This window comes from Actinomadura sp. NPDC047616 (assembly GCF_040642915.1).
In the GTDB taxonomy this organism is placed as follows: domain Bacteria; phylum Actinomycetota; class Actinomycetes; order Streptosporangiales; family Streptosporangiaceae; genus Spirillospora; species Spirillospora miaoliensis.
Genome location: NZ_JBEYTB010000011.1, coordinates 1 through 57,136, shown reverse-complemented (window position 1 = coordinate 57,136; position 57,136 = coordinate 1). Strand labels below are relative to the sequence as shown.

Annotated in this window: 50 protein-coding genes, 1 tRNA gene and 1 riboswitch (1 of these 52 cut by a window edge); of the genes, 37 read left to right on the top strand and 14 right to left on the bottom strand. The window is 72.8% G+C overall.

Translation table 11 applies throughout. The features are described 5' to 3' along the window. The 5 genes in view from ABZ801_RS25195 to ABZ801_RS25175 are tightly spaced (at most 11 nt apart) and all read left to right on the top strand, a layout consistent with a single transcriptional unit that may run on beyond the window. A protein-coding gene (locus tag ABZ801_RS25195; RefSeq protein WP_344943694.1) for a hypothetical protein crosses the window boundary here: on the top strand, nt 1-104 show its final stretch. It extends 118 nt beyond the left edge of the window; 104 of the gene's 222 nt are visible here — the last part of the coding sequence; its start codon lies beyond the left edge, outside the window; it ends in the stop codon at nt 102-104. An 11-nt stretch (nt 105-115) separates the two neighbouring features. Then, nucleotides 116-592, top strand: coding sequence for a TadE family protein (locus ABZ801_RS25190; RefSeq protein WP_360702022.1), 477 nt, complete (start codon nt 116-118; stop codon nt 590-592). Next, entirely contained in the window at nt 589-1,092 is a 504-nt protein-coding gene (locus ABZ801_RS25185) for a TadE family protein (protein ID WP_360702019.1), read from the top strand. Before ABZ801_RS25190 ends, ABZ801_RS25185 begins: the two co-directional genes overlap by 4 nt. 8 nt (nt 1,093-1,100) lie before the next feature. Continuing rightward, nucleotides 1,101-1,538 carry a pilus assembly protein TadG-related protein gene (locus ABZ801_RS25180; RefSeq protein WP_360702017.1) on the top strand — a complete coding sequence of 146 codons (438 nt, stop codon included), beginning with the start codon at nt 1,101-1,103 and terminating at the stop codon, nt 1,536-1,538. Between the two features lie 7 nt (nt 1,539-1,545). Beyond that, complete coding sequence (locus ABZ801_RS25175) at nt 1,546-4,704, top strand: BTAD domain-containing putative transcriptional regulator (protein WP_360702015.1); 3,159 nt, start codon at nt 1,546-1,548, stop codon at nt 4,702-4,704. 29 nt (nt 4,705-4,733) lie between these two features. On the opposite strand, the gene ABZ801_RS25170 is transcribed toward ABZ801_RS25175, so the two are convergent. The 4 genes from ABZ801_RS25170 to ABZ801_RS25155 form a co-directional block, all read right to left on the bottom strand. After that, a complete protein-coding gene (locus ABZ801_RS25170) occupies nt 4,734-5,924 on the bottom strand; it encodes a hypothetical protein (RefSeq protein ID WP_360702013.1) in 1,191 nt (396 codons plus the stop codon). Nucleotides 5,925-6,016: 92 nt separating this feature from the next. Then, on the bottom strand, nt 6,017-7,075 hold the full coding sequence (locus tag ABZ801_RS25165) for an NYN domain-containing protein (protein ID WP_360702010.1): 1,059 nt from the start codon (nt 7,073-7,075) through the stop codon (nt 6,017-6,019). Nucleotides 7,076-7,272: 197 nt separating this feature from the next. After that, nucleotides 7,273-7,512 (bottom strand): acyl-CoA carboxylase subunit epsilon, encoded by a 240-nt coding sequence (locus ABZ801_RS25160; protein ID WP_360702007.1) that lies wholly within the window; start codon nt 7,510-7,512, stop codon nt 7,273-7,275. A gap of 42 nt (nt 7,513-7,554) precedes the next feature. Continuing rightward, the gene (locus tag ABZ801_RS25155; RefSeq protein ID WP_344943670.1) at nt 7,555-9,147 is read right to left on the bottom strand and encodes an acyl-CoA carboxylase subunit beta; all 1,593 of its coding nucleotides are present in this window, start codon (nt 9,145-9,147) and stop codon (nt 7,555-7,557) included. A gap of 197 nt (nt 9,148-9,344) precedes the next feature. Here ABZ801_RS25155 and ABZ801_RS25150 point away from each other — a divergent pair, with 197 nt between their 5' ends. Then, nucleotides 9,345-11,939 (top strand): phosphoenolpyruvate carboxylase, encoded by a 2,595-nt coding sequence (locus ABZ801_RS25150; protein WP_360702530.1) that lies wholly within the window; start codon nt 9,345-9,347, stop codon nt 11,937-11,939. A 36-nt stretch (nt 11,940-11,975) separates the two neighbouring features. Here the strand turns inward: ABZ801_RS25150 and ABZ801_RS25145 are convergent, their stop codons facing one another. Further along, nucleotides 11,976-12,758 carry an enoyl-CoA hydratase-related protein gene (locus ABZ801_RS25145; protein ID WP_360702004.1) on the bottom strand — a complete coding sequence of 261 codons (783 nt, stop codon included), beginning with the start codon at nt 12,756-12,758 and terminating at the stop codon, nt 11,976-11,978. Nucleotides 12,759-12,819: 61 nt separating this feature from the next. Between ABZ801_RS25145 and ABZ801_RS25140 the strand changes: the two genes are divergently transcribed. Next, nucleotides 12,820-13,695, top strand: a complete 876-nt coding sequence (locus tag ABZ801_RS25140; protein ID WP_360702002.1) for a biotin--[acetyl-CoA-carboxylase] ligase — start codon at nt 12,820-12,822, stop codon at nt 13,693-13,695. Nucleotides 13,696-13,872: 177 nt separating this feature from the next. Beyond that, entirely contained in the window at nt 13,873-14,946 is a 1,074-nt protein-coding gene (locus tag ABZ801_RS25135; RefSeq protein WP_344943662.1) for an adenylate/guanylate cyclase domain-containing protein, read from the top strand. 92 nt (nt 14,947-15,038) lie between these two features. Here the strand turns inward: ABZ801_RS25135 and bfr are convergent, their stop codons facing one another. Continuing rightward, nucleotides 15,039-15,536, bottom strand: a complete 498-nt coding sequence (gene bfr / locus ABZ801_RS25130) for a bacterioferritin (RefSeq protein WP_344943659.1) — start codon at nt 15,534-15,536, stop codon at nt 15,039-15,041. Between the two features lie 93 nt (nt 15,537-15,629). Continuing rightward, nucleotides 15,630-15,836 (bottom strand): (2Fe-2S)-binding protein, encoded by a 207-nt coding sequence (locus tag ABZ801_RS25125; protein WP_344943656.1) that lies wholly within the window; start codon nt 15,834-15,836, stop codon nt 15,630-15,632. 197 nt (nt 15,837-16,033) lie between these two features. Between ABZ801_RS25125 and glgX the strand changes: the two genes are divergently transcribed. The 5 genes from glgX (at nt 16,034) to ABZ801_RS25100 (ending at nt 24,900) form a co-directional block, all read left to right on the top strand. Beyond that, nucleotides 16,034-18,202 (top strand): glycogen debranching protein GlgX, encoded by a 2,169-nt coding sequence (gene glgX, locus ABZ801_RS25120; protein ID WP_360701998.1) that lies wholly within the window; start codon nt 16,034-16,036, stop codon nt 18,200-18,202. Further along, a complete protein-coding gene (gene treY / locus ABZ801_RS25115) occupies nt 18,195-20,546 on the top strand; it encodes a malto-oligosyltrehalose synthase (RefSeq protein WP_360701995.1) in 2,352 nt (783 codons plus the stop codon). The genes glgX and treY overlap by 8 nt, the downstream gene beginning before the upstream one ends. Then, nucleotides 20,543-22,390, top strand: a complete 1,848-nt coding sequence (gene treZ / locus ABZ801_RS25110; RefSeq protein WP_360701992.1) for a malto-oligosyltrehalose trehalohydrolase — start codon at nt 20,543-20,545, stop codon at nt 22,388-22,390. Before treY ends, treZ begins: the two co-directional genes overlap by 4 nt. 213 nt (nt 22,391-22,603) lie before the next feature. Next, nucleotides 22,604-23,275, top strand: a complete 672-nt coding sequence (locus tag ABZ801_RS25105) for a response regulator transcription factor (protein ID WP_019629095.1) — start codon at nt 22,604-22,606, stop codon at nt 23,273-23,275. Nucleotides 23,276-23,622: 347 nt separating this feature from the next. Next, nucleotides 23,623-24,900, top strand: coding sequence for an ATP-binding protein (locus tag ABZ801_RS25100; protein WP_344943645.1), 1,278 nt, complete (start codon nt 23,623-23,625; stop codon nt 24,898-24,900). On the opposite strand, the gene ABZ801_RS25095 is transcribed toward ABZ801_RS25100, so the two are convergent. Further along, complete coding sequence (locus ABZ801_RS25095) at nt 24,884-25,561, bottom strand: GtrA family protein (RefSeq protein ID WP_360701989.1); 678 nt, start codon at nt 25,559-25,561, stop codon at nt 24,884-24,886. The genes ABZ801_RS25100 and ABZ801_RS25095 overlap by 17 nt on opposite strands. A 241-nt stretch (nt 25,562-25,802) precedes the next feature. Here ABZ801_RS25095 and ABZ801_RS25090 point away from each other — a divergent pair, with 241 nt between their 5' ends. Further along, nucleotides 25,803-27,029 carry a 5-(carboxyamino)imidazole ribonucleotide synthase gene (locus tag ABZ801_RS25090; protein WP_360701986.1) on the top strand — a complete coding sequence of 409 codons (1,227 nt, stop codon included), beginning with the start codon at nt 25,803-25,805 and terminating at the stop codon, nt 27,027-27,029. After that, nucleotides 27,026-27,523 carry a 5-(carboxyamino)imidazole ribonucleotide mutase gene (purE, locus tag ABZ801_RS25085; protein WP_360701983.1) on the top strand — a complete coding sequence of 166 codons (498 nt, stop codon included), beginning with the start codon at nt 27,026-27,028 and terminating at the stop codon, nt 27,521-27,523. The genes ABZ801_RS25090 and purE overlap by 4 nt, the downstream gene beginning before the upstream one ends. Here purE and ABZ801_RS25080 read toward each other — a convergent pair. Next, nucleotides 27,520-27,936, bottom strand: a complete 417-nt coding sequence (locus ABZ801_RS25080; protein WP_360701980.1) for a CoA-binding protein — start codon at nt 27,934-27,936, stop codon at nt 27,520-27,522. The two genes, purE and ABZ801_RS25080, sit on opposite strands and share 4 nt — an antisense overlap. Before the next feature lie 55 nt (nt 27,937-27,991). Beyond that, on the bottom strand, nt 27,992-29,326 hold the full coding sequence (locus ABZ801_RS25075; protein WP_344943630.1) for a UDP-glucose/GDP-mannose dehydrogenase family protein: 1,335 nt from the start codon (nt 29,324-29,326) through the stop codon (nt 27,992-27,994). A gap of 139 nt (nt 29,327-29,465) precedes the next feature. Here ABZ801_RS25075 and ABZ801_RS25070 point away from each other — a divergent pair, with 139 nt between their 5' ends. The 7 genes from ABZ801_RS25070 (at nt 29,466) to ABZ801_RS25040 (ending at nt 37,279) form a co-directional block, all read left to right on the top strand. Further along, nucleotides 29,466-30,635, top strand: a complete 1,170-nt coding sequence (locus ABZ801_RS25070) for an acyl-CoA dehydrogenase (protein WP_360701976.1) — start codon at nt 29,466-29,468, stop codon at nt 30,633-30,635. 113 nt (nt 30,636-30,748) lie between these two features. After that, the gene (gene cysS, locus ABZ801_RS25065) at nt 30,749-32,146 is read left to right on the top strand and encodes a cysteine--tRNA ligase (RefSeq protein ID WP_344943625.1); all 1,398 of its coding nucleotides are present in this window, start codon (nt 30,749-30,751) and stop codon (nt 32,144-32,146) included. A 136-nt stretch (nt 32,147-32,282) separates the two neighbouring features. Then, nucleotides 32,283-33,215, top strand: coding sequence for a 23S rRNA (guanosine(2251)-2'-O)-methyltransferase RlmB (gene rlmB / locus ABZ801_RS25060; protein ID WP_360701973.1), 933 nt, complete (start codon nt 32,283-32,285; stop codon nt 33,213-33,215). Nucleotides 33,216-33,281: 66 nt separating this feature from the next. Then, a tRNA-Thr gene (locus ABZ801_RS25055) sits at nt 33,282-33,354 on the top strand. Nucleotides 33,355-33,784: 430 nt separating this feature from the next. Continuing rightward, nucleotides 33,785-34,291 (top strand): hypothetical protein, encoded by a 507-nt coding sequence (locus ABZ801_RS25050; protein ID WP_360701970.1) that lies wholly within the window; start codon nt 33,785-33,787, stop codon nt 34,289-34,291. Nucleotides 34,292-34,851: 560 nt separating this feature from the next. After that, nucleotides 34,852-36,873 (top strand): S8 family serine peptidase, encoded by a 2,022-nt coding sequence (locus tag ABZ801_RS25045; RefSeq protein WP_360701967.1) that lies wholly within the window; start codon nt 34,852-34,854, stop codon nt 36,871-36,873. Between the two features lie 106 nt (nt 36,874-36,979). After that, on the top strand, nt 36,980-37,279 hold the full coding sequence (locus ABZ801_RS25040; RefSeq protein WP_360701964.1) for a hypothetical protein: 300 nt from the start codon (nt 36,980-36,982) through the stop codon (nt 37,277-37,279). 35 nt (nt 37,280-37,314) lie between these two features. Here ABZ801_RS25040 and ABZ801_RS25035 read toward each other — a convergent pair whose 3' ends face one another. Continuing rightward, entirely contained in the window at nt 37,315-37,905 is a 591-nt protein-coding gene (locus tag ABZ801_RS25035) for a MarR family winged helix-turn-helix transcriptional regulator (RefSeq protein ID WP_360701962.1), read from the bottom strand. Between the two features lie 476 nt (nt 37,906-38,381). Between ABZ801_RS25035 and ABZ801_RS25030 the strand changes: the two genes are divergently transcribed. From ABZ801_RS25030 to ABZ801_RS25020, 3 genes are all read left to right on the top strand, one after another. Next, nucleotides 38,382-38,699, top strand: coding sequence for a DUF3263 domain-containing protein (locus ABZ801_RS25030; RefSeq protein ID WP_344943606.1), 318 nt, complete (start codon nt 38,382-38,384; stop codon nt 38,697-38,699). 19 nt (nt 38,700-38,718) lie between these two features. Next, the gene (otsB, locus tag ABZ801_RS25025; RefSeq protein WP_360701959.1) at nt 38,719-39,567 is read left to right on the top strand and encodes a trehalose-phosphatase; all 849 of its coding nucleotides are present in this window, start codon (nt 38,719-38,721) and stop codon (nt 39,565-39,567) included. 166 nt (nt 39,568-39,733) lie between these two features. Beyond that, entirely contained in the window at nt 39,734-40,555 is an 822-nt protein-coding gene (locus ABZ801_RS25020) for a hypothetical protein (protein ID WP_360701956.1), read from the top strand. Nucleotides 40,556-40,585: 30 nt separating this feature from the next. On the opposite strand, the gene ABZ801_RS25015 is transcribed toward ABZ801_RS25020, so the two are convergent. After that, nucleotides 40,586-41,218, bottom strand: coding sequence for a PadR family transcriptional regulator (locus tag ABZ801_RS25015; RefSeq protein WP_344943598.1), 633 nt, complete (start codon nt 41,216-41,218; stop codon nt 40,586-40,588). A gap of 175 nt (nt 41,219-41,393) precedes the next feature. Between ABZ801_RS25015 and ABZ801_RS25010 the strand changes: the two genes are divergently transcribed. Then, nucleotides 41,394-41,831 carry a GNAT family N-acetyltransferase gene (locus ABZ801_RS25010; protein ID WP_360701952.1) on the top strand — a complete coding sequence of 146 codons (438 nt, stop codon included), beginning with the start codon at nt 41,394-41,396 and terminating at the stop codon, nt 41,829-41,831. A gap of 66 nt (nt 41,832-41,897) precedes the next feature. Here ABZ801_RS25010 and ABZ801_RS25005 read toward each other — a convergent pair whose 3' ends face one another. Next, on the bottom strand, nt 41,898-44,090 hold the full coding sequence (locus tag ABZ801_RS25005; protein WP_360701949.1) for a serine/threonine-protein kinase: 2,193 nt from the start codon (nt 44,088-44,090) through the stop codon (nt 41,898-41,900). A gap of 55 nt (nt 44,091-44,145) precedes the next feature. Here ABZ801_RS25005 and ABZ801_RS25000 point away from each other — a divergent pair, with 55 nt between their 5' ends. Together ABZ801_RS25000 and ABZ801_RS24995 are read left to right on the top strand one after the other, a co-directional pair. Next, a complete protein-coding gene (locus tag ABZ801_RS25000) occupies nt 44,146-44,697 on the top strand; it encodes an RNA polymerase sigma factor (RefSeq protein WP_344943590.1) in 552 nt (183 codons plus the stop codon). 183 nt (nt 44,698-44,880) lie between these two features. Then, nucleotides 44,881-45,996 (top strand): sulfotransferase, encoded by a 1,116-nt coding sequence (locus ABZ801_RS24995; protein WP_360701945.1) that lies wholly within the window; start codon nt 44,881-44,883, stop codon nt 45,994-45,996. A 41-nt stretch (nt 45,997-46,037) separates the two neighbouring features. On the opposite strand, the gene ABZ801_RS24990 is transcribed toward ABZ801_RS24995, so the two are convergent. Beyond that, a complete protein-coding gene (locus tag ABZ801_RS24990; RefSeq protein WP_344943585.1) occupies nt 46,038-47,504 on the bottom strand; it encodes a trehalose-6-phosphate synthase in 1,467 nt (488 codons plus the stop codon). Nucleotides 47,505-47,646: 142 nt separating this feature from the next. Here ABZ801_RS24990 and ABZ801_RS24985 point away from each other — a divergent pair, with 142 nt between their 5' ends. The 9 genes from ABZ801_RS24985 (at nt 47,647) to ABZ801_RS24945 (ending at nt 56,470) form a co-directional block, all read left to right on the top strand. Then, nucleotides 47,647-48,612 (top strand): cation diffusion facilitator family transporter, encoded by a 966-nt coding sequence (locus ABZ801_RS24985; protein ID WP_360701942.1) that lies wholly within the window; start codon nt 47,647-47,649, stop codon nt 48,610-48,612. A gap of 261 nt (nt 48,613-48,873) precedes the next feature. Beyond that, nucleotides 48,874-49,015, top strand: a riboswitch (SAM riboswitch). Between the two features lie 15 nt (nt 49,016-49,030). Beyond that, nucleotides 49,031-50,275 carry a threonine synthase gene (thrC, locus tag ABZ801_RS24980; RefSeq protein WP_360701939.1) on the top strand — a complete coding sequence of 415 codons (1,245 nt, stop codon included), beginning with the start codon at nt 49,031-49,033 and terminating at the stop codon, nt 50,273-50,275. A gap of 79 nt (nt 50,276-50,354) precedes the next feature. Continuing rightward, nucleotides 50,355-50,633 (top strand): MoaD/ThiS family protein, encoded by a 279-nt coding sequence (locus ABZ801_RS24975; protein WP_344943577.1) that lies wholly within the window; start codon nt 50,355-50,357, stop codon nt 50,631-50,633. 161 nt (nt 50,634-50,794) lie between these two features. Continuing rightward, on the top strand, nt 50,795-51,373 hold the full coding sequence (locus ABZ801_RS24970; protein ID WP_360701936.1) for a nucleotidyltransferase domain-containing protein: 579 nt from the start codon (nt 50,795-50,797) through the stop codon (nt 51,371-51,373). 460 nt (nt 51,374-51,833) lie between these two features. Next, nucleotides 51,834-53,459 carry a chaperonin GroEL gene (gene groL, locus ABZ801_RS24965; protein WP_344943572.1) on the top strand — a complete coding sequence of 542 codons (1,626 nt, stop codon included), beginning with the start codon at nt 51,834-51,836 and terminating at the stop codon, nt 53,457-53,459. Between the two features lie 120 nt (nt 53,460-53,579). Then, nucleotides 53,580-54,362: a TetR/AcrR family transcriptional regulator gene (locus tag ABZ801_RS24960; protein WP_360701933.1), complete on the top strand. Its 783-nt coding sequence runs from the start codon at nt 53,580-53,582 to the stop codon at nt 54,360-54,362. A gap of 149 nt (nt 54,363-54,511) precedes the next feature. Further along, nucleotides 54,512-55,132, top strand: a complete 621-nt coding sequence (locus tag ABZ801_RS24955; protein WP_360701930.1) for a phospholipid scramblase-related protein — start codon at nt 54,512-54,514, stop codon at nt 55,130-55,132. Nucleotides 55,133-55,374: 242 nt separating this feature from the next. After that, nucleotides 55,375-55,965, top strand: coding sequence for a phospholipid scramblase-related protein (locus ABZ801_RS24950; protein WP_360701927.1), 591 nt, complete (start codon nt 55,375-55,377; stop codon nt 55,963-55,965). A gap of 148 nt (nt 55,966-56,113) precedes the next feature. Continuing rightward, a complete protein-coding gene (locus ABZ801_RS24945; protein ID WP_360701924.1) occupies nt 56,114-56,470 on the top strand; it encodes a hypothetical protein in 357 nt (118 codons plus the stop codon). The last annotated feature ends 666 nt before the right edge of the window (nt 56,471-57,136 follow it).

The following is a 57,136-nucleotide window of genomic DNA, read 5'->3' as shown; positions in this document are numbered from 1 at the left end:
AATGGGCGATCATCACGGCGCTGCTGGCCGCCATCGCGCTCGGCGTCGGCGTGCTGATCAAGCAGAAGGTCGAGCAGGCCGCCGGCAACATCAGGACCGGCTGAGGCGCCCCGCCATGCCCGCTCAGGCCCGCGTCCGCACCGGGTCATGGACCCCGCCGCGGCGCACGGGGGACGGGCGCGGCGACACCGGCGCGTCCACGCTGGAGTGGGCGCTGCTGACGCCCGTCCTGATCCTGGTGATGCTGTGCGTGGTGCAGTTCGCGATGGTGTACCACGCCCGGCACGTCGCGCTGGCGGCGGCGCAGTCGGGCGCCCGGGTGGCGCGCACCGAGCCCGTCGGCGGCGGCTGGCAGGACGCGGCGGTGACCAAGGCGACCGGCGACGTCCACCAGATCGGCTCGCAGCTGATCAGCGGGCTGCGGGTGCGGACGGGGGAGACCGGCGACCAGCGCTGGGTGGAGGTCAGCGGGGAGGCGGTGCGGGTCATCCCGTTCCTGACCTTCCGCGTGTCGCAGCGGTCGCAGGGGCCGATCGAGTGCTTCCGCCCGGACGTGGGGGAGGGCACGGCCTGCGAGGGAGGCGCCCGGTGACGCGCCCGCTGCAGCAACCGGCCACGCTGCCGCATCCGGCCGCGCGGCCACATCCGGCCACGCGCGACGCGGGGTCCATGTCGCTGGAGATGGTGCTGGTCGCGCCCCTGTTCGTGGCGTTCCTCATGCTGCTGGCCGGAGCCGGGCGGATCGTGGACGCGCAGAGCCAGGTGGACGGCGCCGCACGCGACGCGGTGCGCGCCGCCTCCGTGGGACGCAGCGCGGGCGCCGCCGTCCGCCTCGCCGACGACGCCGCCCGCGCCAACCTGAACGGCAACGACTGGTGCGCCGGCGGGCCGCGCGTCGACACCGACACCAGCGACTGGCGTCCGGGCGGGCGCGTCGCCGTCACGATCGTGTGCGACGTCGACCTGGGCGACCTGACGTTCATCGGCCTGCCCGGAACCAAGGCGCTGCGGGGCAGGGCGGTCGCGCCGATCGACACCTACACCTACCGGGGGACCGACGTCGTCGGCGGCGCACCGGAGGACGCCGGATGAGACACCGGATGAACGGACGCCGGCACCCGGCCCGGGGCGATCGCGGCACGATCGCCACGTACGTCGTGCTGTTCACCCCGGCGGTGTTCCTGCTGGCCGGGCTGCTGGTGGACGGCGGTCTGGCCATCCACGCCCGGCAGCGCGCCGCCGACATGGCCGAGCAGGCCGCGCGGGCGGGCGCCAACGAGATCGACACCGACGCGCTGCGCCGCACCGGAGAGCCGGTCGTCGACCCGGGCCGGGCGCGGGCGGCCGCGTGCGACCTGCTGGACGCCTACGGCGAGGACGTCACCGGCCGCAGCTGCGTCGCCGACACCCAGCAGGTGCAGGTGACCGTCCAGCTGACCGTCCGGCCGCAGCTGCTGTCCATCGTGCCGGGGTTCGGGGAGTTTACGATGAGCTCGACGGCGTCTGCCCATCCGGTCACCAGCGGAGACGATCAGTAGGGGTCAGATGACGGTACGGCGGACAGGCAATCTCCCAGGCGATCCCCCCATCGGCGGCGAGCCCGGCCTCGGCAGGGCGCGGCGGCTGGGGCAGGCGACGCGCACGCCCGTGCGGGTCCGCGCGCGGCGCGGCCCGCGTGACGTGCTCGCCGGGCTGGGCGCGATCGCCGCGCTGGCCGTGCTGCTGGTCGGCGTGCCCTACGCGCTGCTGGCGGTGTTCGGCTCACCGATCCCCGACCGGCTGCCGAGCGCCGGCGACCTCACCGGGCGGATGGGCGAGAGCGCCCTCATCACCGTGCTGGTCGCCCTGGTCTGGCTGGCGTGGCTGCAGTTCGCGCTGTGCGTGGTCGTCGAGGTGTACGCGGGGGTGCGCGGCATCGGCGTGCCCGCGCGGGTGCCGCTGGCGGGCGGCACGCAGTCGCTGGTGCACCGGCTCGTGGCGACGGCGCTGCTGCTGTTCACCGCCACCACGGCGATCATGCCGGCGTTGTCCGGCCGGGAGCTGCACCAGCAGCGTCCCGCGCAGGTGCAGACGCAGGAGTTCCGTCCGGTGGCCGCGGTCGCCGCCGAGCCGCGGGCCGCCGCCGCGGCCGAGCACGCCGCCCCCGAGGAGGCCGGCGGCCCGGAGCGCTCGGCCCGCACCACCAAGATCTACCGGGTGCAGCCGCCGGAGGGCCGCCACCACGAGAGCCTGTGGGAGATCGCCGACAAGTGCCTGGGCGACGGCCGCCGCTACAAGGAGATCTACGCGCTCAACAAGGGCCGTACCCAGCCGGACGGCAGCCGCCTGACGATCGCCAGCCTGATCCGTCCCGGCTGGATCCTGGAGATGCCCGAGGACGCCAAGGGCGCCAAGGTCATCCCGGTCGAGGAGCTGGACGACTACTTCCGGCACGGCCACGCCGTCCCCGACAAGCCCAAGGAGAAGCCGCGCCCCGCCCCCGAGCAGGGCGCGCCGGCCAAGCCCACCCCGCAGAAGTCCGCCCCCCAGACCCCTGCCCCCCAGACCCCTGCCCCGCACACGCCGGCCGCTCAGACGCCCGCGCCCCACACGCCCGCGCCGCAGGCACCGGCTCCGGCGCCCTCGGTGTCCAAGCCCGCCCAGACCCCAGCGACCCCCACTCCGCGGCCGTCCCAGACCAAGGCACCCGAGACGCCGCCCGCGTCCAGCACCCCGGCGCCACAGCCGTCCAGCGAAATGGGCGGCGGCGCGGACACCGGCGGCGCCGGCGTGCCCGGCCACCGCGACGGCGCGGTCCTGCCGTTCGACCTGGACTGGCCGCACGGGCTGGCCGCGGCGTCGCTGCTGGCCGCCGGGCTGCTCGGCGCGCTGGGCAGGCGGCGGCGCGCGCAGATGTGGCACCGCGCGTTCGGCCACATGATCAAGCGGCCGGTCGGCGCCGCCGCGCAGGCCGAGCAGGCGCTGCGGATCGGCGCCGACGAGAACGCCGCGCGCCTGCTGGACCTGGGGCTGCGGCACCTGTCGCGGTCGATGGCCGCCGAGGGACGCGCCCTGCCCACCGTCTACGGCGTGCACCTCGGCCCGACCAGCCTCGACCTGTGGATCGCCCCCGCCGACCGCAACCCGCCCGCCCCCTGGCAGGCGTACGACGAGGGGCAGGTGTGGCGGCTGCGCGCCGACGCGCTGCCCACCCTGGAGGCGTCGGACCTCGGTGACGTGCTCGCCCCCTACCCCGGGCTGGTGTCGATCGGCACCAACCCCACCGGCCGCATTCTGGTCGACCTGGAGGCCGCGCACGGCCTGATCGCGCTGAACGGCCCGCCGGACGCGCGCCGCTCCGCGCTGGCCGCGATCGCGCTGGAACTGGCCACCAACCGCTGGTCCGACCACATGCGGATCACGCTGGTCGGGTTCGGCCGCGACCTCGGCGAGGGCCTGGCCGGCATCGCACCCGACCGCATCCGCGTCGTCGACACCCTCGACGAGGCGCTGCCCGAGCTGGAGGGCCGCAGCGAGGAGGTGCGGCAGGCGCTGGCCGCCTCCGGCGTCGACTCGGTGCTGACCGGACGCTGCCGCGGCGTGTTCGGCGAGGCGTGGATGCCGCACTACCTGATCATGGCGGAGCAGCCCACCGAGCGGGAGGCCGACCGGCTGGTCGCGCTGGCCCGCACCGGCACCCGGATGGCCGCGGGCTACCTGGTGGCGGGCGAGGTGCAGGGCGCCACCTGGACCTGGGAGCTGGACGCGGCCGGGCGGCTGCACGCCGGGGTGCTCGGCTTCGAGGTGGACGCCCAGCTCGTCCCCGAGGACCACTACCGCGCCGTGGTCGACCTGTTCCACACCGCCGCGCGCCTGGAGTCGGTGCCGCTGCCCGACGTGGCCGACGACATGCGGCTGCTGGCCGACCCCGACCACGCGGGCTCACCGGAACCGCCCGGCACGGGCCAGTTCGCGGTGGACATCCGGCTGCTCGGCCCGATCGAGATCGACGCGCCCGGCCCGATCGACGACAGCCGCCGCGAGCTGTGCACCGAGATCCTCCTCTACCTGGCCACGCACCCGGGCGGCGTGCATCCCACGGTGCTGGGCGGGGCGATCTGGCCGCGCGGCGTCAGCGCCGGGGTGCGCGACGCGTCCATCGCCCGGGTGTCGGACTGGCTGGGGCGTGACGCCCGGGGCCGCCCCAACCTGTACTACGACGAGCGGGGCCGCATCCGGCTCGGCTCGGAGGTGCGGGTCGACTGGGCGGTGTTCCGCTGGCTGGTGTGGCGGTCGGCGGCCGAGCCCGAGTCCGAGACCGCCTACATGTCGTACGCGCTGGACCTGGTGCGCGGCCCCGTGCTGGCCGACCGGCCGCGCGGCCGGTACGCCTGGCTGGCGGCCGACGATCTGGAGTACGAGGTGACCGCCCGCGTCATCGACGTCGCGCACCGCCTGGTCGTGCTGCGCCTGGACGAGGGCGACGCCCGCGGCGCCGTCGGCGCGGCCCGCGCCGGTCTCCGCCTCGCCTACGACGACGAGGGCCTGTGGCGCGACCTGCTGCGCGCCACCCACGCCACCGGCGACGAAGGCCAGGTCCACGTGGTCATCGACGAGATGCGCTCGCGCCTGCTCGACCGCACCGCCTACGACGAGCTGCAGCCCGAGACCGAGGCCCTCATCGAGGAACTGCTGCCCTACGCCCAGCGCCTCCAGGCCAGCTGACCCCGTGCGACTGCGGAAGTGGACGGTGGTCAGCGGAAGTGGGCGGTGCCGCCCAGGCTGTAGCGGCCCGGCTGGGGGTAGAGCAGCGCGTTCGCCGGGCGGCCGTCCAGCCGCACCGTGCGGGTGAGGCGGCCGTCGTCCGGGGAGACGGCGTACGCCGTGCCGGCGGCCGGGGCGGTGAGCCACAGCGCGGTGCCGTCGACGGTGACGCCGCCCGGCGCCGTCCTCCCGGTGCGGGGCAGGCGCCGGCGGGCGGTCACGCGGCGGGCGGCGAAGTCGATCGCGGTGAACGAGCCGTCGCCGCGGCCCAGGACGTACAGGGTGCGGGCGTCCCGGCTGGGCAGGAGGCCGTGCGCGCCCGGAGCGGTGGCGATGAACCCGGTCGCCTGGAAACGCGCCGCGTCCACCAGCCAGACGCCGCCTTTCACGGGGTCGGCCACGTAGAACAGCGAGCCGTCGGGGGACAGCCGCACGTCCTGGGGATGGGAGCCCAGGGGCAACGCGAGCGTGCCGGTGGTGACGCGGCGGGCCACGTCGACGCGGACGAGCAGGCCCGGCCGGACGCAGGCGAGCACGAGCGTGCCCTCGTCGGCGGAGAGGTCGGCGTGCGGGGTGCCGGTGCAGGGCAGACGCAGGGCGGCGCGCGCCCGCATGGTGACGGGGTCGCGGAAGACGACCCTGCGCGAGGCGATCGTCACCGCCTCACGTCCACGGGAGGTGAAGTACAGGCCCCGCACCCGGGGGACGGGGCGCACCCGGCCACGGCGTCCGCTGCGCGCGCTGACCGGCAGCAGGCCGTCGCGCCCCACCACCCACAGCCACCTGAGGTTCCAGGACGGGACGACGCGCGCGGTTCGGCCGCCGGGCACGGGAATGCGGCCGACGAGCCGTCCGCCGGGCAGTGCCAGGACGTCCACGGTCCCGGTCGCGGCGTTCGGCACGTACAGGCGGGGCGGCAGCGCGCGGGTCGCGGGGCTCAGCATGCCGGGGCGGGTGGCCGCGTAGACGTCGCTGCCGGGCGCCGCCGGGCTCGCGGCCGTCCGGGGACGCGACGCGACCACGACCGGGGCGGGACCGCCCAGCCCGATCACCGGGTCGTCCGGCGCGCCCTTCCCGGGCGGGTAGAACGGCACGGGCGACTCGCACGCCGACAGCAGGCCGCACACGACCGCCGTGGCCGCCGCGCGTCGTCCGTGACGTCGTCCGTATCCCCCCGACACGGCCGGAACTGTAGCGGCGAAAGCACTCCGCGTGCCCGCCCCATCACGAAAGGTTTCTCAAACCACGGGACAGACGAGGGCTGGGCGGACGGCTAGGAAGACTTGCCGATGCCGATTCCGAACTCGCGGTAGACCCGCTCCCAGAACCCGTCGCGCAGCCAGGTGCGGGCCTCCTGGTAGGGACGCAGCGACCCGCCCAGCTCCTTCTCGGCCTCGATCAGCAGTTCCTTGTCGATGACCGGCGGCAGGATCGGGCCGGGCAGCAGGTCCCGGATGTTGTCCCGGCCCCGCTCGAAGATCCACTTTTGGGCGACGTGCTCGCCGATCTCCAGCATGTGGTCGCGGTCCGGGCCGAGCTTGCCCTCGCCCGGGGCGGGCGCGGGGGCGGTGTGGTTGTTGACGTGCGCGGCGGCGGCCGCGGGCGCGCCCTGCCGCACGGCCGGATTGGGGCCGAGCGGGGCGGCCGACGGCTTGACCGCCGGGGTGCGCCCGGCGAACACCTCGGACGGCGACGGCACGGGCGCGCGCCCCCCGGCGCCGTCGCGCACCGCGGCCGCGTCCGGCGGGGCGGCGGGCACCGGCAGGGCCTTGGCCTTGGTGAAGTAGGGGCGCAGGAAGTCGGCCGGCAGCACCTCGACGGTGTCGGACTCCCACACCAGCCATTCGGCCTGGTTGGAGCCGTGCGTGGGTTCCACGCCCCACAGGTGGACGCGCACGCCGTAGCGCTGCGCGGCCTCCACGGCGGGCAGCATGTCCTCGTCGCCCGCCAGCAGCACCGCGTCGGTGATCGCGCGGTGCCGGGCCAGCGCCTCCAGGTCGTTGCGGAGCTGGGCGTCCACGCCCTTCTGCTGGCCCTGCGCGTTCAGGTTGCCCAGGCGCAGCTTCACCAGCGGCAGGTTGGCGATGACGCGCTGGTCGACGGTGGGCTGCTTCTTGGGCGCCGCGTCGTACCAGTAGACGCGCAGCAACTCGCCGAGCAACTGATCGTCGGCGTGGCTGGTCAGCGCTTTGATGAGTTTCTCGGCCGCCACCCGGTACTCGCGACGGGAGCTGCAGCCGAGGAGCAGGGCACCGGAGGCCGCGTAGAGGTATCCCGCGTCGACGAACACGGCGTATCGCGCGGGCTGTGGAACGAACTCCGAGGTGGCCATGGCCTTTCACCTTATTCGTGCAGGCCCTGTTCCCGTGCGTGAACCACGGTTACATGTGCCTGCTCCTTCTAGGCACAGCATTTCCCGGGACGGGGGCCGCACACGCGTCCGGCGTGCCCGGCCCGCCCCGGGAAGCCCGCGCGACGCTACCGTTCGAGCGCCCGCGGCGCCACCACCTCAGCCCGTGAAGGGACGTGTCACCTCGGGAGCCCGCTGGCCCGCCACGCCCCCGGGCCGCGGGGCCGCAGCCCCTCCGACACCGGCCCGCGCATCATCCGCGACCGGTCGGCCCACCGCGACACGCCCGGCTGCTGCGCCGGTGCCGCCGCGGCGGCCGCGGCGTGGGCCCGCGCGGTGAGCACGGCGACCAGCGCCGCGACCTCCTCGGGCGCCGCGTCGCCCCGCACCACCTGCAGGAACGGCTTGTTATCGGCCATCGGCCGCACCTTTCTCCGGGGGACCCCCTCAACCCAATGAGATCACAGCGGGATGTTGCCGTGCTTCTTCGGCGGAAGCGTCCGGCGCTTGTCGCGCAGCGCCCGCAGCGCCTTGATCACGTACGCCCGGGTCTCCGACGGCTTGATCACCGCGTCCACGTAGCCGCGCTCGGCGGCGATGTACGGGTTGGCCAGCGTGTCCTCGTACTCGGTGATCAGCTCGGCGCGGCGCGCGTCCGGGTCCTCGGCGGCGGCCAGCTCGCGCCGGTACAGGATGTTCACCGCGCCCTGCGCGCCCATCACCGCGATCTGCGCGGTCGGCCAGGCCAGGTTGATGTCGGCGCCCAGGTGCTTGGAGCCCATGACGTCGTAGGCGCCGCCGTAGGCCTTGCGGGTGATCACCGTGACCAGCGGGACGGTGGCCTCGGCGTAGGCGTACAGCAGCTTGGCGCCGCGCCGGATGATGCCGTTCCACTCCTGGTCGGTGCCGGGCAGGAAGCCGGGCACGTCCACGAACGTCAGCACCGGCACGTTGAACGCGTCGCAGGTGCGCACGAACCGGGCCGCCTTCTCCGAGGCGTGGATGTCCAGCGTCCCGGCGAACTGCATCGGCTGGTTGGCCACCACGCCCACCGCGCGGCCCTCCACGCGCCCGAACCCGACGATGATGTTGGGCGCGAACTGCGCGTGCACCTCCAGGAACTCGCCGTCGTCCAGCACGTGCTCGATGGCCGTGTGCATGTCGTACGGCTGGTTGGGCGAGTCGGGGATCAGCGCGTCCAGCTCGGGGTCGGTCTCGTCGGCGTCGTCCGGCGCCTCGAACACCGGCGGGTCCGACATGTTGTTGGACGGCAGGTAGGACAGCAGCGCCTTGACGTACTCGAAGGCGTCCTCCTCGTCGGAGGCCTGGTAGTGCGCCACGCCCGAGCGGGTGTTGTGCGCGTGCGCGCCGCCGAGCTCCTCGAACGTCACCTCCTCGCCGGTGACCGTCTTGATGACGTCCGGCCCGGTGATGAACATGTGCGAGGTCTTGTCGACCATGACGATGAAGTCGGTGATCGCCGGGGAGTACACCGCGCCGCCCGCGCACGGCCCCATGACCAGCGAGATCTGCGGGATCACCCCGGAGGCGTGCACGTTGCGCTTGAAGATCTCGGCGTACAGGCCGAGCGCGACCACGCCCTCCTGGATGCGCGCCCCGCCGGAGTCGTTGATGCCGATCACCGGGCAGCCGGTCTTGAGCGCGTGGTCCATGACCTTGGTGATCTTCTCGCCGAACACCTCGCCGAGGGAGCCGCCCGCGACGGTGAAGTCCTGGCTGAAGATCGCCACGTGCCGGCCGTCGATGGTGCCGTAGCCGGTGACCACGCCGTCGCCGTAGGGACGGTTCTTCTCCATCCCGAAGTTGGTGGACCGGTGCCGGGCCAGCTCGTCGAACTCCACGAACGAGCCGGGGTCCAGCAGCGCGTCGATCCGTTCGCGCGCGGTCATCTTGCCCTTGGCGTGCTGCTTCTCGACCGCACGCTGCGACCCCGCGTGCACCGCCTCGTAGCGGCGGCGTTCCAGGTCCGCGATCTTCCCGGCGGTCGTGTGGACGTCGATGTCGACCGCTGGTTCCGGAGCTTCCATCGCCATGCGGGTCAGACTAACCGGCCGCCGTCCCGCGGAATCGGGCGGGGCGCCCGCTGGCCGCGTGTCGCCCGCGCGGCCGTTCGCGCGGCCGTTCGCCCCGCCTTCACGGCTAAGGAACGCCCTGGTGACGAGCGGGCCACGGGCCGCTCATTACGCTGGGCTGCGTGGCTACGAACACGCGGGACACCCTCCGTCAGGACATGCCCGAGCCGCTGCGCCGGGACGTTCGGCTGCTGGGCTCGATGCTGGGCGACAGCCTGGTCGAGTACGGCGGCCGGGAACTGCTGGACGACGTGGAGCGGCTGCGGCACGCGGTGATCGGCGCGCGTCGCGGCGAGGTCGGCATCGACGAGGTGGCCGCGCTGGTCGACGGCTGGTCCCTGGAACGGGCCGAGCAGGTCGCCCGCGCGTTCACCGTCTACTTCCACCTGACCAATCTGGCCGAGGAGCACCATCGCATCCGCACGCTGCGCGAGCGCGACACCGGCGGGGACGCCCCGGTGCCCGGCTCGATCGCCGCGGCGGTCGAGGAGATCGCCGGCGCCGGGGCCCCGGCCGACCGGCGGCAGGCCGTGCTGGACGACCTGGAGTTCCGGCCGGTCTTCACCGCCCACCCGACCGAGGCGCGCCGCCGCGCCGTGGTCACCGCGATCCAGCGGGTCAGCGATCTGCTGGCGGCGCTGAACGCCGACCCGGGCGAGGGCGACCGCGCCGACCTGGAGCGGCGGCTGCGCGAGGAGGTCGACCTGCTGTGGCGCACCGCGCTGCGCAGGCGCACCCAGATGGACCCGCTGGACGAGGTCCGCACCGCGATGGCCGCGTTCGACGAGACGATCTACCGGGTGGTGCCGCGCGTCTACCGCACGCTGGACGCCGCGCTCGACCCCGCGACCGGCGCCCGCCCGCCGCTGGCCCGCCCCTACCTGCGCTTCGGCAGCTGGATCGGCGGCGACCGCGACGGCAACCCGTACGTGACGGCGCGGGTGACCCGGGACGCGATCGCGATCCAGTCCGAGCACGTGCTGCGGGCGCTGGAGAACACCTGCGCCCGGATCGGCCGCGAGCTGACCGTCCACGCGACCACCACCCCGCCGTCGGCGGCGCTGCGCGACCGGCTGGCCGCCGCGCGCACCGCCCACCCCGGCCGGTTCGCCGAGATCGCCAAGCGGTCGCCGGACGAGCCGCACCGGCAGTTCCTGCTGTACGCGGCCGAACGCCTGGCCGCCACCCGCGAGCGCGACGCCGACCTGGCCTACGGCTCGCCCGAGGAGCTGCTGTCCGACCTGCGCGTCGTGCAGGACTCCCTGGCCGAGGCGGGCGCGGTGCGCCAGGCGTACGGCCGCGTGCAGGACCTGGTGTGGCAGGTCGAGACGTTCGGCTTCCACCTGGCCGAGCTGGAGATCCGCCAGCACTCGGGCGTGCACGAGCAGGCGCTGGCCGAGGTCCGCGCGGGCGGCCCGCTGAGCGAGATGACCGAGGAGGTGCTCGACACGCTGCGGGTGGTGGCGTGGATCCAGAGCCGCTTCGGGGACCGGGCCTGCCACCGCTACATCGTGTCGTTCACCCGCTCGGCCGGCGACATCGCCGCCGTGCACGAGCTGGCCGCGTCCCTGGACAACCCGCCGGTGCTGGACGTCATCCCGCTGTTCGAGACCGGCGAGGACCTGGAGCGCGCCCCGGCCGTGCTGGACGGAATGCTGCAGATCCCCGCCGTCCGGGCCCGGCTGGAGCAGACCGGCCGCCGCCTGGAGGTCATGCTCGGCTACTCCGACTCGGCCAAGCAGCTCGGCCCCACCACGGCCACCCTGCGGCTGTACGACGCGCAGGAGGCCCTGGTGTCGTGGGCGGCCCGCAACGACGTGCGGCTGACGCTGTTCCACGGCCGCGGCGGGTCGCTGGGCCGCGGCGGCGGCCCGGCGGGACGCGCGATCCTGGCGCAGGCGCCCGGGTCGGTCGCGGGCGGCTTCAAGGTCACCGAGCAGGGCGAGGTGATCTTCGCCCGGTACGGGCACCCGCAGATCGCCCGCCGCCACATCGAGCAGGTCACCAACGCGGTGCTGCTGGCGTCCACCGACGCGGTGCAGGAGCGCGCCCGCGCCGCCGCCGCCCGGTTCCGCCCGCTGGCCGACAAGATCAGCGACGCGGCGCGCGCGGCGTTCCGGGGGCTGATCGAGACCGACGGCTTCGCCGAGTGGTTCGGCCGGGTCAGCCCGCTGGAGGAGATCGCCGAGCTGCGCATCGGATCGCGTCCGGCGCGCCGCAAGGCGGCCCGGGGCCTGGAGGACCTGCGGGCCATCCCGTGGGTGTTCGCCTGGACGCAGACCCGCGTCAACCTGCCCGGCTGGTACGGCCTGGGCAGCGGCCTGGCGGCCGTGTCCGACAACGGGCGGCACCTGGACGAGCTGCGCGAGGCGTACCGGTCCTGGCCGCTGTTCGCCTCGCTGATGGACAACGCCGAGATGAGCCTGGCCAAGACCGACCGTGCCATCGCCGAGCGCTACCTGGCGCTGGGCGACCGGCCCGACCTGGCCGAGACGGTGCTGGCCGAGTACGACCGGACCCGGTCGCTCGTGCTGGGGGTCACCGAGCACGAGCGGCTGCTGGCGAACCGGCGCGTGCTGTCGCGCGCGGTCGAGCTGCGCAACCCGTACGTCGACGCCCTGTCCCACCTGCAGCTGCGCGCCCTCAAGGCGTTGCGCGACGGCGTCGAGGACGACGCCGAGCGCGCCCGCCTGGAGGAACTTCTGCTGCTGTCGGTCAACGGCGTGGCCGCGGGCCTGCAGAACACCGGCTGAGATACGGGAGCCCCCGGGGGGAGGCCCCCGGGGGGCTCAGCTGGGCCAGTTCGGCTTGCGCTTCTCGTTGAACGCGGCGATGCCCTCACGGCGGTCGGGGGAGAAGGCCACCGACCGCCAGGCGTTCTCCTCGATGTCCAGCCCGGCGTCCAGGCCGACGCCGCCGCCGAGCCGCATCGCGCGCTTGGCCGCCCGCACCGCCGTGGGCGAGTTCGCGGCGATCGTCGCGGCGATCGTCAGCGCCTCCTGCCGGGCCGAGCCCGCCGGGACGCGCCGGTCCACCAGGCCGTAGGCCTCGGCCTCGTCGATGCCCAGGCGGCGTCCGGTCAGCACCAGGTCGGCGGCGCGTCCCGTCCCCATCCGGCGCACCGCCAGCTGGGTGCCGCCGCCCCCGGGCACCAGCCCGACGGTCACCTCGGGCAGCCCGAACACCGCGGTCTCGTCCGCCACGATCAGGTCGCACGACAGGACGAACTCGCAGCCGCCGCCGAGCGCGTACCCGTGCACGGCCGCCACCACGGGCTGCGGCAGGTCGAGCACGCCGCGGAACGCGGCGCGCAGCACCGGCCGCTGCGCCAGCAGCTGGTCGTCGGTCATGCCGTTGCGCTCCTTGAGGTCGGCGCCCACGCAGAACGCCTTCTCTCCCGCCGCGCTCAGCACCACCGCGCGCACCGACGAGTCCGCCGCCACCTCCGCGCACACCTGCGCCAGGCGCCGTGCCAGCGCCGTGGAGATGGCGTTCAGGGCCTCCGGCCGGTCGAGCACGATCTCGGCCACGTGCGGGCTCGTCTCGTCCCGCCGCAACGTCACTCCGTCCACGCGAGCACTCTAAGATCTCCGGCTTCCACTGGCGATCGCGGGGTTGCGGTTGGATGGAGTGGTGAGCGAGTCACCGTACAGCGACCTCGGCAGGCCGCCGCTGCACGAGGGGGCGTTGCGCCGGCTGCTGGTGCGGCCGGGGGCGTTGTGGACCGATGTCCGGGTCGTCCCCGAGACCGGGTCCACCAACGCCGACCTGGCCGCGCTGGCGCGGGAGGGCGCGCCGGAGGGCACCGTCCTGGTCACCGAGATGCAGACGGCCGGGCGCGGCAGGCTGGGCCGGCCGTGGTCGGCGCCGCCGCGCTCGGGGCTGATGTTCTCGCTGCTGCTGCGTCCGGCGGTCGGGGTGGCGCGGCTGGGCTGGGTGCCGCTGCTGACGGGGGTGGCGGTGGCGACGGCGGTGCGGCACATGACCGCCTGGACGCCCCCCGCCGAGCAGCGGATCAACGACGGCGCGGCGGACACGGGCGCCGAGCGGCCGGTGGACGTGCGCCTCAAGTGGCCCAACGACCTGCTGGTCGGGGAGCGCAAGCTGGCCGGGATCCTGGTGGAGAAGGTGGACGGCGCGTTGATCGTCGGCGTCGGGCTGAACGTCGGCCTGCGCGCGGACGAGCTGCCGGTGCCCACCGCGACCTCGCTGCTGATCGAGGGGGCCCCGCTCAGCGACCGGGCGCCGCTGCTGCGCGCGATCCTGCGCGAGTTCGAGGACTGGTACCGCGACTGGCACGCGCTGGACGGCGACCCCGAGCGCAGCGGCCTGCGCACCGCCTACAAGCGGCTGTGCGCCACGCTCGGCCGGTCGGTCCGGGTCATGCTGCCGGGCGACCAGGTGCTGACCGGAACCGTCCGGGACGTGGACGCGACCGGGTGCCTGGTGGTCGCCGCCGACGACGGGGATCGGGTGGTCAGCGCGGGGGACGTGGTCCACGTTCGGTGATATCGACCTCGACTTTGGCGGAATACCCATGAAGCGGACGAGCCAGGTCTTTGCCGGACCGATGGCCCCTTCCCGGACCGCGTCTGTCACGATATTGCGCGGAGGAGGCGTACCGTAAGCGCACCACGAACCGCCGCTGACGTCCGCGACGTCGCCGGCAGGCGGAGGGCAAGGGAGATGTCTGCTGGGTTGCCGGATGAGCTGCCCGACCCCGGGCTGCCCGCCCCCAAGGAGGTCGAAGAGCTCCTGCTTGGCGGGCAGCTGCGCTACACCCGCGTCGACGCCGTGCGGCTGTCCGGCGTCAGCCGCGAGTTCTCCGGGCGGGTGTGGAAGGCCTTCGGCTACCCCTCGATGCCGGACGAGACCGTGGCCTACACCGAGGGCGACGTCGCCGCGCTGACCCGGCTCAAGCGGCTGATCGACGAGGGGGTGCTGGACGAGGACTCGGTCGTGCGCATGGTGCGCGCCTTCGGGCAGACCATGGCGCGGCTGGCCGAGTGGCAGGTCAACCTCCTGACCAACATGCTGCAGCGGGCCGACCCCGGCGAGGCGCCGCCGGCCGAGGCGATCCGGTCGATCGTCGACATCGCCGACAAGTACCTCGACGACTTCGAGCCGCTGGTCGTGCACGCCTGGCGGCGCCAGCTCGCCGCCGCCGGGACCCGGGCGCTGGCCTCGGCCGCCACCCGCGACGGCCGCGAGACCGACCCGGCCGCGCCCGCCGCCCGCAGCCCCATCACGGTCGGCTTCGCCGACATGGTGTCCTTCACCCAGGTCAGCCGGGAGCTGGAGGAACTCGAGCTGGCGCGCGTGGTGGAACGTTTCGAGGAGACCGCCTCCGACATCGTCGCCTCCTGCGGCGGGCGGCTGGTCAAGACGCTGGGCGACGAGGTGCTGTTCTGCGCCGAGGACCCGGCCGTCGGGGCGGAGATCGCGCTCAGCATCGCCGCCGCCGTCAAGGACGAGACCGAGGTGCCGGACGTGCGGGTGGGCGTGGCCTTCGGGCCGGTGCTGCCGCTGATGGGGGACGTGTTCGGCACCACCGTCAACCGCGCCGCCCGGCTGACCTCCCTGGCGCGTCCCGGCACCGTGGTGATCGACGCGGAGCTGGCGGCCGAGCTGCGGGACGAGCCGGCCTTCCAGACCACCCGGATCGTCCGGCGCCCGGTCCGCGGCCTGGGCATCATCCAGCCCTACGTGCTGCGCCGCATGTCCCCCAACGGCTTCCGTCCGCGCGACCCGCACGCCTGACCCGCGCGCCGGGCACGGGCGCGGGGGGACGGCGCCGTGGGACGCCCGGGGACGGTGGGCACCGTCCCCCGGGGCGGCCTCGGGGTGGGCGGTCAGTCGGCGCTGGGGGTGTTCTCGCCGGGGGCGTCGGTCAGCCGCAGCAGATAGTTCTGCTCGCCGAGCGACTCGACGAGCGCCAGCTCGGTCTCCAGGTAGTCGATGTGCTCCTCCTCGTCGGCGAGGATGTCCTCGAAGATCCGGGCGGAGGTGACGTCGCCGCGCGAGCGCATCAGCTCGATGCCGGGGCGCAGCCGCGCCACGGCCTCCAGCTCGATCTGCAGGTCGGCGCGCAGCTGCTCGACGACCGTCTGGCCGATGCGCAGCGTGTTGAGCTTCTGGTAGTTGGGCAGGCCCTCCAGGAACAGGATGCGGTCGGTCAGCCGCTCGGCGTGCCGCATCTCGTCGATGGACTCCTCGCGGGTGTGCCTGGCGAGCCGGGTGTAGCCCCAGTTCTCCTGCATCTTGGCGTGCAGGAAGTACTGGTTGATGGCGGTGAGCTCCGCGGTGAGCTGCTCGTTGAGCAGGCCGATGATGTCCTTGTCGCCTTCCATGACGACCATGCTTCCACGTCCCGATTCATGTGGACAGCACTGAACCCCCGTACGGGACATCCGGGACCGGACGGGGTGACGCGGAAGGCTCGCTCAGGCTGCGGTCGGCTGGACCGTCCCCCTCTCGCCGTCGCTCTCGGGGCCGTGCTGCCGGATGAGGCCGTAGAGCCGCTTGGTGCAGGCGCCGCAGCCGGGCTTCATGCCGCAGGCGGCGCGGACCTCGCGTGCCGTACAGGCCCCCTGCGCCAGACAGCCGCGGACGTCGTCCTCGGTGACGGCGTGGCAGATGCAGACGTACATGCGGCGGGGACCTTCCTCGCTGACCTCTCCGGACCCGCGCGGCACCGCGTGGGGTGCTCGCACTAAGGCTGCCCTCAATAAGGTAAGGCATGCCTAAGGTAGTGGAAAGATGTCCGTTCTGACCAGAGCCCTCCCGATCGGTGTGATCCATCCCCTAGTGGGAAGCATCCCGACGGCGACCACGGGAGGGCGGGAGAGTGGAGAACCTGTGGCCGGGCGACGCGTATCCGCTCGGCGCCCATTTCGACGGTGCCGGAACCAACTTCGCGGTCTTCTCCGAAGCGGCCGAACGGGTGGAGCTGTGCCTGTTCGACGATGACGACGAGGAGGCCCGCTGGGAACTGCCTGAGGTCGACGCGTTCGTCTGGCACGGATACCTGCCGGGCGTGATGCCGGGGCAGCGGTACGGGTTCCGGGTGCACGGGCCGTACGAGCCCGAGCACGGCCACCGCTGCAACCCCCACAAGCTGCTGCTCGACCCCTACGCGCAGGCGATCGAGGGCACCGTCGACTGGAACGAGGCGCGGGGCGCGGAGGCGCTGTTCGGCTACCGCTTCGGCGACCCGTGGTCACGTAACGACCTCGACTCCGCCCCGCACACGATGCGTTCGGTGGTCGTCAGCCCGTACTTCGACTGGGGCGACGACCGCCCGCCGCGCATCCCGTACCACGAGATGGTCATCTACGAGGCGCACGTCAAGGGCCTGACCGCGCGCCACCCCGACATCCCGGCCGAGCTGCGCGGCACCTACGCCGGGCTCGGCCACCCCGCGGTGATCGAGCATCTCACCGATCTCGGGGTCAACGCGGTGGAGCTGATGCCCGTCCACCAGTTCGTGCACGACGGGCACCTGCTCAAGCGGGGGCTGCGCAACTACTGGGGCTACAACACCATCGGGTTCTTCGCCCCCCACAACGAGTACTCCTCCGGGGGCTCGCGCGGCGAGCAGGTGCTGGAGTTCAAGGCGATGGTGCGGGCGCTGCACGAGGCGGGCATCGAGGTCATCCTCGACGTCGTCTACAACCACACCGCCGAGGGCAACCACCTGGGGCCGACGCTGTCGTTCCGAGGCATCGACAACGCCTCCTACTACCGCCTGGTGGACAACGACCCCCGGTACTACATGGACACGACCGGCACCGGCAACAGCCTGCTGATGCGCAGCCCCCATGTGCTCCAGCTCATCATGGACTCGCTGCGGTACTGGGTGACGGAGATGCACGTCGACGGGTTCCGCTTCGACCTGGCCGCCACACTGGCCCGCGAGCTGCACGACGTGGACCGGCTGGCGGCGTTCTTCGACCTGGTGCAGCAGGACCCGGTGGTCTCCCAGGTCAAGCTGATCGCCGAGCCGTGGGACGTGGGCGAGGGCGGCTACCAGGTCGGCAACTTCCCGCCGCTGTGGACCGAGTGGAACGGCAAGTACCGCGACACGATGCGCGACTTCTGGCGCGGGCAGCCCGGCAGCATGCCGGAGTTCGCCTCCCGCCTGGCCGGCTCCAGCGACCTGTACGCCGACGACGGCCGCAAGCCGTTCGCCTCGATCAACTTCATCACCTGCCACGACGGCTTCACGCTGCACGACCTGGTCTCCTACGACGGCAAGCACAACGAGGCCAACGGCGAGGACAACCGGGACGGCACCGACGACAACCGGTCGTGGAACTGCGGCGAGGAGGGGCCCACCGACGACCTGGAGATCCTCGCCCTGCGGGAACGCCAGAAACGCAACCTGCTCGCCACGCTGTTCCTGTCGCAGGGCGTGCCGATGCTGTCGCACGGGGACGAGCTGGGCCGCACCCAGCGCGGCAACAACAACGCCTACTGCCAGGACAACGAGCTGTCCTGGGTCGACTGGGAGGCGTTGCTCGACCAGTTCCCGCTGCTGGACTTCGTCCGGCGGCTGTCGGCGCTGCGGGCGCGCCACCCGGTGTTCCGGCGGCGCCGTTTCTTCGAGGGCCGCGCCGCCGAGGCGGCGCGGCGGCGTTCGGCGCGGGGCCGCGGCACGGGGGGCGGTGAGGCCCTCCCCGACCTGGTGTGGTTCACCCCGGGCGGACGTGAGATGACCGACGGGGACTGGAACGTCGGCTACGCCAAGTCGCTGCAGGCCTTCCTGAACGGCGAGGCCATCAGCGAGCCCGACCGGCGCGGCCGGCGGATCGCGGACGACTCGTTCCTGCTGCTGTTCAACGCGCACGACGGCGACCTGGGGTTCAAGGTCCCGCCCGTGCGCTACGGAGGGATGTGGTCAAAGGTGCTGGACACGGCCGACCCCATGCTGGCCGAGGAGGAGTCCCCTGTGGTGAAGGCCGGCGAGAGCGTGACGGTGGAGGCCCGGTCGGTCCAGGTGCTCCGCCGTGTCTGACGGAGAGGCCGCGCGGGAGTCGCCCTTGGAGAGCACCCGTGGCGCGCGGGTGACGGCCCACCCGCCCACCGGCACGTACCGGCTGCAGTTGCGGGGAGGCGCGGGCCCGGAGCGTTTCGGCTTCGCCGAGGCCGCCGCCCTCGCCCCCTATCTGGAGGCGTTGGGGGTCTCGCACGTGTACCTGTCGCCCATCCTGCAGGCCGCCCCCGGCTCGACCCACGGTTACGACGTCGTCGACCCCACCCGGCTGTCGGAGGACCTCGGGGGCGAGGAGGCGTTCCGCGCGATGACGGCGCGGTTCCGTTCGCACGGGCTGCGGGTGCTGGTGGACGTGGTGCCCAACCACATGGCGATTCCGGTGCCGCCCACCCTGAACCGCGCGTACGCGTCCGTTCTGGAGGAGGGCGCCGGTTCGCCCTACGCGCGCTGGTTCGACGTGGACTGGGACGCGGGAGGCGGACGCATCGTCCCGCCAGGGGAGGGCGAACCCAACTACCGCCGGTTCTTCGACATCTCCGGCCTCATCGCCCTGCGCCAGGAGGACCCGGAGGTGTTCGCCGAGACGCACCGGCTGCTGCTGCGGCTGGTGGCCGAGGGTCAGGTCGACGGGCTGCGCGTCGACCATCCCGACGGGCTGAGCGACCCCCGCGGCTACCTGGAGCGGCTGCGGGCCGAGGCGGGCGGCTGCTGGCTGCTCGTCGAGAAGATCACCACCGGTGCGGAGGAACTGCCGACCGACTGGCCCTGCGCGGGCACCACCGGCTACGACGCGCTGGGCATGGTCGGCGGGCTGTTCCTGGACCCCGACGGGGAACAACCCCTGACCGAGACCTACGCGGCGCTCACCGGCGGCACCCCCGATTTCCGCGAGGTGGAGTTCGCCTCACGGCGGTACGTGGCCGAACACGGGCTGCGTCCGGAGGTGGCCCGCCTGCACCGCGTGCTGTGCGGGGCGCTGCCGGCCCGTCCAAAAGACACCCTGGAGAGGGTGCTGGTCGAGCTGCTGGTGGCCATGCCCGTGTACCGCGCCTACGTGGTGCCGGGGGAGAAGGCCCCGGCCCAGGCGTCCGACGTCCTCGCCCAGGCGGCCGAACGGGCCCGCCAGCACCTGCCCCCTGAGACGCACCCCGACATGGACGCCGTCGTCCGGCTCGCCCTCGGGCTCGACCCGGACGAGTCCCCGGCCCCCGCCGACCCCGGCGTGCAGGCGGCACGCCGCGAGTTCGTCGTGCGGTTCCAGCAGACCTCGGCCCCCCTGGCCGCCAAGGGCGTGGAGGACACGGCGTTCTACCGCTGGTCGCGGCTGGTGTCCCTGAACGAGGTCGGCGGCGACCCGGCGCGGTTCTCCGTCTCCCCGGGGGACTTCCACGCCTTCTGCGCCCGGCAGGCGCGCGACTGGCCCACCGCGATGACGACCCTCTCCACCCACGACACCAAACGCCAGGAGGACGTGCGCGCACGCCTGGCCGTGCTCAGTGAGATGGCGGGCCCCTGGGCGGCGGCGGTACGACGCTGGCGCGCCTGGGCGGGAGACGGCTCGCCCCTGGAACCCGACCTGGACTACCTGCTGTGGCAGACGCTCGTGGGGGCCTGGCCCATCGAGGAGGGCCGCCTTACGGAGTTCCTCACCAAGGCCATGCGCGAGGCCAAGACCCGCACGTCCTGGCTGGACGGCGACCCCGGCTACGAGGCGGCCGTGCTCGCCCACGCCCGCCGCGTCCTGGAGGACGCCGACCTGGTGGCCGACCTGGCCACGTTCGTGTCGCAGCTGGAGCCGTACGCGCGCGTCGTCATGCTCGGCCAGAAGATCGTCCAGCTCACCATGCCGGGCGTGCCGGACGTCTACCAGGGCTGCGAGCTGGTCGGCCTGTCCCTGGTGGACCCCGACAACCGGCGTCCGGTCGACTACGGCTCCCGCCGCGCCCGCCTGGCGCACCTGGACGCGGAGGGCGCGCCGCGCGACGTGGACGACCTGAAGCTGCTGATCACCTCGCGGGCGCTGCGGCTGCGCCGCGACCACCCCGAATGGTTCAGCGCCTCGTACGAGCCCGCGCGCGTCACCGGGGCCACCTCGGCCCACGCCGTGGCCTATCTGCGCGGCTCCGGCGCTCTCAGCGGCCGCGGCGGGCGTCCCGGCGACGCGCGGGTCCTCACGCTGGCGACCCGGCTGCCCGTCGGCCTGGAGATTCACGGCGGATGGGGCGAAACGACCGTCGACGTCCCGGCGGGCCGCTGGCACGACCGCCTCACCGGCCGCGTCCACGAGGCCGGCGGCCCGCTGCCTCTCGCCGAGCTGCTCGCCGATCTCCCCGTCGCCCTGCTGGTCCGCGAGGAGCCCCGATGACGTGGTTCGAGGTGTGGGCCCCGAACGCTGAGAGTGTGCAGGTCGCGGTCGGCTCCCGGGACGATCTCGTCCGCCACCCCCTGCGCCCCCTGGACGGACGCCCCCCGGGCCGGTGGGGCGCGGCGGTCCCCGGGGCGGGCCACGGCACCGACTACGGATTCGTCCTCGACGACGGCGAGGTACTGCCCGACCCCCGCTCCCTGTGGCAGCCGTACGGTGCGCACGGCCTCAGCCGCGTCTACGAGCACGACCGGTTCTCCTGGACCGACCGACGCTGGCGCGGCCGTCCCCTGCGCGGCAGCGTCCTGTACGAGCTGCACGTCGGCACGTTCACCCCCGAGGGCACCCTGGACGCCGCCTGCGAACGGCTCGACCACCTGGTGGCCCTCGGCGTGGACGCCGTGGAGCTGATGCCCGTCGCCTCGTTCTCCGGCGAGCACGGATGGGGCTACGACGGCGTCCACCTGTGGGCGGTGCACGAACCCTACGGCGGCCCGGACGCGTTCAAGCGCTTCGTCGACACCGCCCACGCCCTCAGGCTGGCGGTCGTCCTGGACGTCGTCTACAACCACCTCGGTCCCAGCGGCAACTACCTGCCCCGATACGGCCCGTACTTCACCGACGCCTACAGCACCCCCTGGGGCGACGCGGTCAACTTCGACCAGGCGGGCGCCGACGAGGTGCGGGCGTACGTCGTGGACAACGCGCTGATGTGGCTGCGCGACCACCACGTCGACGGGCTGCGCCTGGACGCCGTGCACGCCATCAACGACCGCCAGGCCGTCCACATCCTGGAAGAACTCGCCGTCGCCGTCCGGGGCCTGTCGGCGCACGTGGGGCGCGAGCTGTTCCTCATCGCCGAGTCCGACCTGAACGACTCCCGGCTCGTCACGCCCCGGGAGGCGGGCGGCCACGGGCTCGACGCGCAGTGGAGCGACGACTACCACCACGCCATGCACGCCGCCCTCACCGGGGAGCGCCAGGGCTACTACTGCGACTTCGGCTCCCTGGACGCCCTGGCCAAGGCCCTGACGAAGGTGTTCGTCCACGACGGGACGTGGTCGACCTACCGGGAGCGCCGCCACGGCCGCCCCGTGGACGTGCTGCGCACCCCGGCCGACCGGTTCGTGTGCTTCCTGCAGAACCACGACCAGGTCGGCAACCGCGCCTCCGGGGACCGCCTCACCGCGTCCCTGCCCCCGGGCCTGCTCAAGGTGGGCGCGGCGCTGCTGCTGCTGGCGCCGTTCACCCCCATGCTGTTCATGGGCGAAGAGTGGGGGGCCACCACGCCCTGGTGCTACTTCACCGACCACGTCGAACCGGAACTGGCGCGAGCCGTCAGCGAGGGCCGCCGCCGGGAGTTCGCCCGGCACGGCTGGTCCGGCCACGTCCCCGATCCACAGGCCGTGGAGACCTTCCGGGACTCGGTGCTCGACTGGGACGAACTCCACAAGGCCCACCACCCCGAGCTGCTGGAATGGCACCGCTCCCTGATCGCGTTGCGGCGCTCCTGGCCCGAGCTGACCGACCCCAGGCTCACCGAGGTCCACGTCGAGACGGCACGGGAGGACACCGGCGAACGCTGGCTCGTGCTGCGGCGCGGCCGCGTCTCGATGGCGGCCAACCTGGGCGCGCGGCCCGCCGAGATCGAGCTTCCCGCCTCGCGGCTGCTGCTGGCGTCCGACCCGGACGTGCGCCTGGACGAGTCGGCCGGCGCGGGCGCGTCCGCCGGGTCCGCCGAGGGGCGGCCCCTGGCGCCGAGCTCGCGCGTCACCCTCCCGGCGACCTCCGTGGCGGTCGCCGCCGCCTCACCCGTCCGCCCGCCGCGGACCCGCGACCACTGACCCGGCCCGCGCCGACCCACCCCTCATCCGAGTGCGACCGCCCCGGAGCCGCGGAAGCGATCGGTGACACTCTCATCACCGGTCGTTACGCCTGGATAGCTCCGGGTTGGTTGTAGTTCATCCGTGTTCGAGGATGTACTACGTGTGGCAAACCGCAGGTCAAGAGCGCGGCGGGTGCCGGGAAACGTTCATGAATGGTCATACGATCGACTCATGACCTCAGTACTGCTCGCCGAGGACGACACGTCCATCTCCGAGCCCCTGGCCCGCGCGCTGCGGCGCGAGGGGTACACCGTGGAAGTCAGCCCGGACGGCCCGCAGGCGCTGGAGCGGGCGCTCGGGGGAGGCGTGGACCTCATCGTGCTCGATCTCGGCCTGCCCGAGCTCGACGGCCTGGAGGTGGCGCGCCGCGTCCGCGCCGAGGGCCACGGCGTGCCCATCCTGATCCTCACCGCCCGCGCCGACGAGGTGGACACCGTCGTCGGGCTGGACGCGGGCGCCGACGACTACGTCACCAAGCCGTTCCGGCTGGCCGAGCTGCTGGCGCGGGTGCGCGCACTGCTGCGCCGCGGCAGCACCGAGACGCCGATCGTGCAGGGCGTGCGGATCGACGCCGAGTCGCGTCGCGCGTGGATGGGCGACCAGGAACTCCAGCTCACCACCAAGGAGTTCGACCTGCTGCGCGTGCTGGTGCGCGACGCGGGCAAGGTGGTGACCCGCGAACAGATCATGCGGGAGGTGTGGGACACGAACTGGTGGGGGTCCACCAAGACGCTCGACATGCACATCTCCTGGCTGCGTCGCAAGCTGGGGGACGACGCCGGCAGCCCGCGTTACATCACCACGGTGCGGGGCGTCGGCTTCCGGTTCGAACGCGGCGACTAGACCGGCCGCCATGACCATGCGGTTCTGTCGTCCGCGCCGGGCCCGCCGGTTCGTCCATGCCCGGCGGGCCTGCCGCCCGCGTCCGGGCGCGCGGCCCCGCTGCGGGGAGCGCCCGCTCGTGCCCGCGCCCTGCCACCACCCGGCCTCGTGCCACCCGGCCTCATTCCACCCGGCCTCATTCCACCCGGCCTCATTCCACCCGGCCCCGTGCCGCCCGGCGTCCCGGCGCGCCGCCGATCCGGCGCGCTCGCGCTGCGCGCCGCCTCCGCGCGAGGCGGGGCGGTCCCGGGATCGTCCATGCGGAGGAGGGACCGCGTGATCATGGCTTCGTCCCCGAAGGAGCCCTGATGAGGCGCCGGCTGCTCCTGTCGACGCTCGCGGTGGCGGTCGTCGCGATCCTGCTGCTCGGCATACCCCTCGCCTACGCCACGCACAAGCTGATCTACGAGGAGGCCCGGCAGTCGCTGGAGCGCGAGGCCTCGTCCATCCTCGGCGGAGTCGGCTTCAGCCTGGAGTCCCGCCAGCCGATCACCACGCAGAAGATCGCCCAGGAGTACCCGGGGCGGTTCATCACGATCACGCTGCCGGGCAACCAGGTGGTGACGGCGGGGGCGCGGCCGCCGAACGGCGCGGGCCTGCTGACCGCCTCGGCCGACGCCGGCGGCACGCACGTGCAGGTCTCCCAGGAGGCCAACGAGGTGCGTGACGCCGCGCTGCGCCAGCTGCTGCTGATCGGCAGCCTGGCCGCGCTCGGCGTCGCCGTCACCGTGGGCCTGGCCATGTTCCAGGCCCGCAAGCTCACCCTGCCGCTGATCGACCTGGCCGAGACCGCCGACCGGCTGGGCAGCGGCAACGCCCGGCCGCGCCGCCGCAGGTACGGCATCCCCGAGGTCGACCGCGTCGCCGAGGTCCTGGACCGCAGCGCGGTGCGGATCGCCGACCTGCTGGCGGCCAGCCGGGAGTTCGCCTCCGACGCCAGCCACCAGCTGCGCACCCCGCTGACCGCGCTGTCCATGCGGCTGGAGGAGATGATCGAGGCCGCCGACTACCCCGACGTGGTGCGCGAGGAGGGCGCGGCCGCCGTCGCGCAGGCCGAACGGCTGGTCGCGGTGGTCGAGCAGCTGCTGGCGCGGTCCCGGCACGACCGCACCGGAGCGGCCGTGCCCGCCCCGATCGACGACATCATCGCCCAGCAGGTGGAGGAGTGGCGCCCCATCTTCCGCCGGGCCGGCCGCGACATCCGCATCACCGGACGCCCCGGCCTGGTCGGCATGACCAGCCCGGAGGGGCTGTCCCAGATCATCGCCACGCTGCTGGACAACTCCCTGGTGCACGGCCGCGGCACCGTCACCATCACCACCAAGCCGGGCGCGAACTCGGTGGTGGTCGAGGTCGGCGACGAGGGCCCGGGCATCCCGCCCGAGCTGGAGGCCCGCATCTTCGAACGCAGCGTCACCAGCGGCAAGGGCACCGGTCTGGGCCTGTACCTGGCCCGGTCCCTGGCGGTGGTGGACGGCGGGCGGCTGGAGCTGATCCAGGCCCGTCCGGCGGTGTTCGGGGTGTTCCTGCGGCAGGCATCGGAGGCCAGGCTGGCGGAGGAACGGGTCGTCAGCGGCCCTGTCTGACGGCCGCCTGCCGCGCGGCGTCGGCGGCCCGCCCGTTGACGGGGTGCCCGTTGACCGCGTGCCCGTTGACCGGGTGGCCGTTCACGGGGTGATGGGCCGGGTGGTGGGCCGGGTGGCCGGAGCCGTTGACGGGCGCCCCGCCGGCCGGAGCGGTACCGGCGGCCGCCTGGCCGGAACCGGGCGCCGCACCCGCCTCCGGCAGGCCCGAGGCCGGGTCGACCTGCGGCGCCGTCGCGGGCAGGAACACCCACTTCTTGTACGACCAGAAGCGGAACAGCGTCGCCACCGCGGTGCCGACGACCAGCGCGCCGTTGTAGGCCAGCGCCCCGTGCAGCCCCAGCACGTAGTAGGTGAACCCGATGAACAGCTGCGTGATCACCAGGCCGACGCCGTTCAGCGCGAAGAACAGCACGTACTCGCGGCCCAGCCCGGTGCGGTCGCGGTGCCGGAACGTCCAGTAGCGGTTGGCCAGGTAGGCGAACGTGGTCGCCACGACCGTCGCGATACCGTTGGACGACAGCGGGCCCATGCCGAGGCCGGTGTGCAGCGCGTTGCCCACGGCGAACGTGATGACGAACGCCGCGGCGCCCACGCTGCCGAACTTCGCGAGCTCGTGCACGACGTGCGCGAAACGTCGGTAGAGATTGGCGACCAGGCTCACGAAGGGGAACCGTCCTTCCGGACTTCGGATGCTGGGATCGGGCTCACCGGCGTGGGGCCCGGCGCCCCGCGCTCATACCGGGGCCAGAACGAGAATAGACGCATGGTGCCCGTGAGACGTCGGCAGTTGAACGATCGTTGTACCCGGCTCGGTTCCTGCCCCCGGCGATGGAGATCACACACCGTTGGACGCCGGGACGGCCGCGTTCGTTCATCCCTCGCGTCCCGATAGCCTTCTCCACGTGAAGAATCCAGCTCAGACGCCGGTTGTCGGAATGGTGGGCGGCGGTCAGCTGGCCCGCATGACGCACCAGGCGGCGATCTCGCTCGGCGTGCCGCTGCGGGTGCTCGCCCGTGACCCCGGCGAGTCGGCGGCGCAGGTCTGCGCGGACGTCCGGATCGGCGACGAGCGCTCACTGGACGACCTGCGCGCCTTCGCCAAGGACTGCGACGTGGTGACGTGGGACCACGAGCACGTTCCCCAGGAGCTCATCAAGGCCCTGGAGGAGGCGGGCACGGCCTGCCGGCCCGGCTCGGACGCCCTTCTGCACGCCCAGGACAAGCTTGTCATGCGCGAGCGCCTGTCGTCCTTCGGGGCGCCGTGCCCGGCGTTCTCCCACGTCCCGTCCCGCGCGCCGCTGGCGTTCCTGGAGGCGTTCGCCCGCGAGCACGGCTGGCCGCTGGTGCTCAAGGCGACCCGCGGCGGCTACGACGGCAAGGGCGTCTGGGTGCTGGACGCCCTCGACCGCGACACGGCCGAGCTGGTGAACCGGCTGCTGGGCGAGGGCGTCGACCTCCTCGTCGAAGAGCACGTCGCCTTCCGGCGGGAGCTGGCGGCGCTGGTCGCCCGGTCCCCCTACGGCCAGGGCGCCGCGTACCCGATCGTGGAGACCGTCCAGCGCGACGGCATCTGCCACGAGGTGATCTCGCCCGCGCCCGGCCTGGACGAGGACGCCGCCGCCGAGGCACAGCGCCTGGCCCTGGACATCGCCGAGCACCTCGGCGTCACCGGCCTGCTGGCCGTCGAGCTGTTCCAGACCGACTCCGGCCTGGTCGTCAACGAGCTGGCGATGCGGCCGCACAACTCCGGGCACTGGACGATCGAGGGCGCCCGCACCTCGCAGTTCGAGCAGCACGTGCGGGCCGTCCTGGACCTGCCGCTCGGCTCCACCGAGGCCACCGCCCCGTACGTGGTCATGGCCAACGTGCTCGGCGGCGACGACCCGGACGTCTACCCCCGGTACGTGCACGTCATGGCGCACGACCCGGGTGTCCGGGTGCACATGTACGGCAAGCAGGTCCGTCCCGGACGCAAGATCGGCCACGTGACCGCGCTCGGCGACGACCTCGACGAGGTCCGCGAACGCGCCCGCCACGCCGCCGACTACCTGCGCTGGGGCCCCGCCCTCAAGGAGCCGGGGGGCGTGGGGGGTCGTCCCCCCACAGGGACAGAGAAGGAGCGTGGATGACAGAGCCCGTGGTCGGCGTGGTGATGGGCAGCGACTCGGACTGGCCCACGATGAAGGCCGCCGCCGAGGCCCTGGACGAGTTCGGCGTGCCCTACGAGGCCGACGTGGTCTCCGCGCACCGCATGCCGCACGACATGATCGCCTACGGGTCCGAGGCGGCGGCCCGCGGCCTGCGCGTGATCATCGCGGGGGCGGGCGGCGCGGCGCACCTGCCCGGCATGCTCGCCTCGGTGACGCCGCTGCCGGTGATCGGCGTGCCCGTGCCGCTCAGGCACCTGGACGGCATGGACTCGCTGCTGTCGATCGTGCAGATGCCCGCGGGCGTGCCGGTCGCGACCGTCGCCGTCGGCGCCGCCCGCAACGCCGGCCTGCTGGCCGTCCGCGTCCTCGCCGCCTCCGACGAGACGCTGCGCGCCAAGATGACCGAGTTCCAGCGGACCCTGTACGACCAGGCCAAGGCCAAGGGGGCCCGCCTGCGCGAAAGCCTCGGCTAACGGCGCAGCGCCCACTCCACGGCCGGGCAGCGGTCCATGACCACGTCGAGCCCGGCCTCCTGGGCCCGCCGCGCCGCGGCCTCGTCCACCACGTCCAGCGGCAGCCACACCGCGCGGGCGCCCACCGCGATGGCCTCGTCCACCGCCGCGCCCGCGTGCTCGGCCCGCCGGTAGACGCCCACCACGTCCAGCGGCCCCTCGTCCGCGGGGATCTCCGCGAGCGAGGTGTACCCGCGCTCGCCCAGCACCGTCGCCCCCGACGGATGCACCGGGATGATCCTCTTGCCGCGCTGCTGCAGCAGCTGCGCCTGCGTGTGCACCTCGCGCGCCGGGTTGTCGCCCAGCCCCACGAACGCCCACGTCCTCGACTCGTTCAACAGCCGCCGGATCACGTCCACGTCAGCGAATCCCATACGCCGCACAACACCGCCCCCCGGCAGATCGTTCCCGCGGCCCCGGCGGCCCGGGTCAGGGGCGGCCGAGGGCGCGGTAGGTCCAGCCGGCGGTGCGCCAGCGTTCGGGGTCCAGGGCGTTGCGGCCGTCGACGATGTTGCGTTCGGCGACGACGCCGGCCAGGGCGGCGGGGTCCATCTCGCGGAACTCCCTCCACTCGGTCAGGAGCAGGACGACGTGGGCGTCGCGGGCGGCGTCCAGGGCCGAGGTGCCGAACTTCAGGTCCGGGTGGGCGCGGCGGGCGTTGTTCATGGCCTGCGGGTCGTAGACGGTGACCGCGCCGCCCTGGGCGTGGATGGTGGCGGCCACGTCGAGGGCGGGGGAGTCGCGGACGTCGTCGGAGTCGGGTTTGAAGGCCGCGCCCAGCACGCCCACGGTGCGTCCGGCGAACGAGCCGCCGAGCAGCTCGCGGGCCAGGTCGACCATCCGGATGCGGCGCCGGATGTTGATCTCGTCGACCTCGCGCAGGAACGTCAGGGCCTGGTCGACGCCCAGCTCGCCGGCGCGGGCCATGAAGGCGCGGATGTCCTTGGGCAGGCAGCCGCCGCCGAAGCCGAGGCCGGGGCCGAGGAACTTGCCGCCGATGCGGTCGTCGTACGACAGCGCGAGCGACAGCTTGGTGACGTCGGCGTGCGCGGCCTCGCACACCTCGGCCATCGCGTTGATGAAGGAGATCTTGGTGGCGAGGAAGGCGTTGGCGGCCACCTTGACCAGTTCGGCGGTGGCGTAGTCGGCGACGATGAACGGGGTGCCCTCGCCGATCATGGACGAGTAGACCTCGCGCAGCACCTTCTCGGCCCGCTCGGCGGCGCCCTGGTCGTCCGGCACCCCGGCGACGATCCGGTCCGGGTGCAGGGTGTCCTTGACGGCGTAGCCCTCGCGCAGGAACTCGGGGTTCCAGGCCAGCACGGCGTCGCCGCCGGCGGGCGCCAGCTCGGCCAGCCGCGCCGCCAGCCGGGCGGCGGTGCCCACCGGGACGGTGGACTTGCCGACGACCAGGCAGGGGCGGTGCAGCCGCGGCGCCAGCTCCTCGATCGCCGCGTCCACGTAGGTCAGGTCGGCGGCGTACTCGCCGTGCTTCTGGGGCGTTCCCACGCACACGAAGTGCACGTCGCCGAAGTCGGCCGCCTCGTCGTAGGAGGTGGTGAAGCGCAGCCGTCCGGCGGCCAGGTTGCGGCGCAGGATCGGCTCCAGGCCGGGCTCGTAGACGGGCAGGTCGCCCGCGGCGAGCCGTTCGACCTTCGTGGCGTCGGTGTCCAGGCCGACCACCTCGTACCCCAGGTCCGCCATGCAGGCGGCGTGGGTGGCACCGAGATAGCCGGTTCCGATCACCGTCAGGCGGTGCGCCAAGACAACTCCTCTCGATCCGTCGCCGGTCCCCACCGGGACCTCGCCCCCGGCTCCAGTTGTAGTGCCCTCTGTCGTGCCCGCCCCTGACGGGTACCCCGTACGCGGCCGACGGACTTTACCGGCGGGTAGCATCTGCCGTATGAGTCCCGACTTTCCCACGTATGCCCCGTCGGACGAGCACGAGATGCTGCGCAGCACGGTCCGCGAGCTGGCCGAGGCCAAGATCGCGCCGTTCGCGGCGCAGGTGGACGAGGAGTCCCGTTTCCCGCAGGAGGCGCTGGACGCGCTGGTGCAGAACGACCTGCACGCGGTGCACATCCCCGAGGAGTACGGGGGCGCCGGGGCGGACGCGCTGGCCACCGTGATCGTGATCGAGGAGGTCGCCCGGGTGTGCGGGTCCTCCTCGCTGATCCCGGCGGTCAACAAGCTGGGCACGGTGCCGGTGCTGCTGGCCGGCTCCGAGGAGCTGAAGAAAAAGTACCTGGCCCCGGTCGCGCGGGGGGAGGCGATGTTCTCCTACGCGCTGTCGGAGCCCGAGGCCGGGTCGGACGCCGCGTCGATGAAGACGCGGGCGGTGCGCGACGGGGACCACTGGGTGCTCAACGGCACCAAGATGTGGATCACCAACGCGGGGGTGTCGCAGTACTACACGGTGATGGCCGTGACCGACCCGTCGGCGGGGGCGCGGGGCATCTCGGCGTTCATCGTGGACAAGGACGACGAGGGCGTGTCGTTCGGCGCCAAGGAGCGCAAGCTGGGCATCAAGGGGTCGCCGACGCGGCAGGTGATCCTGGAGGACGTGCGGATCCCCGCCGACCGGATCATCGGCGCCGAGGGCACCGGGTTCAAGACCGCCCTGGCCACCCTCGACCACACCCGCATCACCATCGCCGCCCAGGCCCTGGGCATCGCGCAGGGCGCGCTGGACTACGCGCTGGGCTACGTCAAGGAGCGCAGGCAGTTCGGCAAGGCGATCGCCGACTTCCAGGGCGTGCAGTTCATGCTGGCCGACATGGCGATGCGGCTGGAGGGCGCGCGGCAGCTCACCTACCACGCGGCGATGAAGTCCGAGCGTGCCATGAACGGCGAGAAGGTGCCGGACCTGACGTTCGTGTCGTCGGCGTGCAAGTGCCTGGCCTCGGACGTGGCGATGGACGTCACCACCGACGCCGTGCAGCTGCTGGGCGGGTACGGCTACACCCGCGAGTTCCCGGTCGAGCGGATGATGCGCGACGCCAAGATCACCCAGATCTACGAGGGCACCAACCAGATCCAGCGCATGGTGATGGCCCGTCAGCTCCTCAAGTGACGCGGTCGCGGCGGCCCGGAGCGCCGCGCGGCGGGCCGTGGAAACGGGCCGTGGAGCGCGCAGCCGGTGCGAAGGGCCGCACGATCGCATGAGGGATCCAATAACCTGGGCACGTGAGTCTGCGCCTGTACGACACCGGAACCCGTAGCGTCCGCACGTTCGAGCCCCTGGAAGAGGGCCGCGTGGGGATGTACGTGTGTGGTGCCACGCCGCAGGCCGCGCCGCACATCGGCCATCTGCGCTCGGGCGTCATCTACGACGTGCTGCTGCGCTGGCTGCGCCGGTCCGGCTACGAGGTGACCTTCGTCCGCAACGTCACCGACGTCGACGACAAGATCATCGCGGTGTCGCAGGCCCAGAACCGCCCGTGGTTCGCGGTGGCCGAGGCCAACCAGCGCGTGTTCACCCAGGGCTACGACCTGCTCGGCTGCCTGCCGCCCACGATCGAGCCGCGCGCCACCGGGCACGTCCCCGAGATGATCGTGCTGATCCGGCGGCTGATCGAGGCCGGGCACGCCTACGCCGTCGGCGGGGACGTCTACTTCGACGTCAGGTCGTGGGCCGATCGGTACGGGGCGCTGTCCAACCAGCGCCTGGAGAACATGCGCTCGGCCGGGGACACCCCGAACGAGGAGTTCAAGCGCGACCCGCGCGACTTCGCGCTGTGGAAGAGCGCCAAGCCGGGCGAGCCGTCCTGGGAGACCCCGTGGGGCGAGGGACGTCCCGGCTGGCACCTGGAGTGCTCGGCCATGGCCACCAAGTACCTCGGGCCCGCGTTCGACATCCACGGCGGCGGCGTCGACCTGATCTTCCCGCACCACGAGAACGAGATCGCCCAGTCGCAGGCGGCCGGGGACGGGTTCGCCCGCTACTGGCTGCACAACGGGCTGCTCACCGTCGACGGCGAGAAGATGGCCAAGTCGGTCGGCAACGTCGTGCTGCTCGACGACCTGCTCGGCAAGGCCCGTCCGGCCGAGGTCCGCTACTACCTGGCGTCGGCGCACTACCGCTCCCTCATGGACTACACCGACGCGGCGCTGGCCGAGGCCGTGTCCGCCTACCAGCGCGTCGAGGGGTTCGTGACCCGCGCCGCCGAGCTGGTGGGGACGGGCCTCGCCGAGGGTGAGCTGCCCGAGGCGTTCACCGCCGCGCTGGACGACGACCTGGGCGTGCCGCAGGCGCTGGCCGTCGTGCACGAGACCGTGCGGGAGGGCAACAGCGCCCTGGCGTCCGGCGACCAGGAGGCCGCCCGCCGCCACCTGGCCTCGGTGCGGGCCATGATGGACGTCCTGGGGCTGGACCCGCTGTCGCGGCAGTGGTCCCGCGCGGGCGAGGAGGACCTGCTGCCCGTGGTGGAGGCCCTCGTCACCGTCGCGCTCGAACAGCGGCAGGCGGCCCGTGCCCGCAAGGACTACGCCTCCGCCGACGCCATCCGCGACCAGCTCGCCAAGGCCGGGATCGTCGTCGAGGACACCCCCCACGGCCCCCGCTGGGAACTCAAGCGCGACTAGCCGGGCCGTCGTCGCGCGACGCGGCGTTCGTCGCGACGCGGCCATTCGGTACGCGACATAAAATCGCGTGTTCGGGGCGTTCGCCGCTGTGCCGCCCTAACGCGAGCGGAACTGCAGAAGGGCGTACGGAACAACCATGGCCAAGCGCAAGGGCAGAGGACCCACCCCCAAGGCCGAAGACCGCCACTGGCACGCCAAACGGCAGCGTGCCAGGGCCGCCAAGAACGCCCGCCGCACCGGCACCCCCACCCTGGGGCCGGGCGGACGGGAGAAGCTGGCCGAGACCCAGCGCGCCGCCGACGCGGCGGGCAGGGGCCGTCCCGCGGGCGCCCGCCGCTCCGACGGCGACGCCCCCGAGCTGGTCACCGGCCGCAACCCCGTGGTGGAGGCGCTGCGCGCGGGAGTGCCGGGCAGCGCGCTGTACGTGACGTCCAGCACCGACGAGCGCGTCCGCGAGTCGATCCAGCTGGCCGCCGACCGGGGCATCCCGCTGCTGGAGACGGCCAAGCCCGAGCTCGACCGCCTCACCGACGGCGCCGTCCACCAGGGCATCGCCCTGCAGGTGCGGCCGTACCGCTACGCCCACCCCGACGACCTGCTGAAGGGCACCGCGCCGCTGATCGTGGCCGTGGACGGCATCACCGACCCGCGCAACCTCGGCGCGATCGTGCGGTCGGCCGCCGCGTTCGGCGCGTCCGGGGTCGTGGTGCCCGAGCGCCGCGCCGCCGGGGTGACCGCGGGCGCCTGGAAGGCGTCGGCGGGGACGCTGGCCACGGTCCCGGTGGCCCGCGCCACCAACCTGGCCCGGCAGCTCAAGGCGTACCAGCAGGCGGGCTGTTTCGTCGCGGGCCTGGACGCGCGCGGCGGCGTCACCGTCGCCGACCTGGAGGTCGCCGACGGGCCGTTCGTGCTGGTCGTCGGCTCCGAGGGCAAGGGCCTGGGCCGGCTGGTCGCCGAAACCTGCGACATGCTGGCGACCATCCCCATGCCGGGCCGCGCCGAGTCCCTCAACGCCGGCGTGGCCGCCGGCATCGCCCTGTACGAGATCGCCCGCCGCCGCGCGTCCTGACCGCTTCCTTCCCGAATACCGGCAAGCGCATCACCCGCGACGTCGACTACCATGCGGGACGAACCTGCCGGTGTAGCTCAATTGGCAGAGCACCTGTCTTGTAAACAGGGGGTTAGGGGTTCAAGTCCCCTCACCGGCTCTGGCGCGTCAGGGCCCTGCCCCGATCTCGGGGCGGGGCCCTGGGCGCGCGGCGGCGCTCGTGCCGGCGTGTGCCGAGGCCGCACTGGGCCGCCCAGGTGACGCCGCCGCGCTCGCGTCCAGCGTCCTGGACCTCGGTCACGGCCGACTCGCCCCCAAGCGCGGTGAGCGCAGACGCGCCGTCGGGCGTGTGTCGGAGGGATCATCGGGCCTGGCGAGGTCCTGTACGAGCGCGCCGCTCCGCTTCGGCGGGGAGGGCGGGCGTCCGTCTATATCCGGACTTATGGAGGGTCAGGGAAAGCGGCGGCCATAGATCGGGCTGGGTTCGATCAAGAGGGGGATGCCGGGAATAGGGGTGCGCAGTGGGGGAAGACCTCGGTTGCCAGTCGGCGAACTGTCCCCACAAGGAACCCAGGCAGGCGGGAGGCGGCATGCAGGAAACGGAGATTTCCGCCATCGTTTCTTTGGTGCAACAAGGCAAGACCGTCGTCTCCGGCGAAGCTTCATTGATCGTTGACGCCGTGCTCAGGGCAACAGAGGAGCACAGATCCGCCACCTTCTGGGTCGCGCCCGAAGTGATGAACGAGATCACGAGCCGCCACTGGACTCGCGAGCGTGTCAAGGCGTTCGGGTTGGAGCCCGTTTCGGGCGAGGAGGCCGGCCGAATCAAAAGGCAGTTCGACATAGATGTCAATGGATATTCCAATCGCATCGAGTGTCCGCGATGTGGACATATCTATGGCATGTACGAGTTCGTACAGCAGGGCATCGAAGAGCATGGGCATGAATTCGTGAAAGGCGTGATGTCGCTGGAGGGTGCGGCGGTCATTCGCGTCAATCCAGTGCAGATCCCGGTGTGTCCTGACTGTCGTCTGCGCATTCGAGGTGAGGCGCACGCTTATATGCATGACGCATATGGCTGCAACAGGGTTGAGTAGCGATGATGCGGCTTTCACCGGACTGACCGGTGATCTTGCGTCGTGACGTCCACACCTGGCGAGCCAGGGGGCGCGGCTGGTGCGGCGACGCCGCATCCTGCTGCTGTGGGTCGCACGAACCTCAGCGTCCAAGGTGACCACATCTACGCGTCGACTGGTGCGAAGGTGCCCGAGCGCGCGCCCACCAGTCCAAGTCCCCCCTGGGCGCCGCTTCGCGGGACGGTCTCCAGGGCCGCGATCGGGGTGGCTGATCCTCGTCGTCCACGATGACGCGATGCGCGTGTCCGCCGCCCATGCCGATACGCCAGGGACGCGGAATCCGCGCTGTCCCGGAGCGTGCCTGAATGTGCCGAGTGCCCGGGCCGTGCCGTATCCCCATGGCAGAATGACAGCCGTTCGGAGAGGCGCCAGGGCTCCTGATGGCCGCTGCCCGCCCGCCTCCCCGATGAGGATTCACGGACCACGGTCGCCTTCCGCGACGAGGCGGAAGCGGGGCTTTCCAGGGAGCACCGGGGTCCGGGGCACCCCCCGGACCGACTGCCGGGAGGAGGTGCGGTGGCGTGTCCCACGCCGGTCGGCGCCTGCCCGCCCGCCTCGGTGCGACGCTCTCGGCGCTGACCCTCGCCGCCGTCTTCGCCGTCCCCGTGCGGCCCGCCGGCGCCGCGGCCGTGGCGCGCACCGACCAGATCCGGGCCCGGCAGTGGCATCTGACCGCCCTGCGCGTCCCTCGCGTGTGGCGCACGTCCAAGGGCGGCGGCGTGACCGTCGCGGTGCTGGACACCGGGGTCGACCGGAGGCACCCCGACCTGGTGGGCAGGGTGACCGCCGGGCCCGACCTCACCGGCGGGCTGCGGCGCCCCGGCAGCCGCTACTGGGGCCTGCACGGCACGTCGATGGCGAGCATCATCGCCGGGCACGGCCACGGCCCCGACGGCGCGCAGGGCGTGATGGGCGTGGCGCCCCAGGCCCGCATCCTGTCGGTCCGGGTGACGTGGGAGAACGACGACCCGCTGCGGCAGGGCGGCGGGCAGCTCGGCGGCCGCAACCGGGACGCGGTCGCGCAGGGCATCCGGTACGCGGTCGACCAGGGCGCCGACATCATCAACATGTCCCTGGGCGGCGGCAAGCTGTTCTACGACGGCAGCTCCACCGAGGAGAACGCGATCCGGTACGCGCTGAACAAGGGCGTGGTCCTGATCGCGTCGGCGGGCAACGACGGGTCGGGCGCCAACCGCAAGAACTTCCCCGCGGCGTATCCCGGGGTCATCGCCGTCGGGGCCGTCGACCGGCGGATGCGCATCTGGAAGGACAGCAACCGGCACTCGTACGTGGCCGTGTGCGCGCCCGGCGTCGACATCGTCAGCGCGGACGCCAGCAGCGGCTACGTGGTCGGCACCGGAACGAGCCCGTCCTCGGCCATCGTCGCCGGGGTCGCCGCGCTGATCCGCGCCCGCTACCCGAAGCTGACGCCGCAGCAGGTGCGGCAGGCGCTCGTCGAGGGGTCGGTGCCCCGCGAGCAGCCCGGCGGCGTCACCACGTGCTCCACGACGCTGGACGCCGTCCGCGCCATGACCGTCGCCGCCGGCATCAGCCGATCCGGTAACCCGGGCGCGACCCCAGCCCCCTCGGCCGAGCCGGTGGAGTCCGACAGCGCCTCGGAGGAGGAGGGGACGGGCATCATGCTGCCCGCCATCCTGGTGGGCGGCGGCGTCCTGGTGGCGGCGGGCGTGCTGCTGGGGTGGCTGCAGCGGAGGCGACCCGAGGACGACTTCGAGGACGACCCTGAGGACGACTCCCCCTACGACGTGCTGCGGCCGAAGCATCCGCCCGAGCCCGTCGGCGCGCAGGCGGGCGACGCGTCCGGCATCCCGGTGGCCCCTGTGAACGCCCCCTTGTGGCAGAGCAACGAGGTCTTCCCGGGGGGCCGGCCGCCCATGACGCACATGGCCCCGCCGCCTCCGCCGCCCGAAGCGGAGTCCCGTCCTGTGCCGGAGCCCGCACCCGAGCCGTGGCCAGAACCGGAGCCCTGGCCTGCGCCCGCGCCTGAGCCCCAGCCTGAGCCCGAGCAGCAGTGGCAGTTGCGTCCCTTCGTCCCGGAGGAGTTCACCGGCAACTGGCACGGTGGCGTCGTCGGCGTGAACGGCTCTGGGACGGCCCCCGCCGAGCCCCCCGAGGGTCACAGGCTGGACGGCTTGAACGGCTTCCACGGCAAGGCCAACGGCGTCGACCCGTACGGCGAGCCTCCCCGCCAAGCCGACGAGCCGATGATCGACGACGAGGCGTGGGAGAGGTTCCGCCGCAGCGTGCTGGACGACGGCCCCTACCCCACCGGCGACCCCTACTCCACCGCCCGTCCCCCTCTACCGCGCCAGGGGGACACGCCTGAGGCGCCTCCGGACAACGCGACCGACGAACTCCCCGCAGTGGCGTTCCCGTCCGCGCCCCCGCCCGGCCTGGACGACACCAGCCCGCCACCCGGCAAGTTCATCTCACCCCCAGGCATGGACGACGACCCCTTGGGGCGCCCCTCGCGCAAGCAGCGGCCGCCCGACGAGGACGACTACCGGCCGCCATGGTGGTGAGCCCCGGGCTACTCCACGTGGCGTAGCGGCGGAGCCTCCAGACGTACGACGACACGGCCCGGACCCGTCGCCGAGCATCGACACATCCGACGACGACAGGAGGTCGATGACGATGATGGCGACGCTCACCGCACTGGCCGCGCACCCGGGCCCGGGCGGCGGCTGGCACGACAACGGCTGGAACGACGCGCCCGCCTGGTGGCCGGTGTTCCCGATCACCTTCGGGCTGTTCTGGGTGGCCGTGGTGGCGGCGGGCTTCTACCTGGTCCGCCGCCGCATGGCCACAGCCGCGGCCCAGTCCGACCCGCTGGCCCGCGCGCACGCCACGCTGGCCGAACGCTTCGCCCGCGGCGAGATCGACGAGGACGAGTACTACAGCCGCTCGTCCGCCCTGCGCCAGGGCTGACCCCCCACCGGTGCCATCCGGGGGGAGCGGGGCGGTCAGTCGGCGCCGGCCTCGCGGAAGATCTTGTCGATGCCCTCCAGCTCGGTGGGCGCCTGGACGGCGGCCTCGGCGAAGCGGGTGAGCAGGCGGGCGAACTCGGTGCGCTCCTCGGGCGTCCAGTCGGACATCAGGCTGGCCAGATAGGCGCGGCGGGAGCGTTCGGCGACCTGCCGGACGCGGCGTCCCGCCTCGGTGAGTCCGAGGTTGGCGCGGCGGGCGTCCACCGGGGACGGGCGGCGCGACACCAGGCCCGCGTCGATGGCGTGGCCGACCAGCCGGCTGGCGGTGGACGGGTCGATCTCCAGGCGTTCGGCGACCGCGCCGACCGTGACCTCGGCCGCGGGGGAGTCCGGGTCCTCCGCGGCGGCGTTGAGCGCGGCGACCGCGTGCACCACCATCAGGTTGGACAGCTGCAGCGGGCGCCCGCCCGGCCCGCCGGAGGTCTGCGCCCGGATCTTCTTCATCAGGTCGGGCTTGATCCAGACCCGGCGCAGGTGGAACAGCGCCAGGCCGATCTCCGACAGGACGGGGTCGGCAGGCTCGGCGGAGTCCTGGGAGAGCCCCCCGGACGCGTGCTCCGTCGCCATTGCCACGGCCTCCGTTCACCGTGTCGGTCTGTCCGCAAATACGATTGCAGCGTACACACGAAAACGCGTGCAATCTACATGCGTTCCCTCGTGTCCCTACTCCTGACACAACGCGGATCGTCGTCCGATAGTGGCATGCCCGGGGCGCGACGTTCGTCCCCGGGCGCGATCGCGGAAACGTCGGCGGGAAACCGCCGACAGTCGCGCCAAGGCGCACCGTCCGAAGGCCGGTTTGTGGTGCACTGGTAGCCGTTCGCGACGACGAGGCCCCTCAGACCCACGCCATCGATGGCCACCGCCGTGCCGTTCCGGCGGAACACCCGGCCGATGTCCGCGCGGACGCGTACCATGGCACCGGCCGAACCCGGACGACCCGGGATCAGTAACCACAGAGGGGACGTCATGCGCGAGACGTCGGCCCCCGCCGGCGACCCCCCGCGTGCGGCCCCGACGACGGCCCCCGACAGGACGGCAGCATGAACGACGGCCCAGCCCTGCAACCGGTGCCCGACGGCCAGGACGACGATCTCGCCTTCCCGGCCGGCAAACTGTCCGAGCGCGACCGCCAGATCCTCGCCTTCGAACGGCAGTGGTGGAAGTACGCCGGCGCCAAGGAACAGGCGATCCGCGAGCGGTTCGACATGTCGGCGACGCGGTACTACCAGCTCCTCAACATCCTGCTCGACCGCCCCGAGGCGCTCGAGTACGACCCGATGCTCGTCAAGCGCCTGCGCCGGGTGCGCGCCCAACGGCAGCGGCAGCGCGCCGCGCGCCGGTTCGGCATCCGGCCCTGAGGTGCCCAACACTGGACGGGTGAACCTCTTCTCCCCAACCACGGCCGCCGGCACGGACGGCCTGGACGCGATCCGCACCGACCCGGGCGGCGCCGTGCTCGGGTTCGACTTCGACGGCACGCTCGCGCCCATCGTGGACGACCCGGCGGCGGCGCGGGCCCATCCCCGGGCGGCCGCGGCGCTGGCCCGCCTCGCCCCGCGCGTGGGCGCGCTGGCGATCATCACCGGCCGTCCCGCGGCCGTGGCCGTGGAGTACGGCGGGCTCGACGGCGTGGACGGCCTGGTGGTGCTCGGGCAGTACGGCCTGGAACGCTGGGAGTCCGGCGCGCTCACCACGCCCGAGCCGCCGCCCGGCGTCGCCGAGGCGCGCGCCAAGCTGCCCGAGGTGCTCAAGGCCGCGGGCGCGCCGGACGCGACCTACGTCGAGGACAAGGGGCAGGCCCTGGCGGTGCACACCCGCCGCTGCCCCGAGCCGCAGGTCGCGCTGGACCGGCTGCGCGGCGTCCTGGAGGCGCTCGCCGAACGCACCGGCCTGGCCGTGGAGCCGGGACGGTTCGTCCTGGAACTGCGCCCGCCCGGCATGGACAAGGGCATGGCCCTGCGCCGCTTCCTGGACGAGACGCGCCCCGCCCGCCCCGGCGGCCGCCCCTTCCCGTCGGCGGTGCTGTTCGCCGGGGACGACCTCGGTGACCTGGCCGCCTACGACGCGATCGACGCGCTGCGCGCGGAGGGCGTCCCGGGGGTGAAGGTGTGCAGCGGCTCGGCCGAGGTGACCGCCCTCGCCGACCGCGCCGACCTGGTGGTGGACGGCCCCGACGGGGTGGTCCGCTTCCTGGACGCTCTCACCGACTCCCTGGACGCACGCTAGCCACCGGGCCCGGGACTCGTCACCCGGTGACGAGCGGAACACCGCCGCCCGGCGTACTTCGCGATGTCCAGGGGGTGAACGGTTCGGTCCTGCGCCTGCGTCAAACTGTTCACGGCCAGGGCGCGACGCAGCCGTGGCACGGGGGCCGACGGACAGGAGCGTTGACGTGGACACCGACCAGGAAAGACCCTTCCCACCGTCCGCGACGGGCACGGGCCCGATCGGCGTTCACGACACCAGCGGCATCCAGGTGCGGCTCCGGCCGCGCGGCACCGATCGCCGGCGCCGCGGTCGGCGGCGCTCCGGACGCCGCGCGGGCGTCCTGGCCGCGTGCGCCATGGCCGTCGCCGCCGTGCTGATCGGCGCGGGGGTGCTGCTCATGCCCGGCCTGCGGGACGGGAAGCCGCGTGCCGGGAACCCGCGGGACGGCGGCGGCGCGACTCCCGAGGTGAGCCGGACCGTCGCGGCCCGACTCCGAGCGGGCTCGCCGGTCGACGTCGGCACGGCGGACGGGTCCCGCTACCGGCTCCAGGCGGTGACCGGGGGCCTGGGTGACGGCGCCGTCACCACACAGCAGTCGTCCCAGCCCGCGCACAAATCGTTCCCCTACATCGACTACATCCTGAGCAACCCCACGGGGACCAGGGTGCTGCTCGACTTCCCCGGCGACGTCTTCGTCAGGCGGAACCTGGTCGCCGCGCGGGACCGCGGCCGCTGCGTGTGGCAGGCGGGCGTTCCCGAGACCATGTGCACCCCGCCGACCAGGAGCGAGGTCGTCCGGACGCTGTCGGGCGGCGCACTGATCGTCGGGGACGGCGGCGACCGCTACATGCCGCCCCGCTCGTCCTATCTGGTGCGCGCGACCGTCGAGGTCCCCGTCGACCGCCGCCTGCGCCGCGGCGACCTGCGCCTGTACGTCTGGAAACAGCTCTACATGGCCGACCGGCCGGCCCGCGAGGCGCCCTTCCCCGCCCGGCCACGCCGGTGATCGCGCGCGGTCACCGGCGCCGGGTGCGGGTCATTCGGCTTCGGGGTCGTCGGCGAGGATGCCGTACAGGCGGCGGCGGGCGTCGTTGACGACCTGCAGCGCGCGCTCCTGCTGGGCCGGGCTGCCGACGGCCGCGACCTGGTGCAGCGCGCCCATCAGCTGGCCGATCGCCTCACGGCCGCGCAGTTCCTGCTCGCCGACGTTCTCCGTCACCTCGTCCCAGGGCGGGGCGGGCTGCGCGGCGGCCTCCTCGCGGCCCGCGTCGGTCAGGCTGAACAGGCGCTTGCCGCCGTCCTGCTCGCTGACGACCTTGCCCTCGTCCTCCAGCATCTGCAGCGTCGGGTAGACCGAGCCGGGGCTCGGCCGCCAGACGCCGCCGGTGCGCTCGTCGAGTTCCTGGATCATCTCGTAGCCGTGCATGGGCCGCTCGGCCAGCAGGGCCAGCAGGGCCGCCCGCACGTTGCCGCGCTTGGTGCGGCGTCCGCGTCCGCCGCCGGGCCCCCGCCTGCCGGGACGACCCGGGCCGAAACCGGGCCCGAAGCCGGGGCCGAACCCCGGGCCGCCGGGACCCGGGCCCCAGCCGCCGAACGGGTCGCCCCGCCGCCCTCGTGACTCCTCCTCGGGGAACCGGCCGTGCCTGATGTGGTGATCGTGGTGGCGCATCGCTCTCGTCCTTCCACTCATGATTGATCGCGATGCATTAACGATATATCGTAAACCAGTCGCGATGCAACAGTCGGGTGCCGGACAAAAGGACCCGTGCGGAGGCTGAGGCTTCAGCTGCCCGGCGACCCCGCCCGCGGACTGGGAACCGGTCTTCACCCTCGACGGTCTCCAGATGATCGGCCCCGCCGGCGGCCGTCCCGGTCGCCCCGAGGCCGAGCCCGGCTCGGAGGTGGTCGAACTGGGCGCCGGCGATGTGCCCGAGATGCTCGAACTCACGGCGCGGACCCGACCGGGACCGTTCTGGCCCCGCACCCGCGAACTGGGCACCTATCTGGGCGTCCGCGAGAACGGCACGTTGGTCGCCATGGCGGGCGAACGTCTCCGTCCGCCGGGATGGGCCGAGATCAGCGCCGTCTGCACCGCCCCCGAGGCGCGCGGACGCGGCCATGCCGCCCGTCTGGTGCGTGCGCTGGTCGCACGCATCACCTCCCGGAACGAGCGCCCGTTCCTCCACGTGGCCGCGGCCAACACCGACGCGATCGCGCTGTACGAGCGGCTCGGCTTCGTGGTCCGCAAGCGTGTGACGTTCCGCGGGTTCCGGACGCCGTGACGGCGACGGGTGCGGCAGGGCACGCGGGCCTCGGCACGCCCGTCCGCACGCCGTCGTGACCGCCGTTTACGGGGCGGTCAGTTTGAGGTTGTCGAGGATGGTCTTGGTGAGGTTGCGGTTGTCGTTCTCCTTGATCCGGATCCACACGCCGAAGGTGCCGCGGCTGTCGCGCAGGCCGACCTCGGTGACGGACGGCGTGCCGACCCGGCACCCGGTGAACCGCGTGATCGTGCCGGTCAGGGCCTTGTCGGGCGAGGTGTAGTTCTCCGTGCCAGCCGGGGTGCAGGTGCGGTGCCCCGACACGCCGGGCGGAGGCAGCTTGCCCTGCGCGACGTCCTTGGTGAGGCCGATGAACACTCCCGGGGCCGTCCCGTCGCCCTTGAACTGCGTCACGTTCGGGGTGGCGCGCAGCACCGGCCGGGCCTGCGCGTCGTTCAGCGCCACGGTCGTCGGCACCCAGGTGGGCTCCTGCCGGTCCAGCGGCCAGGCCCGCGGCACCGCCGCGCGGATCTTGCCGGAGGCGTCCGCGACCTGCGCGAAGTCCTGCGGGACGCGCGGCTTGCCGGGCTGCTTCTTCTCGTCGTCGCCGGACAGGACGGTGCCCAGCGCCAGCCCGACGACCAGCGCCACGCACAGCAGCGCCGCACCGATGACCAGCGGCAGGGGGACCTTCCGCGACGACGACCCGCCCCCGCCGCCCTGCTGCTTCGAGCGTCCCGGCAGCGCGATGTTCTTCAACCGCGCCAGCCGTCCCTGGCCTGCCCGGCCTCCCCGATTCTGCTGGGCCGGCTCGAAACCGGTGGGCGGCGGCGGTTGCCCTCCCTGGTACGGCGGCGTGCCGTGCGGGGCGGGCGGGAGCACCGCGGTCCTGTCGCCGGGCGGCTGCGCCGGCCCCGGGCCCTGCGGCCCCTGATGGCCGTGTTGCGGCGGGACGGGAAGCGCCGCCGTACGGTCGTCGTCCTGCGGGGCGCCGGGGGACGCCGGACCCTGGGGGCCGGGAGGACCCGGTGGGGTCGCGGGCGGGCCGAACGGCGTGGAGCCGCGGCCGCTCGGGTGGTCGACGACCGTGACCGCCTCCAGGTCGCCAACTTCCGACCAGTCCTGGCGGGTGGAGTCATCGTCCACCGGGGCCCCCGGCCCGGGCGATTGCGGGTAAAGCGGCTGAGGCGGGGATGGGTGAGGCTGGGGCGGCTGCGGCTGCCCCTGGTGGCTGGGCGGCTGCGGTTGGGGCGTCGGGGGCTGCTGGCGCTGCGGCTTGTCCCTGACGGTCCTCTCAACGTCGAACGTGCTGTAGGGCTCGTCCACGGCCGTCGGCGCCGGCTCCGCAGGAGGCGGCGGCGGAGCAGGAGCGGCGGACGGCGGCGCGGTGGACGATGGGGGCGCGGTGGACGATGGGGGAGCCGGAGCCGCGGACGGTTCGGCGGCCCCGCCGTCGGACGCGCCGCGTCCCTGCGCGGGCGGCGAGCTGGTCGGACGCAGCGTGGAGAGCGCCTCGGCGAACGCCTCGGCCGTGGGGTAGCGCTTCTCGCGTTCGACCTCCAGCGCGCGCAGGATGACCTCGTCGAACGCGGGCGGCACCCCTTCGCGCAGCTCGCTGGGCCGCTTCTTGACCGGGGCCGGCCCAGGGGGACGCCCGGCGATCATGTGGTACGTCAGCGCGCCCAGCCCGTACACGTCGGCCCGCACGTCCAGGCCGCCGCCGAAACGGGCCTGTTCGGGCGACATGTACCCCGGCGTGCCCACCGGCAGGGTGAACGCGCCGGAGGCGTGCGCCAGCGCCTTGGCCAGGCCCAGGTCGGCGATCAGCAGCCGCTCCCGCCCGTTGCGCGTGGACTGGAACAGCACGTTGGACGGTTTGAGATCGCGGTGGATCACGCCGAGCGCGTTGATGACCTCGACCCCGTACGCGATCTCCTCGGCGTACGCAAGGGCTTCGTTGACCGGAAGTGGCCGTTCGCGCATCCGGTCGCCGAGGGTGCCGCGGTCGGCGTAGGACATGACGAAGTAGGGGCGTCCGTCCGGAAGCTCCCCGATGTCGTGCACGCGGACGAGCCGCTCGGAGTCGGCGCGGCGCAGGATCCGCGCCTCCTCCAGGAAGCGATTGCGCACGTCGAGGTCGTCGAGGAGGCTCCCGGACAGCACCTTGATCGCGACCTGGGCGTCCAGCGCCTCGTCGTGCCCCAGCCACACTGAGGCGAACGCCCCGGATCCGAGGACCCGCTCGATTCGGTAACGACCGACAGTTGGTGGGAAGGACACTCCCGTATCATGCCCAACGAACGGGGTGTGTGTGCGAACGAGCTGAGGCGCGGCGATGGCACTGGACGACAGAACCGAGCAGCTGGCCGTCAAGGCCGCCCAGGGAGACCGGGCGGCGCTCGACGATCTGCTCCGCACGATCGAGCCCGACGTGCTGCGGCACTGCTCGCGTTTCCTGCCCTGCCGCCAGGACGCCGAGGAGGCGTGCCAGGACGCGCTGCTGCAGGTCGCCCGCAACATCCACCGGTTCGAGGGACGCTCCCGTTTCAGCACGTGGCTGCACGTGGTGGTCGCCAACTCGGCGCGTTCCACCTACCGCTCGCTCAAGCGCCGCTCGCTGGAGCAGGCGGGCGAGCTGCCGCAGCAGCGTCCCGACCCGCGCCGCACCAGCGTCATCGCCGGGTCCCGGGTCGACATCCTGGACGCCATGGAGGATCTGGAGGCCCGCAAGCCCGACCTGATCCAGGCCCTGGTGCTGCGGGACGTCTCCCAGCTGGAGTACGCCGAGATCGCCGAGCAGCTCAAGCTCCCGCTCGGCACGGTGAAGTCCCGCATCCACGAGGCCCGCAAGCAGGTCCGCCAGACCCTGGGCGAGTCCTACACCTGACGCCCGCGTCCGCGCCGCCGGCGCCCGCTCCGCACGGCCGCCCCCGCGCGGCCGGGCCGCGTGCCGGAATGTCTACAGGCGGCGGAATCCGCTGGTCAGCTGCTGCCAAGCATCCGTAATGCCTTGGCAAGCGTGCGCCTAGGCGCGCGATGGCGGGCGGGCCCGTCGGCCAGCATCCCGAGCATGTTTGCCCACACTGACCGCCCGATCTTCGTCCTCGGGTGCCCACGGTCGGGGACGACGCTGCTGCAGCTGATGCTGCACTCGCACCACCGGATCGCCGTCCCCGCCGAGACCCGGTTCGTCATCCCGGCCTGGACGTCGCGGTGCGACTTCGGTGACCTGCGCGACAGCCGGAACCGGCGGGCGCTGGCCGACTGGATCACCACCGGGCGGGGGACCAAGTTCGCCGACCTCGGCCTGGACGCCGACCGGACCGCCGACGAGATCGTGTCCGCTCCCCCCACGCTGGGGTCGGCGCTGGCCGTCGTGTTCCGCGCCTACGCCCGCCGCTTCGACCGGGTGCGCTGGGGCGACAAGCGGCCCAGCTACTTCCGGTACGTCGACGCGCTGCGGCGGATGTACCCCGACGCCCAGTTCGTCCACGTGGTCCGCGACGGCCGCGACTGCGTGGCCTCGCTCAAGGAGATGCCCTGGTACAAGCAGGACATCAACCACGCCATCTGCGTCTGGCGGGAGGCGATCGACCAGGGCCGCCGGTACGCCGCCGAACTCGGCCCCGACGCCTACTACGAGCTGCAGTACGAGCGGCTCGTCGCCGACCCGGCCGACGAGCTGATGCGGCTGTGCGCGTTCCTCGGCGAGGAGTACGACCCCGCCATGACCGAGCCGAACAGGGTCGCGCGGCTGACCGTCCCGCCGCAGAAGAAGTGGCACCGCCGCACCCACGGCGCCGTCGACGGCGGCAGCGTGGGGTCCTGGACGCGGCGGCTGGAGCCGTGGGAGGTCGGCCTGGCCGAGGCGGCGTTCGGGGACCGGCTGGCCGAGTACGGCTACGAGCCGAGCGGCGCGCCTCGTCCCACGCGGGGGCAGCTGGCCCGGCTCGCCAAGGTCAGCACCCACCGCCGCATGTCCCAGAGCAAGCAGCGGATGCGGGAGCGGTGGCGCACGCGCAACGAGCCGAACCCGGTCGAGTCGCTGCTCACCACCGTGTGGACCGGACCCGCCCCGCTCATCGTCGAGCCCGCCTCGCCGCTGGGCATGGTGCCCGCGCCGTCCCCCGTCCCGCTGGCCGAACGCCGCGCCGAACCGGCCCGCACCGGCCACCCGGGCATCTGACCACGTCCGCCTCGCCGCTCCCGGCGTCGGCCTGGGCGGGGTCAGTCGAGGGCGGCCAGCTGGTCGGCGAACCAGCGGCGTGGGGGGAGCGCGGTGGCGGCGGCGGCCAGCCGGGCGCTGCGTTCGGCGCGGCGGTCGGGCGGCATCAGCAGCGCCTGGTGCAGCGCCTCGGCGGTCTGCGACACGTCGTAGGGGTTGACGACCAGCGCGTCGGCCGCCAGTTCGGCCGCCGCGCCCGCCTCCCGCGACAGCACCAGGGCGCAGCCGTGCTCCGACACCACCGGGCCCTCCTTGGCGACCAGGTTCATGCCGTCGCGGATCGGGTTGACCACCAGCACGTCGGCCATCCCGTAGGCGGCGAGCGAGCGCGGATAGTCGTCGTTGACCTGCAGGATCAGCGGATCCCAGGTCGCGGTGCCGTACTCGTCGACGATCTGCGCGGCCAGCCGCTGCACCGCCGCCGTGTACTCGCGGTACTCGGGCAGGTCGTGCCGGGACGGGTAGGCGAACGCCAGGTGCACCACGCGGCCGTGCCACTCGGGATGGTTGGCGAGCATCTCCCGGTAGGCGGCCAGGCCGCGCACGATGTTCTTGGACAGCTCGGTCCGGTCGATCCGCACGATGAGCCGCCGGTCGCCGACCTGCTCGCGCAGCGCCCGGCGGCGTTCGGCGACGTCCGGTTCGGCGGCGCGCGCCCGCAGTTGCTGCCCGTCGACGCCGAGCGCGTGCACGCCGACGCGGGTGACGTGGCCGGCGAAGGTCACCGTCCGGGCCGCGCGGTCGACCCGGGCGCCCGGCAGCAGCTGCTCGCAGCAGTCCAGGAACGCCGCGGCCCACCGTTCGGCGAGGAAACCGGCGTGGTCGGCGCCGAGGATGCCGTCCAGCACCGCCGCGCCGACGTCGTCGGGCAGCAGCCGGTAGTACTCGGGGGACGCCCACGGCGTGTGCGAGAAGTGCACGATCTTCAGGTCGGGGCGGCGGTCGCGCAGCATCCGCGGCGCCAGCGACAGGTGGTAGTCCTGCACCGCCGCCTTGGCACCCGGGGCGGCGTCGCGGGCCAGGGCGTCGGCGAACGCCGCGTTGTACGCCTCGTACGACTGCCAGTCGCGCCGTGCGCGCGCGTCGAAGTGCGGGACGCGGGGCGTGTCGTAGAGCAGGTGGTGGACGAACCACAGCGTGGAGTTGGCCACGGCGTTGTAGGCGCGGTGGAACGTGGCGGGCGGTATGTCGAGCATGCGCACGGCCGCCCCGCCCGTGTCGTGCCCGTCCAGGTCGAGCCTGCCCTCGGGGGCGCGACGCGCGGCCGAGCGGTCGGCCTCCCCGAGCGCCGCGCACACCCACAGCACGTCTGGCGGCGCGCAGCCGTCGTCCGGCTCGCGCCCGCCGCCCGTCACCGCGGCCAGCCCCGACACCAGGCCGCCCCCGCCGCGCCGCAGCGTCAGGGAGCCGTCGTCGGCGAGCGAGAACGACACCGGGCCGCGGTTCGACGCCACCAGCACTTGGCTCATAGGGGAAGCGTCTCAGTTCGTGAGCGCGCGCTTCAAAGAGACCCGCAGGAAGGCGTTTTCGGGCCGTCCCCAGACGGTGCAATGCCCGGTGTCACAGGGCCCCGGCGTGTATGTCGATCTTCTCCGGGTAAACGAGCGCGGCGTGAGCAGGGCCGAGACGACGAAAACCGTTCTGGTCGCGGGGACGGCGAACCTGTTGCTGGCGATCACCAAGCTGGTCGCGGGGGTGCTGGCGGGGTCCAGCGCCATGCTGGCCGAGGGCGCGCACTCGGTGGCCGACACCCTCAACCAGGCGTTCCTGCTGGCCTCGCTGCGGCGCAGCGCGCGCCCGCCGGACCGGCGGCACCCCTTCGGATACGGCAACGAGCGGTACTTCTGGTCGCTGCTGGCGGCGTTCGGGATCCTCGTCGCCGGGGCCGGCTACTCGATCTTCGAGGGCGTGCTGGCGATCGTCGGCCGGGAGCCGGGCGGCGAGCAGGTCTGGCTGGCCTTCACCGTGCTGGCCGTCGCGGCGGTGCTGGAGGGGACGTCCTGGCTGCGGGCCTTCACCCAGGCGCGCCGCGAGGCCCGCGGCACCGTGGTCGGCCATGTGCGCCGGACCCCCGACGTGACGTTCAAGGCGGCCCTCTTCGAGGACACCGCCGCGATGATCGGCCTGGCGTTCGCCGCGGCCGGGCTGACGCTGCGGGAGGTGACCGGCTCGCCGGTCTGGGACGGGATCGCCTCCATCCTCATCGGGCTGCTGCTGGTCGTGGTGGCGTTCGCGCTCGGCCGCGACAGCCGGCACCTGCTCATCGGGCAGGCCGCCGACCCCGCCGCGCAGCGCGAGATCCGCGCGGAGATCACCGCCGCGCCCGGGGTGGACGGCGTGGAGGAGCTGTTCACCATGCACTTCGGCCCGGAGGAGATCCTCGTGGCCGCCAAGGTGCACTTCTCCGACGCCATCAGCGCCGACGAGGCCGAGGACATCGCCGGGGACATCGACCGGCGGCTGCGCGAGCGGCTGCCCGCCGTCCGCCACGTCTTCCTCGACCCCACCCAGGAAGACGCCCCCCAGCGGGACCCCGCTCCGTCGATGGACCAGGCCCGGCGCGACCTCACCGGGTAGCCGTGACGGCCCGGCTCGGCTGCCGGGGACGGCGCGTGGCGCGAGCGGCCCTGACCTGTCCGGCCGGGACGCGTGACGTGGCGAGGGGGTGGGTAATGTCTCACACTGCGAGACCCTCTTGTCCGGCAACCGGTCAGATCATGTAAAGTCGCGCATACGACGTGATACCGCTCATGCGGAACGTTCGGCGAACGAGCGTTCCCTCCACGTGGACACACGCGACGGCGGCCGCCCCCGGCGGCCCGCACCACAACTGAAGAACGCTCATCCAGAGGGGTGGAGGGACCGGCCCTGTGAAGCCCCGGCAACCACCTGGTTCGTAAGCGCTCGCGATCCCGCGAGGCCGGCCAGGAAATGGTGCCAACTCCGGCCTGCGACCAAGGTGGCGCAGGAAAGATGGGGAGAAAGGCCTCGCCACATGGCTGTCACGCCTGCCGTCGATCTGGGACCCGCGACCGCCCTCACCTGCCGCGAATGCGGTCACACCCGCGAACTCGGCCCGCACTACGCGTGTCAGGAGTGTTTCGGCCCGCTGGAGATCTCCTACGACTTCTCCGGCGTCTCCCGCGCCGACATCGAGGCCGGGCCGCGCAACATCTGGCGCTACCGCGGGCTGCTGCCGGTGCCGGGCAACGTCGCCGACACCCCCAACACCGAGCCGGGCCTGACCCGCCTCGTCCGCGCCGACCAGCTCGCCGAGTCGCTGGGCCTGCGCCGCCTGTGGGTCAAGGACGACAGCGGCAACCCCACCCACTCGTTCAAGGACCGCGTGGTCGCGGTGGCGCTCGCCGCCGCCCGCGAGCTCGGCTTCAAGGTGCTGGCCTGCCCGTCCACCGGCAACCTGGCCAACGCGGTCGCGGCCGCCGCGGCCCGGGCGGGCATCCGCAGCGCGGTGTTCGTCCCGTCCGACCTGGAACGGCAGAAGATCCTCACCACGGCGGTGTACGGCGGCACGTTCGTCACCGTCGACGGCAACTACGACGACGTCAACCGGCTGGCCTCCGAGATCGCCGGCGAGCAGGACGACTGGGCCTTCGTCAACGTCAACGTGCGCCCCTACTACGCCGAGGGCTCCAAGACCCTCGGCTACGAGATCGCCGAGCAGCTCGGCTGGCGGCTGCCCGACCAGATCGTGGTCCCGGTCGCCTCCGGCTCCCAGCTCACCAAGATCGACAAGGCGTTCCAGGAGCTGATCAAGCTCGGCCTGGTCGAGGACAAGCCGTACCGGGTCTTCGGCGCCCAGGCCACCGGGTGCTCGCCGGTGGCGGCCGCGTTCAAGCAGGGCCACGACGTCGTCCGGCCGGTCAAGCCCGACACCATCGCCAAGTCGCTGGCCATCGGCAACCCCGCCGACGGCCCGTACGTGCTGGACGTGACGCGCCGCACCGGCGGCGCGGTCGAGGACGTCACCGACGAGCAGGTCGTCGAGGGCATCCGGCTGCTGGCCCGCACCGAGGGCATCTTCGGCGAGACCGCGGGCGGCGTCACCGTCGCGTCCCTGCGCAAGCTGGCCGAGTCCGGCGCCCTCGACCCCGAGGCCGAAACCGTGATCATCAACTCCGGGGACGGGCTGAAGACCCTGGACGCCGTCGCCCCCGTCGTCGCGCCGACCGCGAACATCGCCCCCTCCCTGGAGGCGTTCCGCGCCGCGGGCCTGGCCTGACCGGACGCCCGCCGCGGCCGCGCGTCTCTTCGGCGGCCGCGCATCCCGTCGTACGACCCGAGCACTTCGAGGAGCCAGCATGAGCACCGTGTCCGTTCGGATCCCGACGATCCTGCGGAGCTACACCGGCGGCGAGGCGGAGGTCAAGGCCGAGGGCGCCACGCTGCGCGCGGTCGTGGCCGACCTGGAGGCCAGCTACTCCGGCATCTCCGCCCGCATCCTGGACGACAACGGCAAGATCCGCCGCTTCGTCAACGTGTACGTGGGCGACGAGGACGTCCGGTTCGCCGAGGGCCTGGACACCCCGACCCCCGAGGGCGCGCAGATCTCCATCATCCCGGCCGTCGCCGGCGGCTGACGGCACCGACAACGGCCCGCGCCCGGCACCCGTCGGGCGCGGGTCGCTTTTTCCCGCGCGCGGGACAAAGCACGAAAACCGGCTTCCCGTTCGCCGCCATCGGGTACGGGCCCCTCATGGGCATAGCGGAGGACGTCGCGGGGACGGTGGAAAGTCATCCCATGGTCCGGAAGGTGAACCTGGTCGGCTCCCGGGCGCGCGGAAACGCCACCGAGTTGTCGGACTGGGACTTCCACGTCACCGTGGACGACTTCGCCGGGGTCGCCGCCGTCCTGCCGGGCATGGTCGCCCCGTACGGGCCGCTGGCCGCCCAATGGGACCCGCTCGGCGACTGCGCGAGTTATCTGCTGATCTTCCCCGGTCCCGTCAAGGTCGACCTGCTCTTCCCGGAGATGCCGCGCAGCTGGAACCCGCCGTGGCGGGTCGGCCCCGACACCCTTCCCGCGATCGACGCGCACTTCTGGGACTGGGCGTTGTCGCTGGCCGGCAAGCGCCGCCACGGAAAGTCCGACCGCGTCCGCGGCGAACTGCTGAAGATGACGCGATTCCTGCTGGGCCCACTCGGAGTGCGGACCGTCCCGCAATCCCTGGAGGACGCCGCGGCGCGTTTCGTACGGGCCCGCGACCGCCTGGAGTCGCGATATGGGCTGCGCATCTCCCGGCGCCTGGAGGAAGAGGTTCTGCCGCTCCTGCGCACTCCCGAGACCGGCCATTACCGCCCGTCCGGCCTTCCCTCGTGAACGGCCGCCCTCCCCGACGGGCGCGGTTTCGCCATGCCTCTCGCGGGGCGGGCGCGGCTCCTCCCGCCTGCGGCGCCTGCGCGCGGAACACGGCCCCTCCCGGTGACGCGACCCGGGTCCGCGTTCAGCGAACGTTCCGCGAACGTGCCGCGACGAGCGGCGGACGGCCACCCGCGGCGGCGCCCGGCCCGCCCCCGATGCCGGATGCTTTCGCAGGTCAGGGGGTGTCCCGGCAGGTAAGGAGGGTACAGCCGGGGGGAAGGTCGGCCGCTTGCACTCGGACGGGTAGAGTGCTAAACACGTCGTTGGCACTCTACTGTGGAGAGTGACAATCCCACAGTGTGGGTCGGGGCGATGAGGCCATGCCTCCGGCGGCGGAATGGCAGCCGTCGGGCAGGTCGTCCGTCGCGGGCATCGGCTCGATCCGTAAGGCCACCCTGTTCCGGGAGGACTGGAGCCTATGGCTGCAAAGATGATCTCGTTCGACGAGGATGCCCGGCGCGGCCTCGAGCGCGGTATGAACCAGCTCGCGGACGCCGTCAAGGTCACCCTTGGCCCCAAGGGCCGCAACGTCGTGCTGGAGAAGAAGTGGGGCGCCCCCACGATCACCAACGACGGCGTGTCGATCGCCAAGGAGATCGAGCTGGAGGACCCCTGGGAGAAGATCGGCGCCGAGCTGGTCAAGGAGGTCGCCAAGAAGACCGACGACGTCGCCGGTGACGGCACCACGACCGCCACCGTGCTGGCCCAGGCGCTGGTACGCGAGGGCCTGCGCAACGTCGCGGCCGGTGCCAACCCGATGTCGCTCAAGCGCGGCATCGAGGCCGCGGTCGAGCGGGTCAGCGAGGAGCTGTCCAAGCTGGCCAAGGACGTCGAGACCAAGGAGCAGATCGCCTCCACCGCCTCCATCTCCGCGGGTGACACCCAGATCGGCGAGATGATCGCCGAGGCGATGGACAAGGTCGGCAAGGAAGGCGTCATCACCGTCGAGGAGAGCCAGACCTTCGGCCTGGAGCTGGAGCTCACCGAGGGTATGCGCTTCGACAAGGGCTACATCTCGCACTACTTCGTGACCGACCCCGAGCGGATGGAAGCGGTCCTGGAGGACCCGTACATCCTGATCGTCCAGGGGAAGGTGTCGGCCAACAAGGACCTGCTGCCGGTCCTGGAGTCGGTCATGCAGGCCGGCAAGCCGCTGCTGCTGATCGCCGAGGACGTCGAGGGCGAGGCCCTGGCCACCCTGATCGTCAACAAGATCCGCGGCATCTTCAAGTCGGTGGCCGTCAAGGCCCCCGGCTTCGGCGACCGCCGCAAGGCCATGCTGGGCGACATCGCCACCCTGACCGGCGGCCAGGTCATCAGCGAGGACGTCGGCCTGAAGCTGGAGAACACCACCGTCGACATGCTGGGCCGCGCCCGCAAGGTCGTCGTCTCCAAGGAGGAGACCACGATCGTCGACGGCGCCGGTGACGCCAACGAGATCGCGGGCCGGGTCAACCAGATCCGGGTCGAGATCGACAACACCGACTCCGACTACGACCGCGAGAAGCTGCAGGAGCGGCTGGCCAAGCTGGCCGGCGGCGTGGCGGTCATCAAGGCCGGCGCGGCCACCGAGGTCGAGCTGAAGGAGCGCAAGCACCGCATCGAGGACGCCGTCCGCAACGCGAAGGCGGCCGTCGAGGAGGGCATCGTCCCCGGCGGTGGCGTGGCGCTGCTGCAGGCGGGCGCCAAGGCGTTCGACAAGCTGGAGCTGAACGGCGACGAGGCCACCGGCGCCAACATCGTCAAGCGCGCGCTGGAGGAGCCGCTCAAGCAGATCGCGGTCAACGCCGGCCTCGAGGGCGGCGTCGTGGTCGAGAAGGTCCGCTCGATCGAGCCGGGCCAGGGCCTGAACGCCGCGACCGGCGACTACGTCAACATGTTCGAGGCGGGCATCATCGACCCGGCCAAGGTGACCCGGTCGGCGCTGCAGAACGCCTCGTCCATCGCGGCGCTGTTCCTGACCACCGAGGCCGTCATCGCCGAGAAGCCGGAGAAGGAGAAGGCCCCGGCGGGCATGCCCGACGGCGGCGGCATGGACTTCTGAGTCCGGCTCCGTACGACTCGGTACGCCTGGCAGAGGGGCGGTTCCCCACGGGACCGCCCCTCTTCGCGTTCGCGGGCCGCCCGGCACGGCCCGATTAGTCTTTCCGCGGGAGGTGGGACGGTGGCGGACGCCGAGCACGTGAACATCTGGATGCTGCCCGAACGTCCGGCCCGGGGACCGAGGCCCGCCTACAGCAGGGCGCAGATCACCGAGGCGGCCGTGCGGATCGCCGACGCCGAGGGACTGGACGCGGCCTCCATGCGCAGGATCGCCGCCGAGATCGGCGCGGGCGCCATGTCGCTGTACCGGTACGTCCCGAGCCGCACCGACCTGATCGAGCTGATGATCGACCACGCCCTCGGCGAGTTGGACCTGCCGGAACATCCCTCGGGCGACTGGCGCGGCGACGTCACCCTGCTGGCCGGGCGGCAGCGGGCCATGCTGCTGCGGCATCCCTGGATGCTGGGGCTGCGGCGACGTCCCGGATTCGGGCCCAACCAGCTGCGCCTGATCGAGTTCGGCTGCCGGGCGCTGGACTTCGGCCAGCCCATCGACGACATCCTCGCCGCGTACGCGATGCTCAACGGCTACGTCGAGCAGGCCGTCGCGGAGCAGCTGACCTGGATCGAGGAGCAACGCCGCACCGGCATGAGCCGCGAGGACGTGATGGTGCGCAATTCCGCCTACGTCCGCCAGATCCTGGCCAGTGGCGAGTACCCGATGTTCATCCGCATCATCCGCGACGCCGTCCAGCCGCACATGGACGACGACCGGCGCTTCCACTACGGCCTCGACCGCGTCATGACCTGCATGGCCGCGATCCTCCCCACCGACAACACCACAAGAGCCCCCGCCGACACCCCAGGGGAAGGCAACCGCCCCCCGGACACGGGACCCCACTGAGTTCGAGCGGGGCCGCCCGGCCGGGGAAGGGCGGGGGAGGGCACGTGCTCAGGGGCCGCATTCGGGCCATTGGCACGGTTGAGGTCGCCGGCGCGTTGTCAGGGTGATGCGTTGACGCGGTCAGACCGGACGCCTGCGGGAGGTGTGGAATGACGGACGCGTTCGGCGCGATGCGCCACGTGTACGGTCTCTTCGGCGCGTCCATCCTGCGTGTCGAGCAGCCCAGGCGGCTGCCCGCCGCCAAGTCCCAGTACAGGATCTTCGACGGGCCCGGGACGCTGGTCGCCGAGGCGGAGGAGGAGAACGTCTCCATCCGCCGTCAGGCGTCCCGCGTGCTGTGGGGCGGCTCGGAGGCTTCCGCCCGCACCGTGCGGGTGTCCGACCCGCAGGGCGTGCCGCTCATGGTCATCGACAAGCCCGTGCATTCGCAGAACGCAACCGTGTACGACCCGGACGGCGCGTTCGTCGGCGTGTTCCAGCAGGAAGACCACACCTTCCGCTACGGCCTCCACGACGTCGCCGGACGGCGCGTCGGCGAGCTCAAGGGCAACCGGCTCGGCCGCAGGTTCGCGGTGCTCGACGCCCACGGCGCGCACGTCGCCCAGGTCGACAAGAAGTGGGCGGGCGTCGGCAAGGAGGTCCTGACCACCGCCGACCGCTACACCGTGGAGATCTACCGGTCGCTCCCGTACCCGCTGCGGCACCTCGTCGTCGCGGCCGCCCTCGCGATGGACATGATCCATTACGAGGAGAAGGACTATTTCAACTGACCGCGCCACCCGTGACCGGGGAGCGCGCGGGGCTACGCCGCTGCGCCGACCGCGTCGGTGCCGTAACACGCCTCGGCCCTCGGCGGGGGTTCCCCTCGCCGTCCCGCCTTGGCAGGATCACCCAAGCGCCGCCACGCACCGAACCGGTGCCGGGCCCCGGCCGTACCGTTGTGCGGATCGCGTCGGCGGCGGACGGAGCCGGTCATCGCGGACCGCGCACGCGAACGAGGCCAGGAGGACACGTGAGCGATTTCTTCGGCGCTTCGGTGCTCAGAGTCGAACAGCCTCGCAGAGGCCCGTTCGCCAGATCCAAGTACAAGGTCATGGACCGTGACGGCACGGTGCTGGCCCTCGCCGACGAGACCGGCGCGCGCGGCCGCACCGAGACGCTGCGGACGGTGTTCCCCGGCAAGTCCGAACTGGACGCCCGGGCGGTGCTGCTCAGCACGCCGGACGGGGAACCGCTGCTGATCGTCGACAAGGAGCGCGGCCGGATGCTCACCGCGGTGCGGCGCCCGGAGGGCGAGCTGGTCGGCACGATCCGCACCGAGCGCGTCGGCCGCCTGTACAGGCTCTACGACGGCGACGACAAGCGCATCGGCGAGATCGCGGTGGACGTGGCGCGCAGCAACTTCGTGGTGAGCGACGGCGAGGGCAACCGGGTCGCACGCGTTCGCAAGAAGTGGGCCGGCCTGGCGACGCACCTGCTGACGACGGCCGACAAGTACGACGTGGAGATCCACGACCCTGTTCCGGAGCCGCTGCGGACGTTGGCGGCGACGACGGCGATCGCCATGGACATGACGCTCCACGAGTCCAAGGACATCACCTGACCCGGGACGCCCGGAAACCCCGAGCTTGGTCACCTCGGGCATGGTGCGTCTCTTCCTCGGGCGCCGGCCGGGCGGCTTGAGGTGAGGACTCGGACATGTCCCGGCGACCGAGGTTTGAGCCCAGGGTGCGGCGAGGTAACTAACGGTCGTGCAGGCCATGCCCGAACGTTCGACCGGTTGGTGGATATCACCGGCAATACCGACCATCGCCAACTGCGTGCTGGCCGCACTCTGGGTCTTCTCCACGGCCGGAGGGTGGGCCGTGTCGGCGTTCTGCGGAAATGCCGAGGAGCGCGACGGAACATGCGCGGCCGACGTCGCCATGGCCGAGGGGGCGTCCGTGCCGTTGGCGGTCGTCGCCGCCTTCATCGCGGTCACCGCCTGGGCTGTGCCGGCGGTCCGCCGCAGGTACGACCGGCTCGACGGGTTTCTCACTGTCGCGGCCCTCGTCTGGGTGGCGGCCGAGGGGGTTCTCTTCGTCGGCGGGTACGTGGCCAAACCGTGACCACCGCGATCTGTGGGCATTCGTACTGGTAGGAGGCGCGGACGCCCGACACGTGCGGGGCGTGTGCGCCAGCCGGTTTGACGAGGGCCCCTCGTGGGCATACTGTTCTCTTCGCCCCACGGGGAAACGAACGCCAAGGGCGGTCGGCCCGGGGGTATCCACCACCGTTCTCCACAGCGGAGCGGCGTACGCCGCCTCCGTCGTGTGTGCGCGTGTGGCGGCATCGGAAACAGCGCGATTTTGACAATCGGGCCGGATCTGATGAAATAGCACGGCCGCCCGGAAGTCGCCGCGAAAGTGGCGCCGGAAGGACGGATACCGGAAAAGAGCGGGAAATTGACAGCCCGATCGGATCTGGTAAATTAGAAGAGTCGCCCCGGGGGCGGGAAACGCGAAAGCGGGAACCGCGCGGTGGGTGTCCGTTTCTTGAGAACTCAACAGCGTGTTAAAAGCCAGTGCCTTTAGTTGGCTGGACGGAATCGTCTGGCCACCCCCGTTGCCCTGGGCCTGTGTGTCCGGGGTGGGGATTTCTTTGAGGCAGGCAGTCTTTCGGGACTGCGTTGCCGGGATTTTTTCTCTGAGGTTTGGCCCGTCCGTGTGGTGGGTCGTTGGACCTTGATGGAGAGTTTGATCCTGGCTCAGGACGAACGCTGGCGGCGTGCTTAA

Excerpts from the sequence above, each read along its gene's own strand:
- ABZ801_RS25165 (WP_360702010.1), bottom strand. The coding sequence starts at position 7,075 with ATGGCCACCTCGGAGTTCGTTCCACAGCCCGCGCGATACGCCGTGTTC.
- ABZ801_RS25160 (WP_360702007.1), bottom strand. The coding sequence starts at position 7,512 with ATGGCCGATAACAAGCCGTTCCTGCAGGTGGTGCGGGGCGACGCGGCG.
- treZ (WP_360701992.1), top strand. The coding sequence starts at position 20,543 with ATGACGTGGTTCGAGGTGTGGGCCCCGAACGCTGAGAGTGTGCAGGTC.
- ABZ801_RS25070 (WP_360701976.1), top strand. The coding sequence starts at position 29,466 with ATGAGTCCCGACTTTCCCACGTATGCCCCGTCGGACGAGCACGAGATG.
- ABZ801_RS25155 (WP_344943670.1), bottom strand. The coding sequence starts at position 9,147 with ATGGCGATGGAAGCTCCGGAACCAGCGGTCGACATCGACGTCCACACG.
- ABZ801_RS24975 (WP_344943577.1), top strand. The coding sequence starts at position 50,355 with ATGAGCACCGTGTCCGTTCGGATCCCGACGATCCTGCGGAGCTACACC.
- ABZ801_RS25015 (WP_344943598.1), bottom strand. The coding sequence starts at position 41,218 with ATGCGCCACCACGATCACCACATCAGGCACGGCCGGTTCCCCGAGGAG.
- groL (WP_344943572.1), top strand. The coding sequence starts at position 51,834 with ATGGCTGCAAAGATGATCTCGTTCGACGAGGATGCCCGGCGCGGCCTC.
- ABZ801_RS25010 (WP_360701952.1), top strand. The coding sequence starts at position 41,394 with ATGATCGGCCCCGCCGGCGGCCGTCCCGGTCGCCCCGAGGCCGAGCCC.
- ABZ801_RS25105 (WP_019629095.1), top strand. The coding sequence starts at position 22,604 with ATGACCTCAGTACTGCTCGCCGAGGACGACACGTCCATCTCCGAGCCC.
- ABZ801_RS25135 (WP_344943662.1), top strand. The coding sequence starts at position 13,873 with ATGTCTGCTGGGTTGCCGGATGAGCTGCCCGACCCCGGGCTGCCCGCC.
- ABZ801_RS25035 (WP_360701962.1), bottom strand. The coding sequence starts at position 37,905 with ATGGCGACGGAGCACGCGTCCGGGGGGCTCTCCCAGGACTCCGCCGAG.
- ABZ801_RS24970 (WP_360701936.1), top strand. The coding sequence starts at position 50,795 with ATGGTCCGGAAGGTGAACCTGGTCGGCTCCCGGGCGCGCGGAAACGCC.
- ABZ801_RS25030 (WP_344943606.1), top strand. The coding sequence starts at position 38,382 with ATGAACGACGGCCCAGCCCTGCAACCGGTGCCCGACGGCCAGGACGAC.
- ABZ801_RS24995 (WP_360701945.1), top strand. The coding sequence starts at position 44,881 with ATGTTTGCCCACACTGACCGCCCGATCTTCGTCCTCGGGTGCCCACGG.
- ABZ801_RS25040 (WP_360701964.1), top strand. The coding sequence starts at position 36,980 with ATGACGATGATGGCGACGCTCACCGCACTGGCCGCGCACCCGGGCCCG.
- ABZ801_RS24955 (WP_360701930.1), top strand. The coding sequence starts at position 54,512 with ATGACGGACGCGTTCGGCGCGATGCGCCACGTGTACGGTCTCTTCGGC.
- ABZ801_RS24990 (WP_344943585.1), bottom strand. The coding sequence starts at position 47,504 with ATGAGCCAAGTGCTGGTGGCGTCGAACCGCGGCCCGGTGTCGTTCTCG.
- bfr (WP_344943659.1), bottom strand. The coding sequence starts at position 15,536 with ATGGAAGGCGACAAGGACATCATCGGCCTGCTCAACGAGCAGCTCACC.
- ABZ801_RS25180 (WP_360702017.1), top strand. The coding sequence starts at position 1,101 with ATGAACGGACGCCGGCACCCGGCCCGGGGCGATCGCGGCACGATCGCC.
- ABZ801_RS25000 (WP_344943590.1), top strand. The coding sequence starts at position 44,146 with ATGGCACTGGACGACAGAACCGAGCAGCTGGCCGTCAAGGCCGCCCAG.
- ABZ801_RS25125 (WP_344943656.1), bottom strand. The coding sequence starts at position 15,836 with ATGTACGTCTGCATCTGCCACGCCGTCACCGAGGACGACGTCCGCGGC.
- thrC (WP_360701939.1), top strand. The coding sequence starts at position 49,031 with ATGGCTGTCACGCCTGCCGTCGATCTGGGACCCGCGACCGCCCTCACC.
- ABZ801_RS25050 (WP_360701970.1), top strand. The coding sequence starts at position 33,785 with ATGCAGGAAACGGAGATTTCCGCCATCGTTTCTTTGGTGCAACAAGGC.
- rlmB (WP_360701973.1), top strand. The coding sequence starts at position 32,283 with ATGGCCAAGCGCAAGGGCAGAGGACCCACCCCCAAGGCCGAAGACCGC.
- ABZ801_RS25080 (WP_360701980.1), bottom strand. The coding sequence starts at position 27,936 with ATGGGATTCGCTGACGTGGACGTGATCCGGCGGCTGTTGAACGAGTCG.
- ABZ801_RS25150 (WP_360702530.1), top strand. The coding sequence starts at position 9,345 with ATGCCCGAGCCGCTGCGCCGGGACGTTCGGCTGCTGGGCTCGATGCTG.
- ABZ801_RS25100 (WP_344943645.1), top strand. The coding sequence starts at position 23,623 with ATGAGGCGCCGGCTGCTCCTGTCGACGCTCGCGGTGGCGGTCGTCGCG.
- ABZ801_RS25175 (WP_360702015.1), top strand. The coding sequence starts at position 1,546 with ATGACGGTACGGCGGACAGGCAATCTCCCAGGCGATCCCCCCATCGGC.
- ABZ801_RS25190 (WP_360702022.1), top strand. The coding sequence starts at position 116 with ATGCCCGCTCAGGCCCGCGTCCGCACCGGGTCATGGACCCCGCCGCGG.
- purE (WP_360701983.1), top strand. The coding sequence starts at position 27,026 with ATGACAGAGCCCGTGGTCGGCGTGGTGATGGGCAGCGACTCGGACTGG.